This window comes from Algoriphagus resistens (genome assembly GCF_001442615.1).
Classification (GTDB): Bacteria; Bacteroidota; Bacteroidia; order Cytophagales; family Cyclobacteriaceae; genus Algoriphagus; species Algoriphagus resistens.
Genome location: NZ_LMXN01000009.1, coordinates 57,672 through 115,342 on the forward strand (window position 1 = coordinate 57,672; position 57,671 = coordinate 115,342).

Sequence of the window (57,671 nt, forward strand, 5' to 3'; positions counted from 1 at the left end):
GATACGAAGTTTATCGCTTCCATGCACATAGATCTCTTGATTGAACGCACTTTCGTTCCCTAAATTATCCCAAGCTCGGATAGTTACCAAATTCTTTCCTTCTTTTAATCCTTTTAGTTTGAAAATCACTTTACCTGATGTGAACGTATTGTTTTGAGATTCAAAAAACTCATTTAAAGCAATCGGGTCATCTTGATTTAGTTGAACGGTTAAATTTTCAGAAGGTAAGTGATTCGAAATGTTGATGCCACTCGAATCATCAAATAAGGCTTCCATTTCTAAGATAGAGGCTGGAAAAATAAATGGGGCTTCTTCTTTTCCCCCAAAAGTCACAGTGATCAAAGGGCCTACTGTATCTGCCGGAGAATTAGTGGATGTGCCTCCTACGATCGGTGAATCAAAGCCAAAAGCTTCCCATGACTGGTCTTTGCTACTTCCCATTATCCGAATTCTCCCTGCTCCAAATTCCAGGTCTATATTATTGGGAATGAACATCTTGCCTTTGATCAGTCCGGAGACAATTTTACCGGTTCCTTTGAAAAGCAGTGTTTTCTCTTCTTTAAACTCCACTGGGTTACTTTCGTCTCCTAAAGTTTTACTTAGGGCAAGTTTATCATATAGTTCTACGGTATAGGTTCCATTGAAATTGGTAGCAGTACCTCCGGTGTTTTGATTTATTACTTCAGCAGAGAATTCTACTTCCTGAAGGGCAGAAAGGGTATCTGATTTTTTCCCAGTTTCCAAATTTTCAAATGAACTAAACTCAATCTGAAATTGGGGAGAGGCCAGTTTCATGCTAGGATCAGCCAGGAGACTGAAATTCCTATTCAATGAACTGTTTTTACTTTTGTTTTTAGTATTTCTGAAAATACTTCCTAAATCTTGGGATCGACCATTTTCAAGCTTAAAAACCTCCTCGATAAAAGCTTCATTCAGCGAGAAATTCACACTACTGAATACAGGTCTGCCGGTACTTAGAAGCCCAATTGCGCCTTTATTCGGCGCAATTAATAATTCTTCGGCTGCTGACCTCGAAAAAGGGTTATCGTGCCGTCCAAATTCGCATGTAGCAGTGATCCAAAGTGCCAATTGATCCTGATTGGCCCAATTTGCAATGTCTGATACCGTAAAGACTTCTTCAGCTGTAAGCGTGGCTTCGTTTCCATGGCCAATAAAATTCAGCAGTAATATTCCTTGTTCCAGAGTTTCTTCCAAGACAGACTCGGCCTGCGGTGACGATTGGGTTTTTCTGGCATTTTCCTGTTTAAACCTGTCTAGATACAATTTTAGCTGCTTGTATTCTTTGTGGTTCTTATCCAGGTAGCTTGCGTGTGCCTCCGAATCGCGTAAATGAATGTTGTTGTCACCGTCGTCAGCAAAAAAAGCCACCGTTTTTTTCCAATCCCCAGCTTTCGGTTTGCTTTCGTAATCAATGATTTTTTCCACAACGATTCTGGCTTCGTGGGCATTGATTACTGGAAGTCTGCCAACACCGATCTGCATATGTTCATCTCCTTCACGACTTTCTTCCCATTCGCCTTGGCCAAATTCAAGTAGGGCAAAATAATCATCTGAACTGAATGTAGTCAATGGATTCAGGCTGTTTCTGCTGGTATATATAGGGATGAGATTCGGTCTGCCTCCCAATATTCCTTTATAATCAAAAGTCCCTTTACCAAGAATTAAGACATTTTTAAGCTTTCCTCCTTTATGATAATGCCATGCTATCAAATTACGAATAGCAGAAAGGTCAGGGTTTCCATAACCGAATGCATCGTATATATCTTCGAGATAGTAAACCTCTGAATAAATACCCATCCCCATTTTGTGGTCGATGAGTCTTTCAGCGGAATTGGCCAAAAGCCGGTGAGAGATAATCAATAATTCCGGCCAGGAGGATTGGGATCGAAGGTTAAGATTTGCGCGTTCGAATTCCGGAACCTCCAGTACTGTCTCCTCGTTAAAAACAACGAATTTCTGCCCGCTGAGAATTGATCCAGCGCTTAAATCAAGGGCTTTTGGATTATAAAAATTACTCACTTCCCAAACGGATAGCCCTACTAAAGGGGAAAGAGAGATTGAGGAATTTTGCTCTTTTAAATAAATACCTTCTTCAAGAAATTGACTTGAGTGAGGGACCCCAATTCCTATGTACTCGAAGTAGCCGGCATCATTGGGATTGGAAGCTTGGAAAGAAATTCTCAACCGTTCGATTTTTTTGCCAGCGGGAGAAAAAGTTTCGTTTATGCTAACTTCTTCTCCTTTGATACCATAAGTGCTGTTTGGAATTCCATTTACAGAACTTTCAGAAATAGTCAGTTCATCAACTGCCAAACTGATTTTAGCTGTTGACCCAGACCTAGCTAGTAATTTCCCGGTAATTTTCCAATCGACGCCCTGGTCAGTAGCTAATGGAAATGCATACCCACGAGTTACTCCGGGCGCTACTGCCCTAGAATACCAAGCTCTTCCTGAATTGAGAATATTATTTTCATTTTCTTTGAGCCAGTTCCATTGATATAATATAGTCGGCAGTTCAATGCCTGATCGTCCTGCAATGGTGTGAATTCTCTTCGGGTTGTGGGATGTTCCTACCAAAAAACTTATAGAATCAGCATATTGATTAGGATAGTATTCAATCCCTTCAGCTGTAGATTCATACCTGTGCGGAGAAGAAAGGTAGAAATATAAATTTCCGTCCTTTTCCAGGCCGGGAATCTCCTGCAATTCTAAATTTTCGCTTTGAACTATTTGAGGCAGCATACCAGGGTAGCCATAAATAGCTAGTTCACTTAGCGAATTTGCGCCTAGTTCTTGAGCCTGACTGGCACTGATTTTATAGATGCCTTCATCGGCTATTTTGAACTTCGAAAATAAGGTTTGGCCAGAAGCAGACCCGGACAATACTAAACCGAAAAGAAAAATACGCAGAAGCTTGCGGGACGGAAGTGTCATTCTGAACTGAGGCTGTTTTCTACAATAGATAAGCCCAGGTAGGCCAAGATTACTATAGGAATTCCCGCCAGGCCAAAAAGTAAAATCAACGTGATGCCAATAGCTAAAAGTGCGTACCTAAATTTATTCTTGGCTAAGGAATAAGCCTTGAATTTGAGTGCGATTAGAGGAAGTTCTACCAGCAAGAGTATGGCAAAGACCCAGGCTGTTCCAATTAGGAAAAGTGGTGCTGAAAGCCATGTTTCGATCCCAGGCCACTGGGTAGCAAAGTACGGCAAGGTGCTGATAAATAGTGCATTTGCAGGTGTGGGAAGGCCGATAAATCTATCACTTTGCCTTGTGTCCAAGTTGAATTTGGCAAGACGGACTGCAGACAACAGCGGGACGATCAGTGTGAGATAGGGAAGCCATTCTATGCTTGAATTCACTTCAGCCATCTGGAAGAGAATCATGCCGGGAAGCACACCAAAGGATACTAAGTCAGCCAGTGAATCCAATTGCTTTCCGATTTCACTTTGCACTTTCAACAACCTTGCAGCAAAGCCATCAAAAAAGTCGAACAGCGCGGCCAAAATAATGAAGTAGGCGCCTGAAAGAATATTGCCATTGATCACCCAAATAATCCCAATTACTCCGGAAAGTAAGTTAAGAAGTGTGATTGCATTTGGGATGTGGGATATGATTTTCAAGTTCTTGCATTTATACCCACAAATGGGTTATGAATTTTTTCGAAAGCTATGGTAGTTTCAGGTCCATGTCCCGGATAGATCACTGTTTCCTCAGGAAGGGTGAAAAGTTCCGATTTGATTTTGTCCAAAAGTAAGTTATGATTTCCTCCAGGAAGATCAGTCCTGCCAATACTTCCTCGGAAAAGCGTGTCACCTGCGATGCATTGGTGAGAAGCCTCATGGTAAAAGACGACATGACCAGGAGCGTGTCCTGGGACAAAGAGGATTTGAAGCACTTCACTACCAACTTTGATTTTTTCCCCTTCTATTAAAAACCCATCTGCTTCGCTGGTCTGATAGCCCACAAATCCGTAATTTGGTGCATAAACTTCGACTGCTTTCAGCACCGGTGCCTCTTGCTTATGTATGAAAAGTTCTATGCCGAATGTTTTTTTTGCCCATGCATTACCCAAAACATGATCAACGTGGCAATGCGTATTGAGCAATTGGGAGATTCGAATCTTTTTCTCCGTCACAAAATCCAGCAGCTCCTTTCGTTCAGAGAGATCAAAGCAACCCGGATCAACCAATGTTCCAGTACCTTCTTCATCATATAACAGATAGGTGTTTTCCTGAAAAGGGTTGAATGTAAAAGACTTAATATAAAGCATAGGAAATGTATGTCTGTATTAGAGCAAAATAAGGAATTAAACCTTTATTTTGGACTATGGAAATTGATTTTTTGCTCATTGGACAGGGACTTGCCGGTACAGCACTTGCCTATAGACTGAAGCAAGCTGGTAAAAAAATCAGGATAATTGATGAACCTGGGGCAAATAATTCGAGTAGAGTGGCGGCAGGGCTTTTTAACCCTGTGACAGGAAGGAAGATGGTGAAAACCTGGAGAGCTGATGCTCTTTTCCCTGTGATTCAGCCATTTTATAAGGAGCTGGAAGCGCTTACCCGAAGCGGTTTTTTGACAGAAAAAGCAATTTACAGACCTTTCCTAACAATAGAAGAGCAAAATGAATGGATGGGGCACAGCGCTGATCCCGGCTTTGAATACTATTTGCGGAAGATCCACGCAGAAAGCCAGTCTGAATTTCTTAAAGATCCTTACGGTGGGGTGATGCTTCGAAACTCTGGGTGGTTGGATATCAATAATCTATTAGATGCGATGACTGCGTATTTTAGAGAGGAATTGATTGTGGGGAATTTTGATGAGCGTTCACTTTCACATGAAAATGAAGTCTGGTCTTATAGAGATTTAAAGGCAAAAGCAGTAGTGTATTGTAACGGTGTGGAAGCAATGAATTCCAGGTTCTTCAGTTTTCTTCCGTTTGCGCCGGTGAAAGGAGAAATTTTGGAAGTAAGACAGGAATTTACACCAGATTATATAGTGAACCGGGGTGTTTTCAGAGTTCATTTGGGAAATAGAATCCATCGGGTAGGGTCGACCTACACGAAGCATGATATGGCAGTAGGAGCAACAGTTGCGGCAAAAACAGAAATACTGGAGAAATTGACAGATTTGGTGCGGCTGCCAGTTGAGGAAATTATCAGTCACAGAACAGGAATAAGACCTGCTACCAGAGATAGAAAACCTTTTTTGGGGAAACATCCTTCCGAGGTAGGCGTTTACATATTCAATGGTTTTGGAGCCAAGGGAGTTTCATTAATTCCTTATTTTAGTGAACAAATGGCTACACATTTATTAAAAGGTAAGGCAATTGACTCCGAAGTGGACATAGCTCGGTATTTTAATTATATTTAAAGACATCTTTCAGCAAATCGAATGCGATATCACCTTTTCCGAATTTTAGTTTTTGCTGGCTTATGGTTGAATTCATTTTTTGCCCTTGCTCAGTTTGATCAGGAGCGTTTTGGGAAAAACAGAATTCAGCATCAGCAGTTCGAATGGTATTTTTACGCCTCAAACAATTTTGAGGTGTACTACTATGACCGTGGGGGAGCAAATGCCAAAATGGCTATTGATTACCTGGAAAGTGAGTTTAATCGACTCACACAGATGATAGGATATGTTGCCTATACCAAGCCGAAAATTTACATTTATAATTCTCCCGAGGAGCTGCTGCAGAGTAATGTCAACCTTAATAAGGAAGAGTATAATGAGCAAGGACAGACAAACTTCAATAGATTGTTGGCCGAAGTAGCTTATAAAGGAGAAGTTGACCAATTTAAGGAGGATCTGATCTATGGGACAGTAAAGGTAATTATTGAAGAAATGCTATATGGCTCTTCTGTATCTGATGCCTTTCAATCCAATCTGACCAATAAGTTTCCGGAATGGTATGTAGACGGCATTGCGCTGTACTTGGCAAAAGGCTGGAGCAGGGAGATGGATGATTTTGTGCGCCATTATTTTCAGGAAGACCAAAATCCAAAAATTCTCAAGCTCAAGGAAAAGGAGGCTGCATTGGTGGGGCAATCGGTTTGGAATTACATTGCTGAAAGATACGGCAGAAGGTATGTTTCTAGTATTTTGAACCTTTCCCGAATAAACAGAAACGAGGAAAATAGTATCGCAAATACAGTTGGGTTGAATTATAAAACATTCACCCAAGACTGGAAAAAGTTTTATCTGGACATAAATAAGCAAGTTTCTTCGACCTTTAAAGATCCAAATAAAGATGCAGCGGTGGCACAGACTTCGCCAAAATTCATAGGTGCTATAAATGACATCAAGTTTAGCCCGGATGGATTGAACCTCGCCTATGTGATCAATAATGGCGGAAAGTATAAAGTCCAGGTAAGGGAGTTGGGTTCAGGCAGAGAGCAGACACTATTTGCAGGAGGAACATCCCTGCAAGACCAAGAGGCAAATTTTGCCTCTCCGGTAATTGCCTGGAGAGATTCTGCAAATATTGCCATTGCTTCATTCAAAAGAGGGTTCACAACGCTGAGACTGAGGTCTATTGACGGCTCTAATCAAGATAAAATTTTCTTAAGAAATATAACCCAAATCCTTAGTCTTGACTTCAACAGTACAGGGAAGAACATGGTGCTTTCGGCTATTTCCAATGGGAAATCGGATATTTATACGCTCAATGCCCGAGGTGCCGGTAGAAGGCTGACAAATGATTCCTTTGATGAATTGACTCCTGTTTTTTTGAATGATTCCACCATTATCTATTCGTCTAACGCGACCAGTTTAGCGGATTCACTTACGGGAAAAAATTTAGAATTGGTTTCTTTGCCCAATTACTATAATCTTTATATGGTAGAGGTGACCGACACTATTGTCACCAGGCAGCTGAGTAATTCTAACAGCAAAAATATAAGACCCAGAAAAGTAAACAGCAATACAATCGCTTACCTGAGTGATCTGAGCGGGATAAATAACCTCATGCGAATGAACATAGGAAACCAGGTTTCCAATCAGATTTCGGCCTTTAACAAGAGCATAGAAGCTTTTGATATCAATAGTAGAATGAATAGAATTGCTTATTCTGTGCGTGATGGTAGAGAGAGTTATTTGGTAGTAGAGGGTTTTTCCAATTCGGATCAGTTTACCCCAAGCACTCCAAGGATACAATTGGAGCAGGCCAAAAGTCTAAATGAAAGAATGGCTGCCAGAAGGCTACTTGAAGCGAAAGAGGCTGAGGAAAGCTTACCGCAAGTGACACGCGAGGAAAATCCTTCTACTCAGCCACAGGTACAGCCGGATACTACAGCAAAAAACGCTACCTCGTCTATCGATCTGAAACGGCTTAGTTTTGAGTCTAAAAATGGGATAAATACCGATAATTATATATTCGATACACTGCCAAATAACCTTACATCCCCGGAGGCTACTACAGCGGAATCAAAAACAAATCTGTTGGAAACCTTTAGGAGGCAGAGTTTGAAAAAGAGGGTTACAGGCCCGAGGGAAATGGAACCGCAGTTTTTTATCAATAATATCAACACACGATTTGTGGTAGATCCATTACGGGGTTTCGGTATTGGTCTTACCGGCAAAATGACTGATTTACTTGATAACCACTCATTCCAGGGAGGTGTAATGACTACACTTGATTTTAGATCAGGAGGAGATATTTTTTTCGAATATGAATATTTGAAAAGTAGAGTGGACTTCAAGGGAAGATTTGACCGCAAGACCATTCGTGTTTCCGAAGGCGATGTCACATTTCAGAAATATGTGCTGACCAAAGTTGAAGCAGGTTTTTCTTACCCTTTAAATGCAAATGCAAAATTTTCGCTTTCACCCTTTGTGGCAAAAACTCAATATTTCAACCTGAATCCTGATTCTTTAATCTACGGTCAAGATCCAGATCAAAACCGATTCGATGTTAACTATTTAGGGGGTAAAGCAGAGTTTGTGTATGACCGTACCCAGCCGTTAGGTCTTTATTCACAGACGGGTTTCAAAGCTAAAGTAGGCTATAGCCAATATCAGTCTTTCAAAAATAAGGATCGATCATTTGGAAATTTCTATGTGGATTTAAGAGAGTATTTTACTATTCATAAGAATATAGTACTGGCAGGAAGATTGTATGCGGGGTCTTTTATGGGAAATAATCCCCAGACCTATATGTTGGGTGGAATGGATAATTGGTTGTTCAATGAGTTTTACCGTCCTCCATCAAACAGACCGGAATCTTCGCCGATCAGAAATCCTACAGGCGTAGAAAATTCCAACATTTTGTTTGCGGATTTTGTTGACCTGAGAGGATATGATTATGACGAGATCAGGGGTAGGAACATGGTCACTTTTACAGCTGAATTGAGAATTCCTGTTTTCTCCTACCTGACCAGGGGGAACATCACATCTAATTTCATCAGGAATTTTCAGTTGATAGGCTTTTACGACGTTGGCTCTGCCTGGAACGATTCTGCTCCCTGGGAGCGCGTAAATGATCAAAACACGGAGGTGATCAATACGGAAGGATCCCCGTTTACTATTGTGCTTAATAATTTCAACAACCCTTGGTTACAAAGCTATGGAGCAGGATTGAGGACTGTATTGCTCAACTACTACGTCAAATTTGATGTGGCTAGACCTGTCCGAAATTATGAAGCAGAAGATTTAAAGTTCTATGTAACTTTAGGCTTCAATTTCTAACTACAAATTTTATTATGATCAAATCAATGACCGGCTTCGGAAATGCCGGGTTTGAAGATGAGCGCATGGTGATCCAAGTGGAGGTACGAACGCTCAATTCAAAGTTTTTGGATCTTTCCATACGAAGCCCTAGACAATTCAATGATAAGGAATTGGAAATCAGAAATATGGTTCAGTCTATTTTAGATCGTGGTAAAGTGAGTATTTCTATTGATTTCCAATCTAAAGGGGCTATTGAAATGCCTGTTAATATTAACAAGGATCTTTTTCATCTGTTTTATCAGAAGTACAAGGAACTTGCAGATGCCGTACAGGATAATCCCCAGGATATTTTCAAACTGGCACTGCAGTCACCAAATGTAATCACCCAGTTGGCCGGTGAGCAAAGAGATGATCAGGCAGATTGGGAAGAGATCAAAAAAGTATTGTTCGTGGCTTTAAATAAATGTGATTCCTTCAGGCAGGACGAAGGAAGCTCTCTGGAGGGAAAGCTACAGGGTAATATAAAAACTATAGCCAGTGGCCTGGTTAAAATTAAGGAAGAGGAGGGTAATAGGAAAAATAGAATCAAGCAAAAAATCAGGAACCATTTCAGCGAATGGCTGGACGAGAATTCATTTGATTCCAATCGTTTTGAGCAGGAATTGATCTATTACTTCGAAAAATTGGATATCACTGAAGAAATCGTAAGACTGGATACACATTTGAAGTATTTCGAAAAGTGCCTGAACGAAGAAAGCAGCCAAGGTAAGAAACTAGGTTTTATCAGCCAGGAAATAGGTAGAGAAATCAATACCATTGGGTCGAAAGCAAATGATGCAGGTATGCAGAAACATGTGATTCTGATGAAAGATGAGCTGGAAAAGGTAAAGGAACAGTCCTTGAACGTATTGTGAATCCACCCACGGCAGGGCCGATGGGGTGGGGCTCCACGCTAAAGTGCCGATGGGATTTAAGGCACACGCTGTAAAAGTAAGGGGCTAAGCAGCCCCTTACTTTTACAGAATACGTTTCTTCAGCCTAGTTCAGTCGAAACCGGATAGGCATAGTCATACGGGATCGTACTGTTCTCCCACCTATTTTTCCAGGAGTCCATTTTGGAGAGTTTTCAATTACTTTCCTGGCTACTTCATCACATCCTCCACCAATGGTTCTCACCATTTCTATATCCTGAATAGACCCATCAGTATTGACAACAAAGCGGACTATTGCCATTCCTTCTATCCCCATTATTTTCGCTTGTGAGGGGTACTTCAGGTTTTTAGTGAGATAGGTATTCCATGCATCCATCCCGCCCTTAAAAGTCGCCTGAACATCTACAAAATTTACTATTTTATCTATGTCCTCGATCACCGGAGGAGCGGATATATCTACTTCTGTGATGATGGTTTTTTCAGTTGTGTTTATATCAAACATAATTTCATTAAGCCTATCAATCACAACATCATCAGGTTTGATGATTACTTCGATAGGAGCCTGCGGCGGAGGCGGTGGGGGAGTATGGATTGTAATTGGAATATCGATTAGGTCCCAGTCATCTTCTATTCCGTCAAAGGTCTTGACAGTTGCTTTATCATAAGCCTTCCATTCAAAAGCGACCAAAGCTGATCCGAGACTGACAGCCAATCCCAGATTAAACAATGCGGCTGACCATTTTTTAAGGTCAGACTTAGGGTTTTTTTTGAGTTCCATATGTGTAAAATTAGAGGTTAGAAAAACTACTCTAATAATTTACATTCCATAACCCACTGATACTAAAGTGATAACACTATTTAACTAGGCTAAAAGTTGTTAAAGACAGGATAGAAAAAGCCCCGAATAATCGGGGCTGTATAGCTTAGCCAAGCTTGAATTTAATCTGTAGCCGCATACGGGATCGTACCGGGCGCCCACGCTGCTTGCCTGGCTCCCAGTTAGGAGCATTTTTCACTACTCTGACAGCTTCTTCATTGCAACCGCCATCGATTCCTCTTAAGACTTCAACATCTTGAATAGATCCATCTGTGTTTACTACGAACACTAGGGTTACTGTGCCTTCAATGCCCATTCTTCTGGCTTGGGTCGGGTAGTTGAGATTATCCTTTAGGTATTTGTTCCAGCCTTCCATTCCTCCTGAAGGATTAGGCTGAGTTTCTACCACATCAAAGATTTTGTCTATTTTTTCTTCTACTGGAGCTTCCGCGATTATTACTTCTTCGATGAGGGTAGCTTCCTTCACATCGACATCAAAGTTAACTTCGATTTTCTCTTCGATTTCTACTTCATCAGGGATCTCCTCAATGATTGGCTGCTCTACTGGCGGTGGTGGCGGGGGTGGTGGTTGCTCTGTAATTGGAATATCCAACAATTCTTCGAAGTTGTCGGTTACTTGACCCAGGTCTTTCAATGAACCATCGTCAAATGATTTCCATTCGAAGGCAGCGAGGCTTGTACCTACAGCTATTGCCAGACCCAGATTCAGGAACATTCCTGACTTTCTGGTTAGATCAGCACTGGGAGTCTTTTTTGTTTCCATAGGTGTAAAATTAGAGGTTAGAAAAACTACTCTAATAATTTACATTACATAACTCGCTGATACTAATCCTATAACACTTTTTAACTAAATAGAGAGTTGTTTAAAGTCAGGCAAAAAAAAGACCCGAAACCTCGGGTCTATATGATTAGCTAAGTTTGAATCTAATCGGAAGCCTCATACGGGTACGTACAGGACGTCCTCGCTGTTTTCCTGGTTCCCAGTTAGGAGCTGCTTTTACTACTTTGACTGCTTCTTCATCACATCCTCCGCCGATTCCTCTCAAAACTTCTACGTCTTGAATAGAACCATCCGTATTTACTACGAACACAACGATTACAGTACCCTCTATCCCCATTCTTCTTGCCTGAGTAGGATATTTTAGGTTGTTTGAAAGGTATTTATTCCAACCTTCCATTCCTCCCTGAGGATTAGGTGGAGATTCCACCACATCAAAGATTTTATCTACTTTTTCCTCTACAGGAGCTTCCGCGATAACCACTTCTTTGATAACAGTAGTTTCCTTCACATCGACATCAAAGTTAACTTCGATTTTCTCTTCGATTTCTACCTCATCAGGGATTTCCTCAATGATAGGCTGCTCTACTGGCGGCGGTGGCGGTGGTGGTGGCTGCTCTGTGATCGGAATATCCAACAATTCTTCGAAGTTGTCAGTTACTTGACCCAGGTCTTTCAATGAACCATCGTCAAATGACTTCCATTCGAAGGCAGCAAGGGTAGCACCAACAGCTACTGCCAAACCAAGATTCAGGAACATTCCTGACTTTCTGGTTAGATCAGCGCTGGGAGTCTTTTTTGCTTCCATGATAAGTTTGGTTTATAAAGGTTAATTCTTCTTCTATTTCAGACTAACAATTGTAATAATTAATAGGCATTAATCCAAGCCAATCTTGGTGGTTGGAATCTTAAAATATGCTAATAAACCAGCAATACCCCCTATTTCGTTGACAATCATATCCATATAATCGAATGATCGGAAAGGGATAAATACCTGAGCACATTCCAAAACTATTCCGGCAGCTACTCCGAAAATCAAATAGTTGCTTAGTACTCTTCCCTGAAGTCCATTTACAACTGCCCGCTTTACCCCAACTCCACACCAAAGGAAACTCAACGTGCCAAAGCAAATGAGGTGTATCAATTTGTCCTGAAAGTTGAAGGAGGCATCAGGGAAATTATCACCTGGAGTCAACATGGCAAAAGCAATGAATAAGAGCCAAACTACTGCAATTCCTAATCTCAAAATGTTTTGTTTATTCTCCTACCAAATCAGCATATTCGGCCGCAGAAAGCAGACCTTCGGGGAGGTCACCTGTGATTTTCACTTTGATCATCCAGCCTTTTCCGTAAGGAGATTCATTCACGAGCTCCGGAGAATCTTCCAAATCAGGATTTACTTCCAATATCTCACCTGAAACAGGCATAAATAAATCCGAAACAGTCTTTACGGCTTCTACAGAGCCAAAAACCTCGTTAGTTTCCAATGTGTCTCCTGTAGTCTCTACTTCTACATAAACGATATCACCTAGTTCACCAGCGGCAAATTCGGTGATTCCAATAGTTGCAACATCACCGTCAATTTTAACCCATTCGTGGTCTTTGGTGTACTTAAGTTCTTGAGGAAAATCCATGTTTGTAAATAGTTATATGGGAGCCAAAATTAATAGGAATCAAGTAAGGATAAAATCTATTGCCCTAAATTAAATCGAAGTTGACCACCAAAGGCCGTGGAAGTTCGTTTATAGGCAGTTGTCACTCTAGGATCATTGATTGTTCTGTCAAAATATAGGGTAAGGTTTAGATTTTGATTGATCAGATACGAAATTGTCGGGCGAATAGAAATATTTAAGTTACCACTGGTGATGGTGCTGCCTTCTTCAATCTTCCGCTGGATCTGTGTAGTACTGACTACTTTTGAATCCAATTTGAACTGAAGGTCGTTTTTTAGTACAGTTTGCTTACCCTGGAATTTGAAAGGGATTTTAACCCCGGCTTTGGTATACCCTAGCGTCAATCCAAAATCATTGCTTTTCTGCTCAGTTACTTGAGAGTTTGAAAAGTTCAGGCCTAGATTCCGCTCCTTATTATATATCAACGCAATATTTAGTCTGTCTTTGGTCAGCATATCAATCCCGATCAGCGGTCCAAATCGCTCGGTGAGGATAACATCGTTTAAGACATATATCGGGATGAATTGCCCTTCTTCATTGACTTGGTTAGGTCTAGGGATTTCCTGCAATGTATTGTAAAGCTCCAGGCCTTGTTGATATTGAAGGGAGTTGGAGAAATTACTTGCATCATATGTCGAAGTATACATGTGTTGGATGTTGATACTACTGAATATATCACTCAGCCCTTTGATTCTAGAAAGCCCACGATAGTCCAGGCGCCAGTTTGGTAAGGGGGTTTTAGGAAAAGGATTCATATTGACCGTGGCAGCATCTTTTCCTCTGTATGCTGCGAGAAATGCCGGTATCAATACATCTTGGCCATTGATAGAATATTCCCCACCGGCATCCATTGCGTCCAACCTGCTTTTGATGATTGCTCTGTTGTTTTCAAATTCAGTGAAAAGAGTCGAGACGTTGTCAAAGCCATCTTTGGTAAAGCTGGTGCCAAGCATAATCGTAGTGATGCTATAAGCACCAAGTCTGTTGGGACTAATTGATTCATAAACACCTGGATTATCAATGGAATTCCTGAAAATTTCCTGATAGTCTCCAATTTCCCGTTTGGTGGCATTCAGCGTGATATTGAAATCCCGGAAGGGTTCTATCAGACTACCAAATCTCATATTGACCGCTTTACTTTGCCTGAAAGTCTGAGTCAGTTCACTGCTTGGTGCCATAAGGCCGGCTTGTGCAAATTCATTTCTGATATCAGCATTCTGACTACCTAGTAAAAACGCTAAACCAGGGTTTTCAAACGCTCGATCCATTCCAAGAAGTCCCGTATTTGGCATGTATCCGGGAAGGAAAGTACCTTCGATTTTCCCATAATTGAAGGTGACCTCCTTTACCATCATGAGTGCTTTCAGTAATTTATTAGTAAAAGGTGTCCCAATGGTGTCTTCTGCCTGAACTTCCGACCTTCCGGGTATCCCCGGCCGTTTGGGAGCATTCAATGCTGCCAGTTTTTTGTTTTTATTATATAGTCTGATTAGGTCAAACTTACCGATGAGCGATTGGTCACGGGTGTTTTGAATGGAGTTGCCAAGTGTATCCTTTTGCCCTATAGCTCCAGTCAGCCAAGTATAGGTAGCGATGTATTTGTAGTCAGCTTTGATCCAATCGGTAAGAGGTGATTTGTCCAGCGGCAAAGTATAATTAAGATTTATGCTATGGTTATAGTTGGTGCGCCTACCAAATCTCCAGGCGTTATACTTAACCGAATCGGATTTTTGCTCTGTGTCCAAGTCCCCCTGGGGCTCATCTACTACAGCCATTACACTTCCAGTATAGTCCACCCGCAAATTCTTCGTCAAATCCCAGTTCAGCGAATAAAAGCGATTCATAAAGAAGCTTTTCTGAAACAGGGGATCTACTCCAGTTGTGCTGAGCTGGTCATTTCTATACTGAGACCGCAAATGTTTGCGATCAATATCCAATCTGGCTAATATGAGTGTAGGAGAAAGGTTTAAGTTGAAATCTTTGATCAATCGCAAATGTGGAGAATCTAGGAAACCTGCGTTTTTGAATGGCTCTATTGCGAGAGGTTTGGGTGCATAACTGTAGGTGACATTCCCGCGATACGTTTTGTAGCTATAATCCTGAATTTGCGCATTTGTCTGATTCATGAATCCAAAAGCGTAAGAAAAGGAAAGATTGCTCAGGTCGTAGAAATGGTTTTTTGCTTCTGGGTTGGTCTTCAGCTTCCGCACGTTGTTGAAGCTGATGTTCTTGCGGTTTACTTGGTCCTGGGCGATTTTGCGATAAGCATCCTTCTCACCCTGTGTTTCGAATTTTTGCAAAGCAACCTCAAACGGCACATCCGGATTTAAAGGGTCGTATTCAGGTTTTGTGGTGCTGTTTTCTACGGAAAAATACATGGGGATACTCACCCCTAGTCCTTCTGGCAAAAGTTTGTGAATGTCCACGTTGGTGGAAATGTCATACTGGGTGGTGGCAGATCTTGAGCGTTGGGAAAGCCTTGTTTCCAATCCTCCAAAGCCAATGGAATTATGTCTGATAGAACCCGAAACTACTGCTACGTCGGCGATCTTCACATTCATGAGTGCATTTGCAACCCAGCCATTTGATTTAGTAGCACCCGTCACCCGTAACTCATTTGCCCAAATGCAGATGCTTCTGCTTCCTCCGCCATTTGTGCCGGGATTTCTTACCCCGATCATGGAAGATTGTGATTGGTTTAATTCCGGGCGGCCAACCACGGTGACTTTGTAAGGCCCGACCTGCTGAGAAAAAGGTATATTCAACGGCACATGTTGGTTGTCACGTGCTACTTTCACACCTACTATGTCCTGTATAGCAATATCAATTTCATTTTCAGCAGGCCAGATCTGTGCAGGGTCCCTGGTTCCTTTGGGAGTGATCATCAGTGGAACCTCAATCTCGTAATAGTTATCTGTATTGTCGGTCCCCAATCTGAGAAACGCTGTAATTTCCCCATCCACTGCATCCTCACTATCTGCGTGTAAAAACATTTTGATCCGCTCAAACTGCACCAAATCCAGGGTTACATTTTTGAACACAGCCCTGGCATCTTTAGCTCCAAGGTCTTCTACGCATACGCGTAGTGACTGCTCATTTAATCTTCTTTCTACTGTAGAAGTATTATCACGGTCCCGGATGATACCTGGCGGTAAAACATACGGGCTTTCAGTGGCACTTCCCTGACTGTTTTCTTCTATACTTACCACATCCACTGTGACATTGGAATTGTCGGGTTCGGGAATTTCAATAAGACCTCTTTCGAACAATGATTCCTGAAACACCCTCCATTGACTTCCCACCATTCGGAAGTTAGCCATCCGCAATACTACAGGTTGTTCGAAATCGGTCAAATAAGTCCTGATCCAACGGATAGACTTGAAACCTGTGATGTCACCTTCTACGCGGTCCGGCTGACGGACGGGAATACGGAATAGGTACCAATCTACACTTTCACCGCCTTCAGTATGTGTGGTTTTGTCTACGATATAATTTTGGCCTACCACCATATTTCCAGGCTTCAGATCCATCTCGTAGGAATAGTAATTCTCCAGTTCGTTGATTGTATTGTCAGTATTTAGATCTTCATTATCAGGATTGTTGGATCCTGACGGGGTATAGGGAAGGTTTTCATTGGCAGTTACAGGGGTATTGCCTTCCATTCCGTTAAACTTTTTGTAACGTTCCAGGATTTTAACATTGTCCCGATCAAAATTCTCATCCAGGTAGTATTTGAATAAATCACCAGAAACGTCTGCTAGAATTTGATTCCGGGCTGTAGCATTTACATTGAGTCGATTTAAGAACCTGTTTCCGAAATAGGCAGCTTCATCTTCATTTTTCAATCCATCGAGTCCTACATCCTGATTTTGTCTTGAGGTTTCAGAATTGTCAAAAGCCGGAAGTAGGTATTGTTCACGGGTAATTCTTCCCCATTCATTTTGACCGGTTTCTGCCGGATCTCCATCTGCTGGTAGACCATTTTCGAAAGCATGACGTCCATCTTTCAATATATCCTCGGATATATCCCCAAGGTTGATGAAAAGTTTACCGCCGGTTGTATTGTTTTCATTGAAGTTGCCGTCGAGCACCCGGCCATTTTCTCCTTCAATAAATGGATCCAAAAGCCAAAATTCTATGTATTCTATGTTTGTGCGGTCAAAATCCACTTCTGTCGTAATAGCTCTGGTTACCCCCCCGTAATTCATTTTGGGAGTTGGGAGAAACCCATCGCTAGTCAGGTTAGGGTTGTAATTATACATCCCTCGTTCACTCGGGAAGTATGCCAGTTCAAATAAAGGCTCCGGAGTGACGATTACCTCCCGATCTTGCTGAGGAAAAATTTCCTGGGGAAGCACTCTTCGTACATAGTGATTTCTGCGATCCTCCCGAGTGATATTGGAAGGAACACCTGGGCCACTTTCCCTATAAAAAATATTATCGATATTGTACCATGCTACCCTGGCCCTGCGATAAGCCGAACCAAGATTGTCTTCCGTTTGATTACTTAGGTCAAACCTGTCATCAAAAGTCTGTGGTGTAGCTGCCAATTTCCAGTTTTGGTTAGCCGCACCTCCCAAATTGTATGGAGTGATTGCTGCTTCAAAATCATCTATATAGGAAGCAGGTTCACCGTTTACCTGATTAGAAGTTCCGGGTATAAGATGTGCAAATTCCCCACTGATCTGGACAAGTGAAGTTTCTTTAGTACTTGTAAAAGGAAGGGCATCAGCCATTTTGGTGAGCCATCTGGATTCATCACTGAAATTTCCGTCCAGCCCCCACAGGCTATTCCGGAGTGTTTCACTGCCTGTGGCAATTCTGGTGACATTGGGTCTTTCATTTAAATAAAGGAAAGTACCTCCCAGATTAAATTTATCACTAAACAGGTAATCCAATCGGGTTCCCAGCAAACTCCGTGTCTGGAAGGAAACCAAATCGGCTTTTTCAAAGCTGACATTGATTTGTTTACCCGATTGAAGGATCGCATCATTGATGATGACAAGCCTTCCAACATTGTAATCGACAGTAAAATCAACACCTTCTGTCAAGGGTATATTACCAGCCTGCACGATCACAGAGCCCGGAGATATGTTTAGGCCAGGCAATTGGATTTCGCTTGCCGAGCCCGCAGTCAATCGGCCCTTAATAAAATACTTATTGAGTCTTGTGACTAGTTCGGCATCCGCTTGGGTGGTTTTGTAGAGTGTATCGTATACGTATTTCTCCTTGAGGACTACTTCCCCGGGCTGGAAATATTTTTCCAGGTTTGAGCCAAAAGGTTCTAGGACGGGGAATACTAAAAGCCCCCGGTCAGTGAGGATGGTGAGTCCTTCTACAAAGTCAAAATTACCATCTGGGGCCGGGTCATTCTGCGGGTTCAAATTGTCCAGTCCAGTAAGTCGGATAAGTGGCTTATCTTTTACTTCTGCGCCTTCTAAAAGTGAAGGATTGTCAAGTCCAGTACGATCATCCCTATAGATTACCTGAAGCTGAAATCCATCCCGGGTAATCTGATTGGCATTCAGACTATAGACATTTTTCATCATAAGATCCCAGGTGGGCACGCGGGTATTGATACGGGCAGGGCGAAGGAGCTTCATGAAGATCAGCTCATCTTCCTGTCTGCTTTGATAGTCTTCAGTCAACTCTCCGACCTTATAAACCTGGCCATTGTAAGTATATTCGTAGGAAACGGCCAGAACCTCATCATTTTGAAGTCTTCTGAATAGTGACAAATAGCCGAGTTGAGGATTGAAAAAGTATTCCGTCTGATCCAATTTCCTGGCACCGTTGATCTGCTCAAAATCAATGCCTTTTCGGAGTCCTAAGCCTGACTCAATTGCCCTTGACCCGGTGTCAAACGGACGAAAAGCGGGATTGCTTGAAATGTTTGAATAAAGATTGTTCGCTGAATTTCCCGCTGGAGCCGAGGGAGTTCCTTGACCAATGGCAGGATTTGTAGGATTATAGATCACCCTCCCCTCACCCAAATCCATAAATGCAGCAAAGTTCCTAAGTGTTTCAGTATTTGCAGCCCGGTTCATGATATAAACCTCAATTCTGGTCACATTCACACCAGAAAGCACCTGAGGAAGCCCTCTTAGCCAGCGTTCGTAATTGTCGCGAAAGAAATGGGCTATGAAAAAGTGCCTGTTATCATCATATTTAGAGGCAGGGATATCAAATGATCTGCCTTGGCCATTCGCATCTATTGTGAGATTATCCCGTCTTCCCCGCTGGGTAGAAGCGACAGCAGTGACCCCTAATTTACCGAATTGGAGTTGCGTTTTAACGCCAAAAAGATTTTGCGCTCCCTGAATCAAGCGATTCTGAACAGGCATGCTGACATTCCCGATTTCAATGGATTGGATGATATCTTCTTCGAACCCATTGAATTCTAGTTTCATCTGATTTTGAAAGTCAAACGAATTATTTGAGTCGAAATTGGCCCCGATTTTTACTTTTTCCCCCAGAGATCCATTGACCGCCATCTGGATTTGTTGGTCAAAGTTAAAGCCACCGTTTTGCTGTTGTCGAATGGGTAGGGTAGGGTTATCCACTCTTCGGAAGATTGCCCCGAAATCAAGGTTCACATAGCCTGAAGGTACTATATTTATTTCACTGCCTCCAAAAAGTCTGTCTAAGGAAGGGCTGACAGTAAGCGGAGGAATTAAACCCCTTCCTTCTACAGCGCTTTCTCCATCACCACCCCTGGCCCGACTTCGCCAGTAGTCCTGTCTGACTTTGTATTCTTGTATTTTGGAATATTGCTCGAAATCATACTCTTGCTCATTGCCCACCCGTGTAGTGTCAATCTGATCAGTAATAGTATATCGGAGAGTAGAATCAACTTTTACCTGAATGCTTTGAGTGATGGGGTTTGCTTGAAAAAAAGGTGAGGGGGCCTGCAAAAAAGGATTTCGACTAGGGAATAGCGGATTCGTCCTCATATTTTGCCAAAGCAAATACGAGGGGGTTAGCCTCCTTAGATTCAAAGAATCAATCCGGGACTGAACGCTGTCAGGATTGGTTTGTTGAGCCTCAGAAGTGGAATAGGCTAGTAGGAGACCAAAAAGGATGAATATTTCAGGCCAACTACCGAGAAACCTCCTCCCGCAAAAAGTCAGTACACTCCAAAAGTTCAATTCAACTTAAAATTATGATGTCTTTAAAGATGCTTTAATTAAATCTTCTAACGAAATTTCTCCAGTGGTTTTTTTAAGTACTGTTGCTATATTTTTCTCCGCGGTAGCTTTTGGGAAACCAAGCGTAATGAGTGCTTGTAACGCTTCTTCGCGGATTTTATTGCTGGATCTTAAAAATCCAAGCGGGGCGGTGGAGACATCAGATCCACCTTTGCCCACTTTATCCTTTAGTTCTAAAATTATTCGTTGGGCAGTTTTTGCACCTATTCCTTTCACATGCTGAATAGTAGCCACATCACCGGCTAAAATGGCCTGTTCTATTTCGGCGGAGCTTAGTGAGGATAGGATCATTAACCCTGTACTGGGTCCTACACCGTTGATAGAGATCAATAACAAAAACAGGCGCTTTTCATCTACTTGTTTGAATCCAAACAGTGTGTGTGCGTCTTCTTTGATATGTAGAAAAGTGAGGAGCTTGATCTGCTCCTCATCCTTTATTTCAGTATAAGTTTGAAGTGATATTTTCACATGATAGCCTATCCCATTTACATCTATGATGACATAAGTAGGGTCCTTGTGTACCAATTTTCCGCTCAGGTAGTCAATCATAAGGTGTTTGTGGATTGTGCATCGACTACTGCCACAGCTACCATATTTACGATTTCCCGAATGGAACTACCGAGCTGCAGAATGTGTACTGGCTTGTTCATACCGAGCAAAATCGGGCCTATTGCTTCAGAGTTTCCAAGTTCGGCAAGAAGCTTATAAGCAATATTGCCAGAACTTAAATCAGGAAATATTAAGGTGTTCGCCCTCTTGTTGATGAGTTTGGAGAATGGATACATTTCTCGCTGAATATCCTCATTAATCGCAACATTTGCCTGCATCTCCCCTTCGATTACCAAATCCGGATATTTCTTCTGCGCAATTGCGGTTGCTTTGGCCATTTTGTCTGGAATGTCCCCTTTTGCAGATCCAAAGTTGGAATACGAAAGAACAGCAATTCTTGGCTCCATATTGAAAAATCTCACTGCATCTGCGGTCAAACCAATAATTTCGACCAGCTCTTCAGCGGTAGGATTTAGATTTACAGTGGCATCAGCAAAGAAATATGGCCCTTTCGGCGTATTCATAATGTACATACCGGCGACTCTGTTCACTCCTGGTTTCACACCTATTGTCTGAAGCGATGGTAAAATAGTCTTAGGGTAATCTCTGGTAAGACCAGAAATAAAAGCATCTGCTGCTCCAGACTCTACCATTAATGCACCAAAATAATTTCTCTGGGTGACCAGTCTTGCGGCATCTCCCACTGTCATTCCTTTTCTTTGCCGCTTTTGGAAAAGCATGTTTGCGAATTTCTTCAGCATCGCTTTTTCAATCATCGGATCGATGATAGTGACATTGGTCAGATCCAAAGAATTGTCCTCAATGAGCGATAAGATCTTCTCTCTGTTGCCCAAAAGTATTGGCTCTCCGATCTTTTCATCCCGGATAATCTGAGCTGCTTTAAGAATTTTCCTGTTATCTGCTTCTGCAAATACCACACGCTTTGGATCTTTCTTAGCCCTGGCTATTACCACAGACATCAGTCTCTGATCAATACCTATTCGCTCTTGAAGCTCTAATTCGTAAGCCTCCCAGTCAGAAATGGGATATTTGGCCACCCCTGAATCCATTGCGGCTTTGGCTACCGCAGGCGCAATAGTTGTGATCAGACGTGGATCAAGAGGTTTTGGTATCAAATACAATCTGCCAAAGCCCAATTTATCTTCTCCGTAAGCCTTGTTTACAATATCAGGTACAGGCTCCTTGGCAAGCTTGGCTATGGCATGAGCTGCAGCGAGCTTCATTTCTTCATTGATCGCAGTTGCCCGCACATCCAAAGCTCCTCTGAAAATGTATGGGAATCCAAGCACATTATTTACCTGATTTGGATGATCCGAGCGACCGGTAGCCATGATGATATCTTCACGCGTTGCAACAGCAAGATCATACGAAATTTCCGGATCGGGATTTGCCAAAGCAAAAACTATCGGGTTTGGTGCCATCAATCTCAATTGATCTTGGCTTACTATATTTCCCGCAGAAAGGCCTAGGAACACATCTGCATCAAGTAATGCGTCAGAGAGTGTGTAAAGGTCACGCTCAGTACAGAATTCTCTTCTGATGTCATCCAGATCGGATCTGTCTGAGCGTAGAATGCCTACAATATCACACAGGACAATATTCTCTTTTTTGATACCAAGAGAAATATAGAACCTGGTACATGAAATCGCCGCTGCTCCGGCACCGTTCACTACAAGTTTGATTTGGGAAATATCTTTTTCTACAATTTCCAGGGCATTTAACAATGCCGCGCCAGAAATGATAGCCGTGCCATGCTGATCGTCATGCATGACAGGAATGTTCATTTCTTTCTTGAGGGCTGTCTCGATTTCAAAGCATTCGGGTGCTTTGATATCCTCAAGATTTATCCCACCAAAAGTAGGTTCAAGGGATTTTATTGTCTGGATTAGTTTTTTTGGGTCCTTTTCATTGATTTCAATATCGAATACGTCTATTCCTGCAAATTTCTTGAAAAGAACTCCTTTTCCTTCCATTACAGGTTTGGACGCTTCAGGTCCTATGTCTCCAAGACCAAGTACTGCCGTTCCGTTGGAAATAACCCCCACCAAATTGCCTTTGGCAGTGTACTTATAGATATTCTCTACATCTTCCGCGATTTCTTTACAAGGCTCAGCTACTCCAGGGGAGTAAGCAAGTGCGAGATCCATTTGGCTGGATAGCGGCTTGGTGGGATTTACTTCAATTTTGCCGGGCGAACCTTGGGTGTGATAATTAAGTGCGTCTTCCTTGCGGATTTTGATTGCCATAAATAGCTAATATAGTTTGGGTTTTAAGCCCCCTGGTCTTCTTTCCAACTCACATTAGTGTTGAGAAGAATAGCCTCTATTTCACGAAGGGCATCTCTGTGTATTTCATTGGGATAATACACGAAGCCTTCAATGTAATAAAGTTTTCCTTTTTTCTGATCAACCATCAGGTAGCCTAGATAGGATCCACCCATGCTGGTGTTGTTGGTTTTCCAGGAACCTCTTATTTCTGTGGTAAAATTATCATTAATCACCATGTTTCTGAAAACTGGAGGGATTTGTTTTTCAGATACCACATAAGAGGTAGAGTCATCCGGGTCTCCAAAAATATATTGTTTTGTAATGGAATCTCTGAGTTTGAGGATGTTTGTAGGAAATGTTTGTTCCTCAGAAATATAATCTGTCTCGTAGAAAAACAAGCTGATGTCAGCTCTATTTCCGCTCGGTGTAATTTGTCTTACCCAAAGAAAGTTATCTTCTGACTTGGCCACTTGATAGGAGGCAGGCACATTTATTTCAATTCCAAGATTTTCTCTTGCTTCGAAAGCAGCAGCAGAATTTTTTCTGGCAAGAATGATTTTTTCTAATCTGTTACGTTCTCTTACTTCGAACAGATTCTGTATGCGGTTTCCGTTTTTCCTAAGATTTTCAACAAGTTGATCTTCCGTATTTCCAAATAAGTACAAAACTTCCTGACCGATCGCATATTCATCCTCCATTCTAAGAGAATAAATATTCGGATCATTCATCGCCTTTTCCTTTGATTCTTTGGAGAACTGTGCGTTGATCACTTGACTGGCGGAGCCTTTATCATCAAAAGTAGTGACGTAAATTAAGTTGGTAGACATTTTGAGCATACGGGTCATTGCTCTAGGATCTACTGTATTTACTTTGAATTTGGCCTCAGATCTGATCATCCCAGGAATGTCAGATTCGAAAATCTCTTTTAATTCCTTTCCTACAGGACCTGCCCATTTCACAGAGTCTATAACTAATATAATCTCTCCGATTGATCCTCTCGCTTTTGGCTTGGAGCTGTCTACTGTTGTACCATCACTTTCGCAGGAAACAAGGGCAATACCCATAACTAGGGCTATGAGAATGGATGCAAAGGTTTTCATTTTTGTTGTTGGTTCTTGGATAAGGTCAAATTAATGACATAACAACACATATCCTTATTTAGGATAGAATATTGCCATTAGTTAAAAAAAATTAACAAAATAGGGATAGGTACGATCTAAATTAGCCAATTATGAGTTTCTGGCCAGGTTTGATGTTGTTTGAATTGAGGTTGTTCAACCGCTTGATTTGATCTACTGTCAGTCCCTCATGTTTTCTGGAAATGATCCATAAAGAATCACCTGGCTGTACAGTGTAAGTAGTTTGTCCTGAGGAGTTTGTTTCGGTGGAAGCGATGTTTCCTGACATGCCTGAATTGATTTGTAGCGTTTGTCCAACACGGATCAGATTTGAGGAAAGATTGTTCCATTTTTTGATTTGAGTGACTGTGACACCATGGCGTCGTGCGATGGACCCCAGCACATCCCCAGATTTTACCTTATAAGACATCGAGTTTTGTCTGATTTCTTGAGCAAGCTCCTCAACAGATTGTAATTCCATGTTGGATGCTAGCAAAACAGTAGGGGCATTATTTAGGGAATCAGTTAACCAGGCAAGGTTTTCTTTGATGTAAGGTGCTTTGGACTTTGGAATACGAAGGGCCATGCTTCTGTTACTTTCCGGCAGATTCCTGTTTTTAATCGCAGGATTTAGCGTTTTTAGATCAGCCACACAGAGATTGGTGAGTTCAGCCAGTTTGTCCAGGCTAAGTGCCCTGTCAAATCGGATTTTCTCATATTCCACCACGTATGTAGGATCCTCGGGATGGAAATTATGCTCTTCGAGATGATTCAGTATATAAAGCATGGCTTGTACCTGAGGCACATAGCTTCGTGTTTCCCGTGGTAAATAATTATAAATTCCCCAGAAAGTTTTCTTTCCTCCCGATCTTCGTATGGCTTTTCTCACGTTACCTGGGCCGCAGTTGTAGGCTGCCATCGCTACTTCCCAATCCCCAAACATACGGTGAAGTGACTTGAGGTATTTGGCAGCGGCCTCGGTAGAGAGCTCAGGATCCATCCTGTCATCTACTTCATTGTTGGTATTCATGCCATACATTCTGCCTGTCGCAGGCATAAATTGCCAAAGACCTATCGCACCTACCCGAGAACGGATTTGAGGATCTAATCCAGATTCTATTATAGATAAGTATTTTATCTCCAATGGCATGTCGTGCTTTGCCATGGTTTCATCAAACATAGGGAAAAACATCTCCTTACGGGCTAGAACCATTTTAGTATAGTCTCTATTTCTTACCGTAAAGTATTGTATGAAAGAAAAAACACGATCATTCAGCTCAAAGGACATTTCATGGTCCATTGCTTTTATGCGACGGTCTATTTCCCCGTAAGTAAAGTCCGGGATGTACTCGTAGTGATAATTAGGCAGTACTTCATCATCGAGAAGAGAAGCTACCGCTACCGATTCATCATCCTGAGAAAAGGCTTTGGACAGTGGGATCAGACATGTGATAAGCGCAAGCGTGATGGTTCTGAACAAAGGTTTTTTCATTTGGATAATGGGTCTTATGTTGTCAATTCAGTTAGGTAATTGCTAAAAGCATACAGCTCAGCTTCTTTGAAGGAATTACAAATGACTTGCAGTCCTATAGGCATTCCCTGCTTATCTTTTCCATTTGGAAGAGATATAGCAGGAACTCCTGAAACAGAGGCCTGTACAGTAAATAGGTCTTCTAGGTACATGGCTACCGGATCACCGCTATGCTCACCAAACTTAAACGCTGTAGATGGCGTAGTCGGCATAATAATATAGTCAAAATCATTCAAAAGATTCTCTGTGAAATCTTTTATTAATCTTCTGACCTTCTGTGCTTTGGTGAAATATGCGTCATAATAGCTGGCACTTAGTACGAAAGTACCGAGCATGATTCTTCGCTTTACTTCCTCGCCAAACCCCTCGCTTCTAGTAAGTTTGTACATGCTTTCGAGATTATGCGCGTTTGGAGTACGGTACCCATACTTCACGCCGTCGAACCGGGACAAATTGGAACTTGCCTCCGCTGTAGTCAGGATATAATAGGTAGGTAGAATGAAATCCAATAATGGGAAACTTATTTCTTCTACAGCATGTCCTTCTGTTTTCAGTTTTTCCAAAACTGCCAATGTATTGGCTTTGATCTCTGGCTGAAGTGCAGTAGATTCTATCGTTTCTTTGAGATATGCAACTTTAGCTTTTTTGTCGAAATGCAGCAATTGGCTATATGGAAGCACAGATTTTCTAGAGGAAGTGCTATCGTATTCATCGTGGCCTGCCATGATTTCCATTACTAGGGCATTGTCTTTAACTGTATGGGAGAATATTCCAATACAATCAAAAGAAGATGCGTAAGCGATCAGACCCCAGCGAGATACACGGGAGTAAGTAGGCTTCATCCCGATTACTCCAGTAAATGCCGCAGGCTGCCTTACCGAGCCACCTGTATCTGTTCCTAAAGAAGTTGTACAGAGATTTGCCTGAACTGCAACAGCTGACCCTCCGGAAGATCCTCCCGGAACGCGCGATTCATCAGCAGCATTCAGCACTTTGCCATGGGTAGAGTTTTCATTCGAACTTCCCATTCCAAACTCATCACAGTTCAGTCTGCCAATTATAATGGCATCCTCGTCCAGTAACCTTTGGATTGCCGTAGTGGTGAACTGGGATTTGAAGCCTTTGAGGATTTTGGAGGAAGCATTAGCTTCATGGCTGACATAGCAAAGTACGTCTTTGATGCCAATGACCATTCCTGCAAGTTTACCTGCATTTCCATTTGCTAATTTCTGATCTATAAGATCAGCCTGAGCTAATGCAGAATGCTCATAAACTTCGACGAAGGCGTTGAGGTGCGCCTTCGTCTGAATGTTATTAAGATAATATTGGACTATCGCACGACAGTCTATTTCCTTCTTTTCGAGCGATTTTTTTATCTCGTCGAATGAAATGAATTTTTCCAATTTTCTTGGCTTAAGAGATTACTTTTTCTTGCCGTCTTTCAGCCCCTCTTCTAGGTCGTTCTGAATGTCCTTCGTAGCATCTTTAAATTCTCTGATACCACGTCCAAGGCCACGAGCCAATTCAGGTATTCTTTTAGCACCAAACAATAGAAGGACGACCAATACGATCAATACGATCGAGCCACCGCCCATGTTTTGAATGAAACCTAATGTAGTCATGATGGTGTGTGTTTAAGGGTAAATGTGATTACAAAGATATAACTGTGATCCGCTTACACAAAGTTCAACGGGAAAGCAGTCCATCTTTTTTATGAATATACGTATTAAAATGCTATTTAGATGTAAGCCAGGTAGAAGGATTCATTACGGTCAGTCCTTTCCATGTCTGAAAATGTACTTCAGCCTCACCACCGGCACCCGTAGCGACCTGACCAATTACGTCTTTTGCACTTACAGTTTGTCCAGATTTTACAGTAATGGTTTTCAGCTTGCTATACATGGTATAATACTCCCCATGTTTGATAATCACTGTTCCGCCAAATCCAGGCATCGTTGTGATTTTAGTTACGGTTCCGTCAAAAACTGCTCTGACATTTGAATTAGGCTGAGTACGAATGTCCAATCCGTCACTTTCCATAGTAATTCCTTTTAAAGTAGGGTGAGGATAGGTTCCATAGCCTTGCGAAACGAACCCAGTCTCTACTGGCCAAGGTAATCTGCCTTTATTCCCTGCAAAAGAATTGGACAAGGCGGCTACTTCCGGAGTCATTGGCATACTGCTACCAGATGATTTGGTTGCGGTGCTGTTGTCTTTTTTTGCTGCAGCTTCCGCACGCCTTATCTCATCTTCGATCACCTGTTTAATCATCTTATTGAGTTGATCCTGTTGTTTTTTAGTTGCAGTGATCTGTTTTTTGATGTCTTTTTCTTTGCTTGTGAGCGTATTTACCAGACCTTGCTGCTCACGTTTCATTTTATCAAGCTGTGCACGTTCTTTTTGCTCCTCAGCAAGTACCTTTTCTTTTTCTATTTTTTTCTCATCCAGTAGTATACGCTGATCTTTAAGCTCTGTACTCAGCTTTTCAATTAGGGCTGCCTGCTGTTTACGGCTATCTGTGTATTGTTTGAGATACATCAATCTAGAATAAAGTTGATTGAAATTGGCCGAACTGAAAACAAAAGAGACAATGGAAAGTCCGCGATTCAGCTTGGAAGCATTGTAAATCATGCGACCATATTCTGCTTTCAGTTCCTTTAGTTGGCTTTCCAGACTTGTTATTTTTGCCTCTGTTTCTGTGATCTCCTGATTGATGAGTTTTACTTCTCTGTCTAATGTGTTAACGAGCCTGGTTTGGGTTTGAAACTGTCTTGTGACAGCATTTAATTCGCCTATGGAATTTTGTTTGGTGATTGTGGTTTGCTTTAGGATTTTGTCAAATTCCCTTAACCTGGCCTGAACTTCGGCTTTTTGCCTTTCCAGTTCTTCTCTAGTTTGTTTGGTCTGTGCAGAAATCGATCCTGTCGAACAAACAAATAATCCAATCAGTAGGCTAAATGGAATAAGGTATTTGCGGAGCATGCAATTCAAAATTTGAAGGGGAAGCTTAGTGGCTCGGAATGGGGATCAACGGATGTCCACTCCACATGGATGATGGTGTTCTGCCCTCCTTCCGGGAGCTGATAGGCTAGCTTATAGAGGACTTCAAATGGAAATGGCTTCGAATCTACTTCCTGGAATGTCGCATAGCTGGCAAGCAAAGAACCCCGATCATCCAGAGAATTGCTCACCAGCTCGGATACTTTTCTATCGTTGACATCGACTTTGGAGAAGTAACGTACTTTGTCACGTACCTGGGTAAGTTCAAAGAACTTTCCTACGCGAACCAATCTGTCTTTGTAGTCAACCGTGTGCGGAGGATTCGCAAAAAGCAGGTTTTGGAATACATCCAGCGATAGTTTTAGTCCATATACGGATTCAAATTCTGTGAATGTAAGGTTTATATCTTCACTGCCTATCCGGTCTTTGATTTGAATTTTATCTTGGGTGATTAAACCTCGGACCGCTTCCATTCCCATGCCTGGAGAAATAATGAACCAAAGCACGGAATCTTTCTTTGAACGTAAATTCAAACTTCCACGGGTGATTTTGCCAGATTCTTCTTCAATGACGACTTTTGCCTTGGCGTTCATGTACTCATAGTCGGTATAGATAGGTGAAAAATCATCCATTTTTCCATCTGCCTGGTAGACGACTGTCTTTTTAGAGCAGGAGAAAAGAAGGCTCATGCCTAGGACAAACACAGTTCCTGCAAAAAGTTTATTCATGGTATTTTCTTTCTTTTATTTTCTGCAAAAGTTTATCTGATGCTTCAGGAGTTCCTTCTGCCTTTTTCCAGTAACTCAGCGCTTCGTTTTTCTTGCCAAGATGATATAAAATATCGCCATAATGCTCCAACATCACACCGCTTGGCTCAGCTTCGTGTTTCATGGCTAAATCCATAAATTTTTTTGCGCCCTCGTAATCTTCCATTTGAAAAAGAACCCAGGCATGTGTATCAAGGAAAGTGCCATTGTCAGGAAATCGCTTGACAACTTTGTCGGACATTGTTTTGGCTTTATCCAAATCCTTTTTTTCCAGCGAAAGAAAGTAAGAATAATTGTTCAGGACCTGCTCATCATTTGGGTTGAGTTTTAAAGCTTTATCGAAGTTCCGGAATGCTTCTTCTTTTTCGCCTAGATTATAAAGAGAATTTCCAAGGGACCCAAAAGCAACTTGATCCAATTGGGGGTTTCTGTTAGCATTTAGTTCTATGGCTTTTTTAAGAGCTGCTACCGCTTCCGCATCTTTCTTTTGGGCGGACTTGACTACCCCGTCATAGAACCAGAATTCCGGGTTTTGCGGGAATTCGTCTACACCGAGAATGGTGAATTTCTCCAGCTCAGCGAAATTTGCATCTTCTCCAAAAGATCCCAGAATGACTTGCTCTAGCATTTTAGCATTCTTGGGATTGATCAAAAGAGACTTTTTAAAGTATTCTATGCCTTCTTTTATTCGTTGATCCTGCATCCTTCGCTGCCCTAGAGCGGCATAAATATCTGGATTTTCGGGATTTGAAGAAGTCATTAAAGTCTCTAGACTGTCTAGCAACAGCTCTCTTTCCTGTGTTTTAATCTCGCTTAATTGGCTTATAAACGCCTTTGATTTAACTTCAGAATCGAGATCAGGACTTGCGAAAGCGAGGAATAGATGATGATTTGATTCTTCGATATTTCCCTTGTCTTTTAGTAGCGTATGGGCCGCCATCTGCAATTCGGGTTGATTTGGATACTTTTTGATTTCACCAAAAACCAACTCCAAAGCTTGGTCTACCCGATTATTGTTATACAGAATCTCGACCAGATTCATTACATAGGCAGGGGTGCCTGGCCTGGCTTCTATCAGTTTTTCACCTTCCGCTATAGCTTGGCTGAGCTTATTGTCGTTCAGATAGATTCGCTGCTTTTGAAGTGTTATCGGTTCCATTACACCATAGTACTCTTCTGCTCTATCGAGTGCTATCAAAGCGTTGTCCATCTCTCCAGCATTCAAATAAATTGATGCGAGATCTAGGTTGTACTGCTGGTTGTTTTCGCCATCGGCAGTCAGTTTTTCGAGAATATCAGCAGCTTTTAACGGTTGCTTGAGATTAGTGTAAATCTCCGCCAACATCAGGGCATAGTACTTATTGTCAGCATCCAATTCCACGGCTTTAGTCGCAAAAGGCATTGCTTTTTCCGCTTGGTTTGCTTTGACAAGAACCTCAGCAATCTTATAATGGACAGCGGGTTCTTTCGGAGAAAATTCCAATGCTTTTTGGAAATAGAAAAAGGCTTTTTCTAAATCATCAAGCACAAGGTTCTTCTCACCTTCGATGAAATATCGGGTGCCTTGCGATTCATTTAACTGGGCCTTGTGCTCTTTCTTTGAAAGTCTGCCTTGGCTAAAACTTTCGGTAGAGCCTAGAGCCACTACTAGGAATATGAGAAGTATTCTTTTATAATTCACGGGAAATCTGGACTGCTGCTTGAATTCACAAACATAATGCCTTTTGTGCAATTAGACTTTGCTTGTGGAAATGATTGAACCACTAATTAGGCGTTTTTAGCGTTTGTTGACATGATAACGATACTGAGACTAAAAATGATCCCAGGTTTATAAATATTAAGTTTAGTGCTTTTTGCTTTTAGATAAATATGCCGTTATCTGATCTTTTTCCATCAGGTATATAAGCCCTAAATAAACTAAAATCAGGCTGTTTTTTAGGAAAAAATTTACTATTTCATCTCCAAAATCCAAATAAAATCCCAGGTAACTAACTGAAAATGAAAATATAAGGTAGAGTGCCCCTTTCCCCGTTTGATAGGGTATAGGGTAATATTTTTGCCCATAAAGAAAACAAAGCAGGCACATCACAAAATAACAGGTAATGGTGCTGAGCGCTGCCCCAAAATATCCCCAGATGGGTACAAATACATAAATAATAGCTATGGTAAGAACTGCCCCTACCAATGTGATCCAAAAACTGTATTTGGTTTGATCAGTGATCTTGAACCAAATCGAAAGATTGAAATATACACCGAGAAGCAAGTATCCCATCAAAAGTACAGGTACTATAAATAGTCCTTCTTCATATCCTGTTTGTCCAAAAAATAAGGGGCCAAGCCAATTTAGATTCACTGAGATGGCAAGCATCAGGATAGTACAAAACAAGATAAAGGCATGCATCACCTTGGCATAGAATAAAGGTGAATTCTTATCTGCGGATTGCTTGAAAAAAAATGGTTCAGCGGCATATTTGAAGGCTTGTATCACCAAATTCATCAAAATAGCAAGCTTAAAATTGGCTCCAAATACTCCACCCGCTTCCCGCGCACTAAGTCCGGCATAGAAATTTGGAGGAAGCACGTATTCAAATAGGAACCGTGAAAACAGCTCGTTGGTGACCCCCGCCAATCCCATAAATAGCAGTGGAATGGAATAGGACCACATGGGTTTGATAATATCAGCTTCCAGTCTGAACTGGAAGAACCCGGCTTTCCACCAAACAAATGGAATGATTAATCCATTGGCAAAAAGGTTTGAAAGTAAAATGTATTCTACCCCCCAGTCTGCTCTATATCCCAGAAAGTCTTCTGGAATTATTCCGGTGGAGATCATATAAGGAAATCCAATAATCAGGAGTAGATTGAAAAAAATATTCAGGAAAATATTGAAGAGTTTAGATCCGGCGAAAATCAAAGCTTTGTTCTCCAGCCGAAGCCTGGCAAATGGAATTGCCAAAATCGCATCAAATGAGAGTATCAGTGCCGTCCATCTGAATAAATAAGCTTGTCCGGGATAATCCAGCCATTCGGCAAGTAAAGGAGCAAGCAAGTACAATCCGGAGCCAAGTAGTAGCGTGCTCGTGATGAGCAAGGATTGCGTAGTGTTGTATACTTTGTTAGCGTCTAGGTTTTTGCCGGTGGAGAATCTGAAAAATGTAGTCTCCATCCCGTAAGTAAAGACGATATTCATAAATCCTATCAACGCATAGATACTTGTGAACGAACCCATAGCCTCTTTGCTGAGGTATGCGGTGTACACAATAATCATTAAAAAATTAATCGATCGGCCGAGGATACTACTCAACCCATAAACTGCAGTTTGTCCGGCAAGTTTCTTGAAATTACTCATTCAGTAAAAGGAGGTTATTCTCCTTTGAATTGCGGCTGTCTTTTTTCCAGAAAAGCAGAAGTTCCCTCTTTGTAATCACCTGATTTCACACATCTGGCAAAGCTGTTTGCCTCCGTTTGAAATCCATTTTCATCTGGCACATATGCGGAGTTCACGCAGTCGATGATCATCCCAATTGCCAATGGTGCTTTGCTAAGTATTTTACTGATGATTTCTTCTGCTTTTTCCAAGGCTTCCTCTTTGGTAGGTAGCACGTAATTCACAAGTCCCAGGGTTTTGGCTTCTTCGGCACCGATCATATCACCGGTCATCATGAGTTCATTGGCTTTTCCTCTACCGATCAGGATTGTCAGCCGCTGAGTCCCGCCATAGCCTGGGATGATTCCCAGATTGACTTCAGGCTGACCAAATTTCGCATTGGCAGTGGCGATTCTCATATGGCATGCCATAGCCAGTTCACAGCCTCCTCCAAGCGTATAGCCATTGGTCACAGCAATCACCGGTTTATGACAATTCTCTATCATGCTGAAAATCTCCTGGCCATTCTCAGAGAATTTTCTCGCATTCACTTCATTGAGGGAAGCAATCTCACTGATATCTGCTCCCGCAACAAATGCCTTTTCGCCAGATCCTGTGATGATTACCGCTTTAATCTCCTTTTTATCAGATACTTCCTCAAAAATAGACCTTAACTCCTCCAAAGTCTCAAAATTCAGTGCATTCATTTTGTCCTCCCGGTTGATGGTCAGATGGAGTACTCCTCTCTTCACATCAGTTAGAATATTTTTGAAATCAGCCATAGTTCATCGTTCAGTATTAAACAAATATACAAGCAGGGTATTCAATCCCAAACTGCCTTCTGATAAAATGCTGGGCATAGGATAAATGAAAAGTACCTCTTATGGAATTTCATCCTAGATAAATGGGATTTTGCCTTAGGTCAAAAAGTTGCTTCCACATTTTTCTTTACTTTTGTTCCAAATCGAATTTTAACTAAATCCGCTATATAAATATGTCTTCCAAAAGAAAAATTACGGTGGCTTATGGTGACGGGATCGGCCCCGAAATCATGAAAGCTACGTTGTCGATTCTCGAAGCAGCAGGAGCTCAACTCGAATACGATGTAATCGAAATAGGCGAGCAAGTGTATCTCAAAGGAATCAGTTCTGGCATGGAACCGAATGCATTCGAATCACTAAGAGAAACAAAAATTTTTCTGAAGGCACCTATTACTACACCTCAGGGAGGCGGTTTTAAATCCTTAAATGTGACTACGAGGACGTCTTTTGGTTTATATGCAAACGTAAGACCTTGCAAAGCTTTTGCACCGTTTATCCAGACGCATTTCCCCAAGACTGACTTGGTGATCATCCGTGAAAACGAAGAGGATTTGTATGCGGGAATCGAGCACAGACAGACGCAGGAAGTTTTTCAATCTTTGAAGTTGATCTCCAAACCAGGTTCTGAGAAAATTATCCGATATGCTTTTGAATATGCCAAGAAATACGGCCGCAAGAAAGTGACCTGTATGACTAAGGATAACATCATGAAATTGGCTGATGGCTTGTTTCACAAGACATTTGATGAGATCGCCAAGGAATATCCAAATATCCAGAACGACCACAAAATCATTGATATAGGGACGGCTTTGATCGCAGACAGGCCTGAGACTTTTGATGTGATTGTGACATTGAATCTCTACGGGGATATTATTTCCGATGTAGCCGCTCAGGTTACAGGTTCAGTAGGACTTGGCGGCTCTGCCAATGTGGGTGAGGAAGTAGCGATGTTCGAAGCGATTCACGGCTCTGCTCCAGATATCACCGGAATGGGAATCGCGAATCCATCAGGCTTGCTGAACGGTGCCATTATGATGTTGGTTCATATCGGCCAGCCGGAGATTGCCGAGAAGATTTCTAATGCGTGGATGAAAACGCTTGAAGATGGGATTCACACAGGAGATATTTATCAGGAAGGGCTTTCTTCCAAAAAAGTAGGTACTGAAGAATTTGCCAATGCAGTGATCGAAAGGTTAGGTCAGCTTCCTGCCAAAATGATTCCGGCTGAATTTGATAAGGATACCACACCTATGAATGTATTTGTGTCCCCGGTGACCAAGGCTAAAAAAGAGCTTATCGGCGTGGATGTGTTTGTAGATTGGGATGAGTCAGGTAGGGATCCTCAGGTATTGGGAGAGAAGCTTCGTCAGGCAAATGCTGATGGCTTGCAATTGACATTGATTACCAATAGAGGCATTAAAGTATTCCCAGATGGGATGCGCGAATCATTCTGTACCGATCACTGGAGATGTAGATTCCAGACTCCGGAGCAATCGACGATTTCACACGCACAGATACGTGGGTTATTGAAGCAGGTAGAGGAGTTGGGGTTTGATTTTATCAAAACAGAAAACCTATATTCTTTCGACGGTGTGAGAGGTTATTCTTTGGCACAAGGAGAATAAGAAAATCAGAAATCAGAAAAGGGAGTGGGGAGGCCTGCTCCCTTTTTTCTTTTTAAATCGCAGTGGACGCTGGACATTTTCGCGGGAAAAGGCTATTACATAGGGTCTGCTGACTTTGATCAGGTCAATCCACGCTTCAGACTTCCACATTTTTCTGATACTGTTAAAGTAAACCGGACGCTCTCACTACTTAGAATTCCAACTGCGACTAAATGTTTTTCCTCATATTTGATTTTATGGCCAGCTACTTGGTACTTTGTGCTTAGTACAGTGTGCCAAACTATGTCCAAACGAGTTCTGATCATCACCTATTATTGGCCTCCAAGTGGGGGGTCAGGAGTACAGCGTTGGCTGAAATTCGCCAAATATCTACCTGAAACAGGTTGGGAGCCGGTAGTTTTCACCCCAGAGAATCCTGATTTTGATTTGAAGGATAAAAGTCTGGAAGCGGAAGTTTCACCTCAGTTGGAAGTAATGAAATTCCCGATCTGGGAGCCTTACCAATTGCTGGATAGACTTCGGGGAAAAAAGGAATCACATGCTGGCAGAGTGCTGGAGCAAAAGGAGCAAAGTTTTATTGAAAAAGCGGCGATCTGGTTCAGGGCAAATTTGATGGTTCCCGACCCGCGTGTTTTTTGGGTTAGGCCTTCGGTGAAATTCCTGACTGAGTTGGTGAAAAAAGGACAATTTGATGCTGTAATCACTACTGGGCCACCCCATTCCATGCATTTGATCGGAAGGCAATTGAAGCGGAAAACGGGAGTTTATTGGTTGGCAGACTTTAGAGATCCTTGGTCTCAGTGGGAGTTTCTGGATAAGTTGCCCATGCAATCTTATGTGAGAAGCAGGCATAAAGAAATGGAACATACAGTGTTAAAAGAAGCTGACGTAGTCACCACTATTTCTCCCACTTTTCAGCATGACCTGGGAAAGCTTGCTGACCGAAATATAGAGTTATTGACCAATGGGTTTGATCCGGCAGACATTCCTAAGGATTTTTCGGTAGGAGAAAAAAAAGCTGGCGGTTTACATCTTATGTATACAGGGATTATTGATTCTATCAGGAATCCCATGCCTTTGTTGAAAGCGATGCGCGAGGAATTTTCTAAGGAAAAAGATGAAGTGAAATTTACCTTTGTAGGACGTGTTAGTGATCAGGTCCGGGAACAAATCGCTGCTGATTCTTGGCTTTCTGCCCACGTGGCTTTTGTGGGGTATGTATCACATCAGGAGGTTTTTGAATATTATGCCAAGGCAGATGCTTTGGCTTTGATTCTGACCAACACTAAAAACGCCAAGGGAAATATTCCAGGAAAACTTTTCGAATATACAGCGACTACTTTGCCGATTCTGGCTTTGGGAGATCCAGATGGTGATTCTGCAAAAATCCTGAAAGAGTCCGGCGCAGGGGAAGTGTTGGATCACACAGATCATGTGGGTATTCAGGTGAGTTTGCGGAAACTTTTTGAGCGAAGTGGCATGGCCGACTCAGCTACTGGAATTGAGCGCTATTCCAGAAGAAATCTCAGTTTTCAATTGGCTAAATTACTGGATGAACATCCCGTTTCTTGATTTACAAAGAATGGATATAGAGCTGAAAGATGCTTTGAAATCCAAATTTGCTGAAATGCTTAATGCAGGTATTTTTTCCGGCGGAAGAGAAGTAAGCCTGTTGGAATCCCACGTGTCAACCTATCTTCATTCTCCATTTTCCATTGCCTGTGCAAACGGTACAGATGCGATCGAGATTGCTCTACGTGCTCTTCAGATCGGGCCCGGAGATGAGGTAATTGTGCCGGCAATGACATGGGTTTCTACTGCCGAAGTAGTGGTGATGGTAGGAGCAAAGCCAGTCTTCTGGGATACAGATGCGAATGGATTATTGGCTGCCGACTGGGAAAAGGCAGTCACTTCCAAAACCAAAGCGGTGATTCCTGTGCATCTCTATGGTAAGATGGTAGAGATGGAGCGTTTGATTGCCCAGGCCAAAAAACACAAACTCTTGGTGATTGAGGACGGAGCACAGTCCTTTGGTTCTTTTCAGGGCGGAAAAGCTGCAGGGACATATGGCCATGTAGGATGTTTGAGCTTTTATCCTACAAAAAATCTTGGGGCACTGGGAGAAGCCGGTATGTGTTTGACTAATTCTTTAGAACTCAATAAACGTATCAGGATGATCCTAAATCATGGACAGTTGGTTCGCGATCAGCATGAATTTGTGGGAAGAAACAGTCGGATTGATTCTCTTCAAGCAGGATTTTTGAATGTTTTTCTGACAAGGTTTGAATCATCCCAAGTTCTTCGGAAGAAGTATGCGAGCATGTACTTCAAGCAGCTGACTTGGTTAGACGAATTGCAACTTCCGACTGGTATTTTGGAAGATGATTATAACGCCCACCTTTTCGTGATACAAACCGTACGAAGAGATGAGCTGAAGCATTTTCTGTTGAAAAAAGGAATTGGTACGGCAATCCATTATCCATATATTTTACCCGATATGAAGCCTTTTCATCATGGGGGAGATTTTCAAAACGCTCGAAATCTGAGCCAAAAGGGGCTTTCTCTGCCACTTAATCCCTGGATGAAGGAATCTGAAATAGAATATGTAGCGGAAGCTATTCAGGACTTTTTCACTTAATTTTCCCCATGACTTGGACTCAAGACCCGATTTATGTCAGCGGTATGCTTTGCATGTTTGTGTTGTTTTCTGTTTGGCTGACCAAATTCAAAAGTTTTCGAAGCATAGGTACCCCTATTCTAGTAATTCTGGTAACTGCCATTGCTGCCAACTTTGGCTTCATTCCTGCGGCTTCCAACGGTAACCCCGTTTATACAGGCGTATTTGTGTATTTAGCTCCAATGGGGATTTTTATAGCCTTACTGGAAGTTGATCTCAAAAGTATCAAAAAAGCAGGGGGGCAGATTTTGCTTATGTTTGGAATAGGCGCTTTGGGGACTTTTGCAGGAGTATTAGTTGCGTGGTTTCTAGTAAAACCGGCAGCTTTGATAGGCCCACTGGCAAATGCGGTCGCGGGAATGTACGCTGGAACCTACATCGGCGGAAGCATCAATTTCAACGCAATTGCATTAAGCTACCAGGTAAATGAACATGCTGATTTATTTGCAGCTACCACAGTCGTTGATAATTTGATCGGAACGCCTTGGATTATAGCTACATTGATTATACCAAAATATTTGCATAAGCTTTTTCCGAGAAAGAAGCTTTTTCCAATTTCTTCGGAGAATCAGAAAATTACAACCAAGGAAACAATCAGCATTGCCGACATGGCAGCTATTCTGGGGTTGGCATTTCTCGCTATGGCAATTTCTAAGTTTGTATTCCAGTTCTTTCCACAAATTCCCGAGATTCTTACGCTTACTACCCTGGCTTTAATTTTGGCTCAAGTGAAATTTATCCAGCAATTATCCGGTGCGCACACGATTGGATTTTTTCTGATTCTTATTTTCTTAGCCGTCATCGGAACATTATGTGATTTAAGCATGCTCTCGGGCCTCGGTGATCTTGCTGGGATGCTCATCATGTTTGTTGGTATAATTGTTCTGGTTCACGGACTGGTGATTTTTGGAGTAGGAGCACTATTCAGAATAGATTGGGATGTCATTGCCGTCGCTTCACAGGCAAATATAGGAGGCAATACCACGGCACTTGCGGCGGCCGAGAGTATGAACCGTCCAGATCTTCTCATTCCCGGAGTATTGGTGGGAAGTCTGGGCAATGCGCTGGGGACCTATGTGGGATTTTTTCTTGCAGGCATGCTTGGGTAATACTTCTTATAGAATAGTTTGAAATGTTCCTTTTAGTAGTATTAAAAGTAAATTTTTGACAAAGAATAAAAAATTTACTACCTTAAAATCGAATTTTGCTTTAATAAAATTTTGTAGATGGGTAGTACAGTTGATCTATTTATTTTAAAAAGCCTCAAATCCACTTCCAGAAGACATTCTGACGACAGAGCTTTGTGGCAAAGTATGGCGAAGGGAAATGATCTTGCCTTTTCTAACTTATATCAGCGCTTTTCCAATTTACTTTTTAATTATGGAATGCATTTTTGCTTCAACAGAGAACTCGTCAAAGACTGTATCCAGGAATTGTTTACCAATATATGGAATAGGAGAGAGTCGCTTTCCGAAGTTGATTCAGTGAAGTATTATCTTTTTAAGTCATTCCGAAACCTGCTTATTAAGCATATTAACAGGGATCGAAAGCTCTTTACTGATAGGAATGAAGGGCAGGAACTGCAGGATTCGGAAACTTCGGTCGAAGATTACCTGGTTTCTCTTGAGTATGTGAAGGAAAATGAGCGGAAAATTACTGCTGCACTGAGTAAAATTTCCAATAGACAGCGGGAAATCCTCGTACTCAAGTATTTCAATGAGCTAAGCTATTCTGAAATAGCGAGTCTGATGTCCATCACCCCTGCTTCTGCCCATAACCTTCTTTCAAAGGCGTTACAATGCATGAGAGTTGTAATGAAAGCTTTATTGTTAGCATCCTTCCTCAATCATTTTTGAGCTTAAATTTTAAATTCCTGATAATCAGTAGTTTGATATTGTGTTTTATTGTTTTGATTTATTTTCTTAAAAAATATTGAGAAAAATGATGAGGTTTTGAAGCTATCATACTCTATAGGTATAAACCAAAAGAGTTACAGTGGACAATCAACCTGCCGATTACGATAATTTTTCTTTAGATGACTTTGTCATAGATCCGTTTTTTAGGGAATGGGTACTTTTTTCTGAGATTATTCATGAGGAATTCTGGTCAGACTGGAAAAAGGCAAATCCTTCGAAGATCAACTTGGTGGAAGAGGCGAGGGATATGGTTTTGAACCTTGAGAAATCAAAAATGGAAATGAGTCCAGAAGAGTTGCTTTCTGTTTGGGACACTATTCAAACTGATATCAAAAAGCCAGTAAAGACTCTTGAATCATCCACCCGTAAAAGCAAATTCTGGTCTTATTTCGCGGCAGTTGCATCCGTTGTTTTAGTGTGTATAGGTTGGTATTGGTATGAATTGCCCAAGGAGATCAAGTATCAGACTGCCTTTGGTGAAACTAAGGAAATCATGCTGCCAGACAGCTCCACAGTGATTCTGAATTCCAACTCTAAATTGACTTTTGTAAATAATTGGGAAGACCAAAGAGCTAGGGAAATATGGATTGAAGGAGAGGCATTTTTTAGTGTGGTTCACAAGATAGACCATCAGCCTTTCAAGGTGTTAAGTTCCCAAAATGTAGCTATTGAAGTGCTGGGGACTGAATTTAATGTATATAACCGCTCGGGGGAGACAGAAGTAATCCTCAACTCTGGCTTAGTCACACTTAGTTTTCCTGTAAAGGAAAAAGAAGGGAAAATTGTAATGGAGCCTGGAGATCTGGTCAAATTCAAAGATAATAAATTTCAGAGAGAAAAGGTGAACACTTCACTTTATACATCCTGGAAGGACAATATTTTAAACCTGGAGCACACCAGCCTGGCAGATATGGTAAAAATGGCAAAAGACAACTATGGTGTGACTATAGAGGTGCAAAATAAGGAAGCCTTGAGTCTTACGGCATCCGGATCTATGCCCTTGACGAATGCTGACGCATTTCTACATCAGATCGCCTTGATATTCAATGTGGAATTGAAAAAAGAGAATAACAAGTACTTGATTAAATAACCCAAAATGAAATTTTCCCCAAATAACCTCAAACCCTTTAAACATGAAAAAGCTATTACTATTCATGTGTATAGGCTGCTCGATTTCATGGCATGCGCTGGCGCAAGTCACGGAATTAATTGCATCCGGGCGGACTATTAACACTGCTGGAGAAGCCGGCAAAAATTATGATGATTTACAACAAAGCCTGAGTAGACTGGAACAGGATTTCCAGGTATCCATAGCCTATCAGGATGAATTAGTCCGGGCAAAGAAAACCCGGGCCAAAATGGATTCTTTCGAATCTGTGGAGCAGGGACTGAACTCCCTTCTGCAAGGTACCGGCCTGAAATATGAAAAAGCAGGAGAGCGGTTTTACATTATTTCCCCCAAGAAAGCCAGTGGAAACTTTAGTTCTGCAGCCATTTTGGTGAGTAGTAGGTCTACGGAACCGGCTATTTTCAGAAATTCCAGGATAGTGGCCGAAAGCACCCAAGCCCAGATGAAAAGAATTGAAGTCGGCGGGAAAGTAACGGATGAAAACGGCATAGGATTCCCAGGCGTGAATGTTTTATTGAAAGGAACTTCTGTAGGTACCGTGACAGATGCCCAAGGTGACTTTTTAATCAATGTAGAAAATGAAAACTCCGTGTTGGTTTTTTCTTTTGTCGGGTATGTTGATCAGGAAGTAACAGTAGGCAATAGGACTGTTATCACGGTCAATATGCAAGTAGATGAAAGTAACCTGGAAGAAGTGGTAGTAACTGCACTAGGTATAGAAAAATCAGCGAAAAGTCTAGGTTACGCCACTTCTACTGTAAAATCTGACGAGCTCACCGTCAACAGGACTCCCAACGTGATGAATGCCCTGCAGGGAAAAGTGGCAGGTGTTAATATTTCTACGCTAGGCTCTGGTCCTGGAGGGACTTCTAAAATCAGGATACGTGGTCAGTCCTCTATTTCCGGCCAAAACAATCCCTTGATTGTAGTAAATGGTGTTCCTATCGACAACACTAATTTTGGTTCTAAGCCCGGTAATAATGCTTCCGATAGTAGTATTGGGATAAGAGGTGGGGGCAATACATCTGATGGGGGAGATGGACTATCCAGTATCAACCCTGATGATGTGGAATCCATGACGATCTTGAAAGGCGCTGCCGCCGCAGCGTTATACGGTTCCCGTGCCAAGGATGGTGTGATCATGATCACAACAAAAAGTAAAAATGATACCAGAGGAATAGGCGTGACTTATAATCTCAATTATACCAATGAATCACCACTGGATTTTACGGATTATCAATATGAATACGGTCAAGGTGAGCAGGGCGTAAGACCCACTACTCCTAATCCAACATCGGGTCAATGGTCATTTGGGGAGAAGTTCCAACCTGGTATGACCCAAATGCTTTTTGATGGAGTTACAGTTCCTTATGAGCCTGTGAAAGGGATTGTCAATGATTTTTTCCGCAATGGACAAAACGTGACCAATTCAGTGACATTGGCTACTTCTACAGAAAAAGGAGGTCTTAGTTTGTCTTTTTCAGACCTTAATAGTAAAGGGATTGTTCCAAATAATTCCTACAACAGAAAGACAATTAATTTGGGATTTGGCTATGAACTTTCTCCTAAATTCAGCTTCAGAGGGAATTTTAATTATTCTTTCGAAAAGAATACCAATCCGCCTAACATCGGGGAACAGGACAATACTATTCCGGTGGCACTATATAATATGGCCAATTCCATGCCCCTGGATGTATTGCGGGATAACCGCTACGATGCCAATGGAAATGAGGCGGTTTATTCCAGATTCAGAAATCGCACAAATCCATATTTCACACTCTCTGATCAGTTTCAGAATATAAAAAGAGATCGCATCTTCGGTAATGTGGCACTGAAGTATAAAATCAACGACTGGTTGTTTGTACAAGGTAGAGTTGGAGAGGATTTTTGGTCCAGGGATCAGGATTACAACAACTTCCCAACAGGACAAGCTTCCAGAGCGGAGGCCCCCGAAGGTTTCGTGAATGGTATGTACACCCAGGAACAGCGAAGATTCAGGGAGATTAATACTGATTTCCTCATAAATGCCAACAGAGAATTCGGCGATTTGAGGGTCAACGCCAATTTTGGAGGCAACCATATGCAGCGTAGATCCGAGCTGAATAGTGTTCAAGTGACTGATTTTGTGGTAAGGGATTTATATACTGTACAAAATGGCAGAGCTAAAGATCCCCTTTACGATCTCAATGAACGGGCAGTAAATTCACTGTATGGATCCGCTGAGTTTTCCTATAAAGATAAGTTTTTCCTTACCGGAACAATTAGAAATGACTGGTTCTCTACCCTTTCCAAGGCGAATAGAAGTATTTTATATCCTTCGGTATCCGCCAGCTGGGTGTTTGCCGAAAATTATTCCACATCTGGTTGGTTGAATTTTGGTAAAGTGAGAGCTGCTTATGCAGAAGTAGGTAGCGATGCAGATGTGGGAGCATATTCCAATGTGCTTTTCTATGGGATTAATAACAACTTGTTTGGTGGTCAGCCAGTAGGTGGTCCCTCAGGTACCAACCTCCCTAATCCTAATTTGAGACCAATGCGAATAGGAGAAGCTGAGGTTGGTTTCGAACTAGGAATGTTTGAAAGTAGAGTCAGTCTGGACATGGCTTTCTACCGCAAGCTTACTACAGATCAGATCGTGAGCGCGCAGATTTCAGATGCAAGTGGATTTGTAAATACCTCTATCAATAGTGGGCAAAGCGTAAATAAAGGGATAGAGATGCTTTTGACTTTGGTTCCTATGGAGAATAGCAATTTTACATGGGAAACCACCTTTAACGCAGCATACAATGAGACGGAGGTGCTGAGCTTACTCACAGACACTCCTGGAGAGAGAATTACAGTCGGTACCCATGTGTTCAACGGTGAATTACGCCAGATAGTGGGAATGGAAATGGGACAGGTAGCCGGCTTTGGTTATAGGAGAGATGAACAGGGACGGAAGATTTTTGGAGCCAATGGATTGCCTCTCAGGACTGCTGATATGGTGAATTTCGGTAGCGCATTGCCTAATTGGGTAGGCGGTATCAATAATTCCTTTAACTATAAAGGAGTGATGTTGTCATTTTTGATTGATTTCAAACTTGGAAACATCATGCTTTCCGGTACCAATTTCAATGCGGTCCGTCATGGCCTTCATAAAATGACATTAGAAGGAAGAGAAGGCGGAGTGATAGGAGATGGAGTAAATGAAGCGGGCGAAACGAATACTGTTGTCGCACCTGTACAATCCTATTGGGAAATCGTGAGATCCCAGGCATTGGTAGAGCCGGTGATTTACGATGGGGGGTATTGGAAACTGAGGCAGATTACATTGGGATATGATTTCACCAAACATTTGCCTGAAAATCAGCCATTCAAATCTGTGAAGCTAAACTTTGTCGCCAACAATGTATTCATGATCAAAAAATGGGTGGACAATATTGATCCTGAATCATTCGGCTACTCCTCAGATAACCTGGTGGGAATGGAGTCAACAGGCCTCCCTTCCACACGAGGATTAGGCTTCAATCTGAATGTCAAATTTTAATCCAACTAGCCATGAAAAAGATATCTAAATACCTACTAATCATACTTGTGGTACTGTATTCATCGGCTTGCGACAGCAACTTTGATGAGTTGAATACCAATAAAGTGAGTGCAACATCTATTGATCCGGCTTTTCAGCTAAATGCTGCCATTGTAGGCTGTGCCTATCCAAATGGGTCTCTGGTCTATGACATGGGAGTGGTCCAGCAGATAGTCACTCCGAATTCCGGACTGGTCTCAGGAGCCAATTACAACCAAGATAACAGAACCTTGACTCAGGAGCTGTGGCAGGGATACTATAGAAATGTTATCAAAAACACCCGGGATGTTATCACTAGATTGGAAGAAGATCAAAGTCGATCCAACTTAATACAGATGACCAGGATCATTCAGGCATTTGCCTTTATGGTGCTGACAGACGATTATGGCAGCATTCCTTATTTCGAGGGAGGAAAGGGGTATTCGGATCAGATATACCTGCCGGTATATGATTCCCAAGAAGCTATATATGCAGATTTAATTAAGGAATTGACGGAAGCTACTGCCGCTTTGAATGTATCTGGAACCCTGGAATCTGCGGAGATTCTTTACCAGGGGGATGTGGAAAAATGGAGAAGTTTTGGGTACTCATTATTGCTGAGAGCTGGAATGAGATTGAGTGAGGTGGATCCAAGCAGGGCAGCACAGGTGGTCCAATCTGCGGTACAAGGTGGGGTGATCCTGACAAATTCCGATAATGCAATTATCCGCCACGACCCGAACTACACTAACCCAATCGGCAATTTCCTGAATGCTACCGAGGCTTCCAATTTCTACCTTACTGAGCCATTTGTAAACTATCTAAAAAATACAAACGATCCCAGATTGTCCGCTATTGCTGTGACCTATGTAGGGGCAAAGTCCGGGCCTGAGCAAATTCCGGGGAATGAGACATATGAGGCTGAGGTTCATAAGGGGATTCCTATGGGTAATGATAATGCCGGAGCTGTAAAGGCTGCGGCTGATTTAGGACTTGCTAGTTTCTATGAATTCGCTCAGGCAGATAGGAGGCGAGTGACCAAAAATACTGCACCGAATTTCCTGGTCACAGCATCACAGAATTACCTGCTAATGGCAGAGGCAAGAGAAAGAGGCTGGATCAGCAGCGGGACGGTAGAAGAATACTACAATGCCGGCGTTCGGGCACACATGAATCAATTAGGGACAGTGGATGAAGGTTCAGCCATTTCACCTTCGGACATAAATCAATACCTCCAAGGGAATCCATTCGAACCATCCATGGCTTTGGAGCAGATCAACACGCAATATTGGGTATCCAGCTTTCTGAATGGTCCCGAGGCTTTTGCTAACTTCAGGAGGTCTGGCTATCCAGAATTGGCTCCAAATCCATACCCTGGTAAAGAAGTTGAATTTATCAATCGATTGACTTATCCGAATTCTGAGATTTCCGTGAATTCAGAAAATGTCCAAGCTGCTATTTCAGCTCAAGGAGCTGATAATCTGGCAACCAAAGTTTGGTGGGACAAATAAAAATAGAACCGAGTCTGGAAAATCTGGACTTGGTTTTTTTCAATATTAGTTATATTCCAATATGAACAAAACCTATATAACCCTATTGTTTCTATTGTTTTTTGTAATAGAATCTTTCGCCCAACAGATATCCAAAGAAGAAATGCTTTTCCTTACTCAAGAGTGGAGTGGAGAGCGATTTGAAGATGGACGACCCAAAGTCTCTGATGATCTATTGAGGCGGATGAAAATTGTAACCCATGATGAAGCGTGGGCAGTGATGAAAAATGCAGGCTACAACTACCAATATGCTGATGGCTGGCAGATGATCAATCCCGACAGTATTCTGGTAGGTCGAGCATTGACTGCGACTTTCATGCCCGGCAGGCCTGATATTCACGGAGCTATAGATGCCAGGGGTAAATCAGAAGGCAAAAAAGGCCAGAATTCCTGGCCGGTGGATCTTTTGGTACAGGGAGATGTCTATGTGGTTGATCAGTTTGGGATTCATGATGGAGGTCCTACGATTGGCGATAATGTAGGGAATGCCATTTATGCCAATTCAGGAAATGGGATAGTGTACAATGGAGCGGTCCGAGACATTCCCGGACTGAAAGAAATTGGTGGATTTACCTCCTACTACCGGACCTATCACCCTTCTCATCATAACCAGCCGAGGGATCTCAATACGATGCTTATAGGAATCAATCGTCCGACAAGAATAGGTCAGGCCACGGTCATGGCAGGCGATGTAGTCCTGGGGAGAGACGGAGCAGTATCATTTATTCCTGCTCATTTAGCAGAAAAAGTAGTGGTAACCTCAGAAGTAGTTCGCCTAAGAGATATGTTTGGTCACCAGAGAATCAGGGAAGGCAAATATAGTGCTGGAGATATAGATACCCGTTGGTCGGATGAGATAGAAAAGGATTTTTCCCAATGGCTGGAAGCACACATCGATGAACTTCCGATAGCAAAAGAGCAGATCCAGGAAATTCTGAAAAACAGAACTTGGTAATCCCTCACACTAAATAGCAAAACCAAAAATAACCTATGAAACCTAAAAATTCTAGAAGATCATTTCTTCAAAAAAGCACATTTGCCGGCTTTGCAGGAGCCGGGCTGATGGGCACATTTGCCGGATTAAATAAAGCAGTCGCAAAACAGAACCCCTACTCCAATCCATCGGATCTCAAAATTACAGATGTAAAATGTGGTTATGTGCGAGGAGCAGTATATGTGAAAATCTATACTGATCAGGATGTTTGGGGATGTGGGGAAGCTGTGGATGCTATACAAGGTACTTACTATATGGTACAGCGGATGGGAAGGATGCTGAAAGGACAAAACCCGCTAAATCCAAATAGACTAGCAGAGCAAATCCGCAAGGGAGCATTTTTTGGTGGGGCACAATCTGGAGTTTTTGTCGCGGTATTGACAGCTATCGAAACAGCCCTTTGGGACATAACAGGAAAGGTATTTGGAGTGCCGGTCTATCAACTTCTTGGAGGGAAATTCAGGGATAAAATACGTGTGTATTGTGATACTGCACTGTATACCTCTACCAATCCTACGCCGGATGATTATGCGGCAGCTGCGCGAGGAGCAGTGGCTAAGGGATATAATGCAGTCAAATTTGATGTAGATGACGGCAGGGATCCAAATAAATATGACCGTTTCAATTGGACGGCGAATCCGGCAGAAATCGATCGTATGTATAATGCAATAGCTGCAGTGCGTGAAGAGGTAGGACCGAATATAGATATCTGCGTGGATATGCATGGAAGATATGATGCGGTCACAGGGATGAAAATGGCTAAAATGTATGAGCCGTTGAACCTGATGTTTCTCGAAGAACCCATACCTGCAGATAATCCTGAAGTATATAAGCACATTACCCAAGAGACCAGCACACCGATCTGTGCAGGCGAAAACATCTACCTCGCCTACGGGTTTACCAAACTATTGTCTGATGGAGCCTTGAATATCATTATGCCAGATTTACAGAAAGCCGGCGGATTAGGTGAAGGTCAACGCATCGCCAATCTCGCAAACCTCTACTATGTACCTTTTTCTCCGCACATGGTAGCCTCTTTTCTCGGTGCCATGGCTAGTTGCCATGTCTGCGCTTCTGTGCCGAATTTCCAGATAATGGAATGGCAGATTTATATGGATACGGATGATTTATGGAAGGACATTGTGACTTATGACGGTCCCCGGACAGAGAACAGTTTCATTACTCTTTCTGAAAAACCTGGAATCGGAGTGGAAATAAATGAGGAAGGAATGAAAAAACACGCAGTTCCCGGAATTCCATTCTTTGAATAAGGAAAGACTGGAATGATCCCGTGCATTGCTAATAATTTAAAATCTTAAATCCTAAATTTCAATGAATCTTATTATCTCAGCCCAGAGAGGAATAAAAGCTATGCTTTGGCTAGTTATTTTTTCCTGCTTGCTGGCACTTTCTAAATCCGGGGCAAAAGCGCAGAACGTCGGTGCTTCGCCCGAATATATCCAAGCATTAACTTCAGAATGGACCGGCGAGCGCTTTTCTGACGGAAGACCCAAAGTATCGGACTCCATCCTTGAGCGGCTAAAGCTCATTTCCATAGAAGAAGCTTGGGGTGTGTTGCGGAATAAAGGCTACCAAAACCAATATGAGGGGGAATGGGAGATTATGCTTCCCGATGAAGCGATGACTGGAAGGGTGGTGACTGCCCAGTATATGCCACTGAGACCGGATTTGGAAAAGCAGGTCAAAGAACAGGGGGTAGAAAAGGAAGGAAGAGCTCCCAAGGGAGGAACCAATTCCTGGCCGATCGATATCCTTACCAATGGTGATGTGTATGTGGCGGATGGCTATGGGAAAATCGTTGATGGTACCTTGATCGGGGATAATTTGGGCAATGCAATTTATGCCAAATCGCAACGTGGAGTTATTTTCAACGGTTCTGTCCGTGACCAGGAAGGGCTTTCCGAAATAGAAGGATTTAATGCTTGGATGAAAGGCCAGGATCCTTCCTACATCCAGCAAATGATGCTTACCTCTATCAATACACCGATTCGGATTGGCCGGGCTACTGTCTTGCCGGGTGATGTGGTGCTGGCAAAGAAATATGGTGTGATTTTCATTCCGGCACATTTGGTCGAAGAGCTTGTACTGACTTCTGAAATAACAGGGCTACGGGATGAATTTGGTCATCAGCGACTGCGGGAAGGTAAATACCTGGCTGGCCAGATAGATAGCCAGTGGACAGAGGAAATCAAAAAGGATTTCTTGGACTGGTTGAACAATTATCCTGGAAAACTTCCAATGAGCAAAGAAGAGCTCGATAATTACCTCAAGGAGCGTAACTACTGAAAATTCCATGAAACAAATAATCATATACTGCCCGATTCCTTAAAAGCAATTGGACAGCTTGGGATTATATGCTTAAAAATTTTTTGATTCAGCTGAAATTCAAATAAAAAACAAGGTCAATTAAAAACCCAATTTATCATGAAAAATACACTTAAAGACTTAATTCAAAAGAACCAGCTACGGGAGCAGAAGTACGCGGCACAACGGCAGGCTGAAATTGAAAATCCATTGACACTCGATAACAGAAGGGATTTTTTAAAAAAAACTGCACTTGGAGGCTTGAGTTTGACTGCACTTATGGGGTTGGGTATTGAAGATACTATAGCCGAGACAACCAAGAATGTACGTAGAGCCTCCGCGCCTTCAGATTTGAAAATTACCGATTTACGGTATGCACACACTAACGTGATGGGGGGTACTGCGATCCTTAGGATCGACACCAATCAAGGGATTTACGGTTTAGGAGAAGTACGTGATGGGGCAGATCCCAAATATGCGCTGATGCTGAAAAGCAGGATATTGGGTGAAAATCCATGTAATGTGGAGAAAATTTTCAAAATCATCAAGCAGTTTGGAGGCCAATCCCGACAAGCAGGAGGAGTTTGTGGTGTAGAAATGGCTCTTTGGGATCTTTGTGGAAAAGCTTATAATGTGCCTGCCTGGCAGCTTCTTGGAGGGCGATACAGAGACTCTGTAAGACTCTATGCAGATACCCCGGAAGCAAATTCTCCTGAAGAGCAACTCAAGCTCATAAAGTACAGAACCGAAGAGCAAGGCTATACCTGGCTCAAAATGGACGTTTCCATCGGAGAAATCATGGATATTCCTGGGTGTATTGTGAATCAGGAGATTTTTAAATTAGGAAAAAGCCAGTGGCAGGGAGGTTATATGTCTTATGCAAACACTGCCCACCCATTCACGGGGGTTCAAATAACCGAGAAGGGCCTCGATGAGCTAGCAAAAATTGTGGATCATGTACGTGGGATGGTTGGTTACGACATTCCGATATCTACAGACCACTACGGACACTTTGACCTGAACAACTGCATCCGTCTCGGTCAGGCATTAGATAAATACCGTCTGGCCTGGTTGGAGGATATGGTGCCTTGGCAGATGTGGCAGCAGCACAAGACGATCACAGATTCCCTGAATACACCTACGACCACAGGTGAGGATATTTATTTACTTGAATATTTCAAAGATCTCATCGATAACCATGCTGTGGATATTGTCCATCCGGATCTGGCATCTTCCGGAGGTCTTTTGGAGACAAAAAGAATTGCTGATTATGCAGAGGAAAAGGGAATTTCCATGGCGATGCACCAGGCAGGAACCCCTGTTTCATTTATGGCAAATGTACATTGCGCAGCAGCTTCTCAGAATTTCCTGGCTCTGGAGCATCACTCAGTCGATATTCCTTGGTGGGAAGATCTAGTGACTATGACTGGTGGGGGGAAAATGATCGATAAAGGATATGCGCCAGTTCCTTTGGACGCACCCGGACTAGGGATTGAGCTGAATGAGGAAGTTGTAAAAGCACATCTTCATCCTTCGGACAACTCCTATTTTGCTCCTACGGATATGTGGAACGATAAGCGTTCTCACGATAGAACATATAGTTAAGAAATACCTGTTTTACCTAGAGATAGACCCGAGAATCAGCTATCCAACTGGTTTTCGGGTTGTTTTTAAAAACTTTCACCCAAAAAAATCCTCATTTTGAATCCAAAAATCACTAAAGCACTTTCAATTGTCAGCGGTTTATTGCTCGTAGCAGCACTTGGCATTAGTCTTTTTTCTGGAATTGCACATGCCGGACCATTCTGGATCGGTTTTTTCTTTATCTGTGCAATTGCTTTTTTGGGGAATGCCAAACTAAAAGGGTATGCCTACTCCATGATGATCTTTGGGTCAGTCGCAATAGCCTTATACTTTCCTCAGTATTTTCTCGAGTATAAGGGCTTTAAGTTCAGTGCCTTGATTGTTCCTTTGATTCAGGTAATCATGTTTGGAATGGGAACTTCGATGAGTATAAAGGATTTTCTTGGGGTAATCAAAATGCCCAAAGGGGTTTTGATTGGCGTGCTGTGTCAATTCTCCATCATGCCGTTTATAGGTTTCGTACTTGCGAAAGCAAGTGGTTTTCCGCCGGAAATTGCGGCTGGGATGATTTTGATCGGTTGCTCTCCGAGTGGTATGGCATCGAATGTCATGGCTTTTCTTGCCAGAGCTAATCTCGCACTTTCCATTACTGTAACTTCCGTTACAACGTTATTGGCGCCTCTTGTGACCCCGTTTTTGATGGGCTGGCTAGCTGGAGAGTTTGTGGCAATTGATGTGATGGATATGATGTTCAGTATCGTGAAAATGGTCATTATTCCGATAGGAGCGGGTCTGATTTTTAATTATTTCTTACAGGGCAAAGCTAAATGGCTGGATGATTTGATGCCTATTATTTCGATGGCAGCCATAGCGCTTATTTTGGTAGTAATCGTTGCTGCGGGTAGAGATAGTTTATTGGATATTGGGCCGCTGTTGATTATTCTGGTGGTAGTTCATAATCTTGCCGGATACATGCTGGGATATTGGGCGAGTAGATTGCTCAGGTTAAGTGAAAAAGATTGCAGGACTATTGCGATAGAAGTAGGTATGCAGAATGGAGGTTTAGCTTCAGGCATTGCCAAGGAAATGGGCAAAATTGCAACAGTGGGATTGGCTCCTGCTGTTTTTGGACCGTTGATGAATGTGACCGGATCTATTCTCGCCTCCTATTGGCATAAGAAACCCATTGATGCGGAATAAGAGGAATGGGGAACATGCTTTTACATTTATGTCCGCTGAATGATAAACTGCCGTACCTATATTGGCAGCCTGTGTATTAATGTGATTATGGTGAAGGTTTGCCAATAATTCTTTTCTATCCTTTTACATGCTTAACATCAATTGTTACTAAGTTGTGGAGTTTGGCCTTTGAGTACTTTCCGGTAAAAAGGTTGCTTTTTATGAAGTAAGCTATTCATTTTTATTCTATAGAAATCATGTCCAATGACCAGTAGAAGAAAAAAGCATACAATATAAAATACATTGTAATTGATGGTAAGGTAGATAAGACCTGCACATACACCTCCCAGAAGATAGGAGCTCATGATGGCTAGAAGTAAATTCCATTTTCGGCGAAGTTCAGGGTTTTGCCTGTTTTTCTTTTTGGTAAACAGAGATGCCAAGATTCCCAGATCCGTGGTAAGGCCGGTAAGGTGGGTAGTTTTAACGGCAGAATTGGAGATTGTTGCGGTAAGACCATTTTGGATACCCATGGCAAAAAGCATCATGCTTACCAGCAGCTCGGTTTCTATCAATGTCTCTTTATAGTAAAATTGGATGTAGGTTCCTACAGCCAATAAACAAAGAATTTCCAGTACAATGGGTATTGAATGCGCTAGATAAGCATTGGTTTTTCGGAAGTTGATTACAATGATGTTGGAAGTAAAATTCCCTAGAAAGAAAAGGGAGATCCATCCAAAAACAACGAGAGCTTGGTACCAGTTGCCGTTAGAAATTTCCTGGGCTAGAATAGCGTAATGCCCCGTTACATTGGAAGTAAACGCAAAGAAGATAATTACAGATATCACGTTTACCATCCCTGCCGAGAAGGCTGTAAGCGATCCCAGTTGTATGTTTTCCCGGTGTGTTCTACCTATGTGGTTACTGATCATTGTGATTTATGCATTGATTCTTTCAAAAGTCATTTTTACAATACCTCTTACCTGCATATCTATATTGAAATGTAGGATCATGCGTTCAGAATTGAGTTCTTGAATCAAATAGTGCTCTATATTTTTATGTGTGCCATTTAGTTGAAGGATGTTTCCCCTACCTTTTAGCTTCCAATGCAGAGATTTCGAAAGACCATTTCCTTTCATTTCAAGCATTTCATTTTTTCCAAATCTCCAGACTTCAGCTTCATGGATGATTAAGTTTCTACTTATTTGCTGTTTGATGTGGTCAGTTACCATGTAATCAAAGCTGTCATCAGATGCCAAAGAGTCTATTTTCTCATATTCCCAAGACACTTCTTTCCATTCTCCTATAATATTCTCCTCAGGACTTTGCAAGAAAGAAAGAAGTGTAAAATAATTCCCTGCAACTAGGATGAAGCCGATCAGATACCTGAATTTGATGTTCATGGGATAAATGTGGTTTAATGGGCGATTTGGCCATGTGTGAAAAACAAGGCTGATAGTTCGTCTTGTGTGTCCTCGTGGTTTGCGGATAACTCCCAATTCACCTCTACCTGTTTAACTTTACTTTTAGCAATAAATGGATTTAGGTCAAAACTGCTGCTGTTCTTGAGTTTGTATTTATAACTGGGAGAAATGTACACTTCGTCGATGTTATGGGCCTCCAAGTAATTTTCGAATGAACTTTGGTTCCTCCCACTGAAGAGGTCAATAGTCATTTGATCAATTTTATCCTCATATTTTCCAAGGAGCAATTTGCAGCTAGCTCTAAAATCTGCTGTTTCCAATTTATCCAGCAGGCTTTTTTTGGAATAGAATAACAAATCAGAAATGGAGGTGGACATCCAGAAACCATGAACCAAAATTAATCTTACCTTGCCCTGGGATGATAGGTTTTTTTGCAGTGCTATTTTGGCTAGATTAAGTGATTTTACTGTGAAATCAGTTGGTATTAATATCGTCTTGGTCATAATTACCCTTGTTTGTTTTAACAAGGGTGAAATTATACCTGACTTATTAGAGTGAAATAAGGATGAGATTAGGATTGGATTAGAATCTCTTATTTAAGATTAGAATTTGATTAGAGAACAAAATTCCCCTTTGGAAGGCGTATTTCCACAGTAGTCCCCTTATTTAGTACAGAGTTGACCCGCAATTCTCCGGCATGGATCCGGATTATGTTCCTCGCAAGGGGAAGCCCTATACCATAGCCTTCATGGTTTTTAGTGTTTGAAGCACGGAAATAGGGGTCATAAATGTATTCCATTTCATCTTCTGGAATTCCAATACCGCTGTCTTTCACGATCACAATAATTTCTCCGTCCATCACAGCCAAAGCGATATTTACCGGCTGCCCATTGGAATATTTGCAAGCATTCAAGACTATGTTGGATACTGCCAGATGAAGGAGCTGCTCATTGCCCAATACCTTCAGCAAAAGCGGATTTTCAGGCAACAAGCTGAAATCAAGACATAGTTTGCAATTTGTTTGAATTTTTTCTACTGTTTCTTTTACGTCTAGAATCAACTGATCCATCCTTACTTTTCCGAATTTTTGCCTTTTTCCATCAAAGCCTGTCTGCGCCAATAGCAACAATGCCTGGGTCTTTTTTTGAAGCTTTTCTGCCTCCTCCAATATTGCATTGAGGGATTCTACGTATTCAACTGGCTTCCTTACTTTGGAAAGTGTGACATCTGCTTCACCAATGATAGAGGTGAGTGGTGTGTTCAGTTCATGGGAGGCATTGCTGATAAAGTTTTTCTGAGTCTCAAAGGAAGTTTCAAGCCTGTTCAGCATATCATTGAATGTTTTGGCAAGTTCACGAACAGAATCATTGCTTTCCGGTACCTCCAGCCGCATATGGAGGTTCTCAGAACCTATTTTTCTTGTTTTCTTAATTATGTTTTGGATTGGCTCAATTATTTTCCGGGAAAACATGATCGTGAAAAGTACAATCAAAAGAAAAGCAATAGCTAAGGAAGTGAAAATAAGGTTTCTTAAATAGGCGATGTGATGGGTGATAAAATAGTTTTCAGCGGAAAGGATGATCAAATGTTCCTTTTGATCTGGTGTCGAATACAAGGTGCCATAATAGAACGTTTCTTTGTAGCTGTAGTTTGCTATTCCTCGCGCTATTATTTGTTGAAGAAATGACGGGTTGTACTTGCCAAGTCTCACATCTTCTACCACATTGTCAGGATCTATATCCTCTAATATTAGATGTTTTTCATTGGTAAGAGGCTCAAGATAATCCTGCCGTAGCTGCTGGACAACATTGTTGTCCTTTTGGTCTTCGAGTTCTATTTTGGCAGTGGCAATTGCTCTTATTTCCAGTCTTTTGTAAAAATCAGTAAAGGCAAATCTTGATATGGAATAGTAGATAAATCCGCTGAACAATAAGGTGTAACCTAAAAATGCTGTGAGAAGAATATAGATGATCTTATTCTGGAGTTTCATTTAGTTCTCTTTTAAAACATATCCCATTCCTATTACCGTTTGAATAAGCTTTTGATCACCGTATTTATCCAGTTTTTTGCGTAAATAGTTCACATAGACATCGACGACATTGGTTCCCATATCAAAGTTGACTCCCCAAACTTCATGGAGTATGTCCACACGGGTTAGCACTTTGCGTGGATTTTTCATAAACATCAATAACAGACGAAATTCCGTGGAGGTAAGGGATAGCTCGTTTTCGTTGCGAAAGACAGATTTTTCGGTATCATCCAACACCAAATCTGCAAATTGGTAAATATCATGGTCTGACCTACTTGTTTCTCCGATTTTACCGCCCCGCCTCATGAGAGTTTTGATTCGTGCAAGGAGTTCAATGAATTTGAAAGGTTTGACTAGATAATCGTCTGCTCCAGAGTCCAACCCTATTACGACATTTTCAGTGCTGCCCATAGCCGTGAGGAATAAGATGGGGATCTCCGTATTGTGAAGCCTTACTTGCCTACAAAGCTCCAGACCGTTTATGGTGGGGAGCATGATGTCCAAAATAAGCAGGTCAAACTGGCTGTTCAGGGCTAGCTGCAGACCGATACCGCCATCCATCGCAAGGGTGACTTCAAAATTATTTTCAGATAGCCCTTTATTGATAAAGCTACAGACCCGGGTGTCGTCTTCTACCAGAAGTATTTTTTTCAAGCGTGTATTAGTTGGTTAAAAAGTCTTTATGGTAGTTTATACGCCTGTCGTGCAATAAGTTTCCAGTTCTCTTTTTCTTTTTGCCAAACTAGTATAACTCCGATTTTTATTGAATTCGATTTCCCACCATCGAGCACATCTGCTGCTAAGTTATGTCGCACTATAGCAAGGTCTTTTTTTATTTGGATCGTCTGATCTTGAAAATCAACTGAAGCAAAATCAGAGGCTCCACTGACCAGTGCTTCGATAAATTGGGCTTGGTTTTCCAGCTTTCCGCTAGAGTGACCATAACTCAGATGTATGGAGCTCAGTTCGCTAAGATTGGCTACAGTGGGATCAATTAATGCCAGACGGAGTTTTTCTACCTGGGATTCGACTTCCTTTTCCGCTTGCGCAAAAGCAAAGGTGATACTGAAAAAAAGAGAAAGGGTTAAAATGGTTTTCATGGGTTTGTTAAGCTATTGGCTAGAAGTAATAAATAATCTCTGCAACCTAGCAGATGTGGTTTATTAAGATACTAAAATTGGTGATTAGAAGCGTGTTTATTGAAAAATTAAGGCCAAATTATCCATCGGAGAAGACCCTGCATTAGTATAGAGGTTATTGGTTTAAGAGTACAGTCTGCAGAGCTATTTTTCCTGTATAATAGTGAAAATATTCCTGGTTTTCAGGCCTTTCACTTCATGTTCTACCCTTACTGGTATCTCGTAAGTGTCAAATTCTTTTAAAATAATTGTTCCACCATTGATGAGAAATTCTATTTCGCCTTGGAGCACTGTTAGAAGTGAAGGATCTTTAACGGTGTGCTTTTTTAGAAATTGATCATGAATCAATCCAATAGCAAAATAGTTGATTTTGTCTGTTCGCTTGATTGCGCAGACGGAAGGGCGATCATTATGGAAGGCCATATTTTTAAGGATATTCATGGTAAAGTCCGGTTAAAGTACTAAAATAGATTCCACTTTAAGTTAGCCAAAGTTTTAAAGAATTGCTCTTTAGAATTAGAGAAAGTCATCATAAAAACTATTCTTGTAACGATTGGATTTCCTTCTGAGAACTTATAAAAGGGATCTTGGGAGCTAGAAAATATCCTGTCAGACTGGCAAAAAGTATGGGGATAAAATAACCGAAACCAGTAAGCGTAGTCAATAAAATCGTTGTACTCATAGGTGTTCTGGTGACACATGCATTGATACCGGCCATGCAGCTTACGATGGTCAGGGTAAGGTTAGTTCCGGGAAAAACCTGATGGATAATCAATCCCAGTGTAGCACCTACGAAGAACAGTGGGATAATAAATCCTCCCCGCCATCCTGAGGTCACAGTGATCGAGATGGCAAGTGTTTTAAAAATCAAAATTGCGATCAACTCCTTAAGAGCGTGATCTTCGGACAGCAATTCGTTGATCTCCTCATGCCCAAAATATCTTGTGATCGGAAAATAGTAGGCAATTATTCCAAGAAGAATCCCTCCGATAAGT

44 protein-coding genes (2 of these 44 cut by a window edge) are annotated in these 57,671 nt (G+C 41.9%); 16 read left to right on the forward strand and 28 right to left on the reverse strand.

Features of this window, described 5'->3' with window-relative positions; translation table 11 throughout:
• The 3 genes in view from porU to AS141_RS15980 are tightly spaced (each overlapping or abutting the next) and all read right to left on the reverse strand, a layout consistent with a single transcriptional unit that may run on beyond the window.
• Positions 1-2,955: the 5' portion of a type IX secretion system sortase PorU gene (gene porU, locus AS141_RS15970; RefSeq protein WP_057938688.1), read on the reverse strand. It extends 300 nt beyond the left edge of the window; only the first 2,955 of its 3,255 coding nucleotides appear in the window; the start codon lies at positions 2,953-2,955; its stop codon lies off the left edge, out of view.
• Entirely contained in the window at positions 2,952-3,644 is a 693-nt protein-coding gene (pssA, locus tag AS141_RS15975) for a CDP-diacylglycerol--serine O-phosphatidyltransferase (RefSeq protein WP_057938689.1), read from the reverse strand. The genes porU and pssA overlap by 4 nt, the downstream gene beginning before the upstream one ends.
• Entirely contained in the window at positions 3,641-4,294 is a 654-nt protein-coding gene (locus AS141_RS15980) for an MBL fold metallo-hydrolase (protein WP_057938690.1), read from the reverse strand. Before AS141_RS15980 ends, pssA begins: the two co-directional genes overlap by 4 nt.
• Positions 4,295-4,350: 56 nt before the next feature.
• Between AS141_RS15980 and AS141_RS15985 the strand changes: the two genes are divergently transcribed.
• From AS141_RS15985 to AS141_RS15995, 3 genes are read left to right on the forward strand one after another with little or no spacing between them, the layout of a single operon-like run.
• On the forward strand, positions 4,351-5,397 hold the full coding sequence (locus tag AS141_RS15985) for an NAD(P)/FAD-dependent oxidoreductase (protein WP_057938691.1): 1,047 nt from the start codon (positions 4,351-4,353) through the stop codon (positions 5,395-5,397).
• Between the two features lie 21 nt (positions 5,398-5,418).
• Positions 5,419-8,709: a hypothetical protein gene (locus AS141_RS15990; RefSeq protein WP_057938692.1), complete on the forward strand. Its 3,291-nt coding sequence runs from the start codon at positions 5,419-5,421 to the stop codon at positions 8,707-8,709.
• Positions 8,710-8,723: 14 nt separating this feature from the next.
• A complete protein-coding gene (locus tag AS141_RS15995) occupies positions 8,724-9,605 on the forward strand; it encodes a YicC/YloC family endoribonuclease (protein ID WP_057938693.1) in 882 nt (293 codons plus the stop codon).
• Between the two features lie 124 nt (positions 9,606-9,729).
• Here the strand turns inward: AS141_RS15995 and AS141_RS16000 are convergent, their stop codons facing one another.
• The 17 genes from AS141_RS16000 to AS141_RS16080 form a co-directional block, all read right to left on the reverse strand.
• Positions 9,730-10,401, reverse strand: a complete 672-nt coding sequence (locus AS141_RS16000) for an energy transducer TonB (RefSeq protein ID WP_057938694.1) — start codon at positions 10,399-10,401, stop codon at positions 9,730-9,732.
• Positions 10,402-10,546: 145 nt separating this feature from the next.
• Positions 10,547-11,224: an energy transducer TonB gene (locus AS141_RS16005; protein WP_057938695.1), complete on the reverse strand. Its 678-nt coding sequence runs from the start codon at positions 11,222-11,224 to the stop codon at positions 10,547-10,549.
• 145 nt (positions 11,225-11,369) lie between these two features.
• Entirely contained in the window at positions 11,370-12,047 is a 678-nt protein-coding gene (locus tag AS141_RS16010) for an energy transducer TonB (protein WP_057938696.1), read from the reverse strand.
• Positions 12,048-12,116: 69 nt separating this feature from the next.
• On the reverse strand, positions 12,117-12,485 hold the full coding sequence (locus AS141_RS16015; RefSeq protein ID WP_057938697.1) for a VanZ family protein: 369 nt from the start codon (positions 12,483-12,485) through the stop codon (positions 12,117-12,119).
• 10 nt (positions 12,486-12,495) lie between these two features.
• Entirely contained in the window at positions 12,496-12,873 is a 378-nt protein-coding gene (gcvH, locus tag AS141_RS16020; RefSeq protein ID WP_057938698.1) for a glycine cleavage system protein GcvH, read from the reverse strand.
• Between the two features lie 56 nt (positions 12,874-12,929).
• Positions 12,930-19,865 carry a T9SS outer membrane translocon Sov/SprA gene (gene sov / locus AS141_RS16025; RefSeq protein WP_232424946.1) on the reverse strand — a complete coding sequence of 2,312 codons (6,936 nt, stop codon included), beginning with the start codon at positions 19,863-19,865 and terminating at the stop codon, positions 12,930-12,932.
• A gap of 207 nt (positions 19,866-20,072) precedes the next feature.
• The gene (ruvA, locus tag AS141_RS16030) at positions 20,073-20,669 is read right to left on the reverse strand and encodes a Holliday junction branch migration protein RuvA (RefSeq protein WP_057938699.1); all 597 of its coding nucleotides are present in this window, start codon (positions 20,667-20,669) and stop codon (positions 20,073-20,075) included.
• On the reverse strand, positions 20,666-22,936 hold the full coding sequence (locus AS141_RS16035) for an NADP-dependent malic enzyme (protein ID WP_057938700.1): 2,271 nt from the start codon (positions 22,934-22,936) through the stop codon (positions 20,666-20,668). The genes ruvA and AS141_RS16035 overlap by 4 nt, the downstream gene beginning before the upstream one ends.
• Positions 22,937-22,959: 23 nt before the next feature.
• The gene (locus AS141_RS16040) at positions 22,960-24,057 is read right to left on the reverse strand and encodes a DUF4837 family protein (protein WP_057938701.1); all 1,098 of its coding nucleotides are present in this window, start codon (positions 24,055-24,057) and stop codon (positions 22,960-22,962) included.
• Positions 24,058-24,178: 121 nt separating this feature from the next.
• Entirely contained in the window at positions 24,179-25,567 is a 1,389-nt protein-coding gene (locus tag AS141_RS16045; RefSeq protein WP_057938702.1) for a LysM peptidoglycan-binding domain-containing protein, read from the reverse strand.
• A 14-nt stretch (positions 25,568-25,581) separates the two neighbouring features.
• A complete protein-coding gene (gene gatA, locus AS141_RS16050; protein WP_057938703.1) occupies positions 25,582-27,009 on the reverse strand; it encodes an Asp-tRNA(Asn)/Glu-tRNA(Gln) amidotransferase subunit GatA in 1,428 nt (475 codons plus the stop codon).
• An 18-nt stretch (positions 27,010-27,027) separates the two neighbouring features.
• Complete coding sequence (tatA, locus tag AS141_RS16055; RefSeq protein WP_057938704.1) at positions 27,028-27,228, reverse strand: twin-arginine translocase TatA/TatE family subunit; 201 nt, start codon at positions 27,226-27,228, stop codon at positions 27,028-27,030.
• A gap of 112 nt (positions 27,229-27,340) precedes the next feature.
• Positions 27,341-28,588 carry a murein hydrolase activator EnvC family protein gene (locus AS141_RS16060; RefSeq protein ID WP_057938705.1) on the reverse strand — a complete coding sequence of 416 codons (1,248 nt, stop codon included), beginning with the start codon at positions 28,586-28,588 and terminating at the stop codon, positions 27,341-27,343.
• Positions 28,589-28,593: 5 nt separating this feature from the next.
• The gene (locus AS141_RS16065) at positions 28,594-29,334 is read right to left on the reverse strand and encodes a DUF4292 domain-containing protein (RefSeq protein WP_057938706.1); all 741 of its coding nucleotides are present in this window, start codon (positions 29,332-29,334) and stop codon (positions 28,594-28,596) included.
• Positions 29,327-31,054, reverse strand: coding sequence for a tetratricopeptide repeat protein (locus tag AS141_RS16070; RefSeq protein ID WP_057938822.1), 1,728 nt, complete (start codon positions 31,052-31,054; stop codon positions 29,327-29,329). The genes AS141_RS16065 and AS141_RS16070 overlap by 8 nt, the downstream gene beginning before the upstream one ends.
• 162 nt (positions 31,055-31,216) lie before the next feature.
• Positions 31,217-32,722, reverse strand: a complete 1,506-nt coding sequence (locus AS141_RS16075; RefSeq protein WP_057938707.1) for a lipopolysaccharide biosynthesis protein — start codon at positions 32,720-32,722, stop codon at positions 31,217-31,219.
• Positions 32,723-32,736: 14 nt separating this feature from the next.
• Entirely contained in the window at positions 32,737-33,522 is a 786-nt protein-coding gene (locus AS141_RS16080; protein ID WP_057938708.1) for an enoyl-CoA hydratase/isomerase family protein, read from the reverse strand.
• Between the two features lie 212 nt (positions 33,523-33,734).
• On the opposite strand from AS141_RS16080, the gene AS141_RS16085 reads away from it, so the two are divergent.
• The 13 genes from AS141_RS16085 to AS141_RS16145 all read left to right on the forward strand — a co-directional run bounded on the left by AS141_RS16085 (position 33,735) and on the right by AS141_RS16145 (position 52,105).
• Positions 33,735-35,186 (forward strand): NADP-dependent isocitrate dehydrogenase, encoded by a 1,452-nt coding sequence (locus AS141_RS16085; RefSeq protein WP_057938709.1) that lies wholly within the window; start codon positions 33,735-33,737, stop codon positions 35,184-35,186.
• 282 nt (positions 35,187-35,468) lie between these two features.
• A complete protein-coding gene (locus tag AS141_RS16090; protein WP_057938710.1) occupies positions 35,469-36,758 on the forward strand; it encodes a glycosyltransferase family 4 protein in 1,290 nt (429 codons plus the stop codon).
• Entirely contained in the window at positions 36,739-37,824 is a 1,086-nt protein-coding gene (locus AS141_RS16095) for a DegT/DnrJ/EryC1/StrS family aminotransferase (RefSeq protein ID WP_057938711.1), read from the forward strand. Before AS141_RS16090 ends, AS141_RS16095 begins: the two co-directional genes overlap by 20 nt.
• 8 nt (positions 37,825-37,832) lie before the next feature.
• Positions 37,833-38,972, forward strand: coding sequence for a DUF819 family protein (locus AS141_RS16100; RefSeq protein WP_082632329.1), 1,140 nt, complete (start codon positions 37,833-37,835; stop codon positions 38,970-38,972).
• Between the two features lie 117 nt (positions 38,973-39,089).
• A complete protein-coding gene (locus tag AS141_RS16105; RefSeq protein WP_057938713.1) occupies positions 39,090-39,719 on the forward strand; it encodes an RNA polymerase sigma factor in 630 nt (209 codons plus the stop codon).
• 139 nt (positions 39,720-39,858) lie between these two features.
• Positions 39,859-40,869: a FecR family protein gene (locus AS141_RS16110; protein WP_057938714.1), complete on the forward strand. Its 1,011-nt coding sequence runs from the start codon at positions 39,859-39,861 to the stop codon at positions 40,867-40,869.
• Between the two features lie 43 nt (positions 40,870-40,912).
• A complete protein-coding gene (locus AS141_RS16115; RefSeq protein ID WP_232424947.1) occupies positions 40,913-44,434 on the forward strand; it encodes a SusC/RagA family TonB-linked outer membrane protein in 3,522 nt (1,173 codons plus the stop codon).
• A gap of 11 nt (positions 44,435-44,445) precedes the next feature.
• On the forward strand, positions 44,446-45,963 hold the full coding sequence (locus AS141_RS16120; RefSeq protein ID WP_057938715.1) for a SusD/RagB family nutrient-binding outer membrane lipoprotein: 1,518 nt from the start codon (positions 44,446-44,448) through the stop codon (positions 45,961-45,963).
• Positions 45,964-46,024: 61 nt separating this feature from the next.
• A complete protein-coding gene (locus tag AS141_RS16125; protein ID WP_057938716.1) occupies positions 46,025-46,957 on the forward strand; it encodes an RraA family protein in 933 nt (310 codons plus the stop codon).
• Between the two features lie 35 nt (positions 46,958-46,992).
• Positions 46,993-48,267 carry a mandelate racemase/muconate lactonizing enzyme family protein gene (locus AS141_RS16130; RefSeq protein ID WP_057938717.1) on the forward strand — a complete coding sequence of 425 codons (1,275 nt, stop codon included), beginning with the start codon at positions 46,993-46,995 and terminating at the stop codon, positions 48,265-48,267.
• 100 nt (positions 48,268-48,367) lie between these two features.
• Complete coding sequence (locus tag AS141_RS16135) at positions 48,368-49,303, forward strand: RraA family protein (protein ID WP_057938824.1); 936 nt, start codon at positions 48,368-48,370, stop codon at positions 49,301-49,303.
• Between the two features lie 138 nt (positions 49,304-49,441).
• Complete coding sequence (locus AS141_RS16140) at positions 49,442-50,926, forward strand: mandelate racemase/muconate lactonizing enzyme family protein (RefSeq protein ID WP_057938718.1); 1,485 nt, start codon at positions 49,442-49,444, stop codon at positions 50,924-50,926.
• A 93-nt stretch (positions 50,927-51,019) separates the two neighbouring features.
• Positions 51,020-52,105 carry a bile acid:sodium symporter family protein gene (locus AS141_RS16145; RefSeq protein ID WP_082632331.1) on the forward strand — a complete coding sequence of 362 codons (1,086 nt, stop codon included), beginning with the start codon at positions 51,020-51,022 and terminating at the stop codon, positions 52,103-52,105.
• A gap of 137 nt (positions 52,106-52,242) precedes the next feature.
• Here AS141_RS16145 and AS141_RS16150 read toward each other — a convergent pair whose 3' ends face one another.
• The 8 genes from AS141_RS16150 to AS141_RS16185 all read right to left on the reverse strand — a co-directional run.
• On the reverse strand, positions 52,243-53,016 hold the full coding sequence (locus AS141_RS16150; RefSeq protein ID WP_057938719.1) for a YoaK family protein: 774 nt from the start codon (positions 53,014-53,016) through the stop codon (positions 52,243-52,245).
• Between the two features lie 6 nt (positions 53,017-53,022).
• A complete protein-coding gene (locus AS141_RS16155) occupies positions 53,023-53,487 on the reverse strand; it encodes a hypothetical protein (RefSeq protein ID WP_057938720.1) in 465 nt (154 codons plus the stop codon).
• A 14-nt stretch (positions 53,488-53,501) separates the two neighbouring features.
• Complete coding sequence (locus AS141_RS16160; RefSeq protein WP_057938721.1) at positions 53,502-54,011, reverse strand: hypothetical protein; 510 nt, start codon at positions 54,009-54,011, stop codon at positions 53,502-53,504.
• A 110-nt stretch (positions 54,012-54,121) separates the two neighbouring features.
• On the reverse strand, positions 54,122-55,498 hold the full coding sequence (locus AS141_RS16165; protein ID WP_057938722.1) for a sensor histidine kinase: 1,377 nt from the start codon (positions 55,496-55,498) through the stop codon (positions 54,122-54,124).
• Entirely contained in the window at positions 55,499-56,191 is a 693-nt protein-coding gene (locus AS141_RS16170; protein WP_057938723.1) for a response regulator transcription factor, read from the reverse strand. It abuts the gene before it with no gap.
• Between the two features lie 26 nt (positions 56,192-56,217).
• Positions 56,218-56,637 (reverse strand): nuclear transport factor 2 family protein, encoded by a 420-nt coding sequence (locus AS141_RS16175; RefSeq protein WP_057938724.1) that lies wholly within the window; start codon positions 56,635-56,637, stop codon positions 56,218-56,220.
• Between the two features lie 183 nt (positions 56,638-56,820).
• Complete coding sequence (locus AS141_RS16180; RefSeq protein WP_057938725.1) at positions 56,821-57,117, reverse strand: cupin domain-containing protein; 297 nt, start codon at positions 57,115-57,117, stop codon at positions 56,821-56,823.
• Between the two features lie 97 nt (positions 57,118-57,214).
• Positions 57,215-57,671, reverse strand: the 3' portion of a protein-coding gene (locus tag AS141_RS16185; protein ID WP_057938726.1) for a chloride channel protein. 824 nt of this gene lie beyond the right edge of the window; 457 of the gene's 1,281 nt are visible here — the last part of the coding sequence; the start codon falls outside the window, past its right edge — the gene reads right to left on this strand; the stop codon is at positions 57,215-57,217.

Coding starts and splice junctions, on each gene's coding strand:
- AS141_RS16105 (WP_057938713.1), top strand. CDS start 39,090: ATGGGTAGTACAGTTGATCTATTTATTTTAAAAAGCCTCAAATCCACT.
- AS141_RS15995 (WP_057938693.1), top strand. CDS start 8,724: ATGATCAAATCAATGACCGGCTTCGGAAATGCCGGGTTTGAAGATGAG.
- AS141_RS16120 (WP_057938715.1), top strand. CDS start 44,446: ATGAAAAAGATATCTAAATACCTACTAATCATACTTGTGGTACTGTAT.
- AS141_RS16000 (WP_057938694.1), bottom strand. CDS start 10,401: ATGGAACTCAAAAAAAACCCTAAGTCTGACCTTAAAAAATGGTCAGCC.
- AS141_RS16160 (WP_057938721.1), bottom strand. CDS start 54,011: ATGACCAAGACGATATTAATACCAACTGATTTCACAGTAAAATCACTT.
- AS141_RS16150 (WP_057938719.1), bottom strand. CDS start 53,016: ATGATCAGTAACCACATAGGTAGAACACACCGGGAAAACATACAACTG.
- AS141_RS16090 (WP_057938710.1), top strand. CDS start 35,469: ATGTCCAAACGAGTTCTGATCATCACCTATTATTGGCCTCCAAGTGGG.
- AS141_RS16140 (WP_057938718.1), top strand. CDS start 49,442: ATGAAAAATACACTTAAAGACTTAATTCAAAAGAACCAGCTACGGGAG.
- AS141_RS16175 (WP_057938724.1), bottom strand. CDS start 56,637: ATGAAAACCATTTTAACCCTTTCTCTTTTTTTCAGTATCACCTTTGCT.
- AS141_RS16005 (WP_057938695.1), bottom strand. CDS start 11,224: ATGGAAACAAAAAAGACTCCCAGTGCTGATCTAACCAGAAAGTCAGGA.
- AS141_RS16135 (WP_057938824.1), top strand. CDS start 48,368: ATGCTTTGGCTAGTTATTTTTTCCTGCTTGCTGGCACTTTCTAAATCC.
- AS141_RS16075 (WP_057938707.1), bottom strand. CDS start 32,722: ATGAGTAATTTCAAGAAACTTGCCGGACAAACTGCAGTTTATGGGTTG.
- AS141_RS16065 (WP_057938706.1), bottom strand. CDS start 29,334: ATGAATAAACTTTTTGCAGGAACTGTGTTTGTCCTAGGCATGAGCCTT.
- AS141_RS16130 (WP_057938717.1), top strand. CDS start 46,993: ATGAAACCTAAAAATTCTAGAAGATCATTTCTTCAAAAAAGCACATTT.
- AS141_RS15985 (WP_057938691.1), top strand. CDS start 4,351: ATGGAAATTGATTTTTTGCTCATTGGACAGGGACTTGCCGGTACAGCA.
- AS141_RS16180 (WP_057938725.1), bottom strand. CDS start 57,117: ATGAATATCCTTAAAAATATGGCCTTCCATAATGATCGCCCTTCCGTC.
- AS141_RS16125 (WP_057938716.1), top strand. CDS start 46,025: ATGAACAAAACCTATATAACCCTATTGTTTCTATTGTTTTTTGTAATA.
- AS141_RS16095 (WP_057938711.1), top strand. CDS start 36,739: ATGAACATCCCGTTTCTTGATTTACAAAGAATGGATATAGAGCTGAAA.
- AS141_RS16040 (WP_057938701.1), bottom strand. CDS start 24,057: ATGAAAACCTTTGCATCCATTCTCATAGCCCTAGTTATGGGTATTGCC.
- AS141_RS16165 (WP_057938722.1), bottom strand. CDS start 55,498: ATGAAACTCCAGAATAAGATCATCTATATTCTTCTCACAGCATTTTTA.
- AS141_RS16035 (WP_057938700.1), bottom strand. CDS start 22,936: ATGGCAATCAAAATCCGCAAGGAAGACGCACTTAATTATCACACCCAA.
- AS141_RS16060 (WP_057938705.1), bottom strand. CDS start 28,588: ATGCTCCGCAAATACCTTATTCCATTTAGCCTACTGATTGGATTATTT.
- ruvA (WP_057938699.1), bottom strand. CDS start 20,669: ATGATTGACTACCTGAGCGGAAAATTGGTACACAAGGACCCTACTTAT.
- AS141_RS16100 (WP_082632329.1), top strand. CDS start 37,833: ATGACTTGGACTCAAGACCCGATTTATGTCAGCGGTATGCTTTGCATG.
- sov (WP_232424946.1), bottom strand. CDS start 19,865: ATGAGGACGAATCCGCTATTCCCTAGTCGAAATCCTTTTTTGCAGGCC.
- tatA (WP_057938704.1), bottom strand. CDS start 27,228: ATGACTACATTAGGTTTCATTCAAAACATGGGCGGTGGCTCGATCGTA.
- gcvH (WP_057938698.1), bottom strand. CDS start 12,873: ATGGATTTTCCTCAAGAACTTAAGTACACCAAAGACCACGAATGGGTT.
- AS141_RS15990 (WP_057938692.1), top strand. CDS start 5,419: ATGCGATATCACCTTTTCCGAATTTTAGTTTTTGCTGGCTTATGGTTG.
- AS141_RS16115 (WP_232424947.1), top strand. CDS start 40,913: ATGAAAAAGCTATTACTATTCATGTGTATAGGCTGCTCGATTTCATGG.
- AS141_RS16010 (WP_057938696.1), bottom strand. CDS start 12,047: ATGGAAGCAAAAAAGACTCCCAGCGCTGATCTAACCAGAAAGTCAGGA.
- AS141_RS16045 (WP_057938702.1), bottom strand. CDS start 25,567: ATGAAAAAACCTTTGTTCAGAACCATCACGCTTGCGCTTATCACATGT.
- AS141_RS16155 (WP_057938720.1), bottom strand. CDS start 53,487: ATGAACATCAAATTCAGGTATCTGATCGGCTTCATCCTAGTTGCAGGG.
- AS141_RS16085 (WP_057938709.1), top strand. CDS start 33,735: ATGTCTTCCAAAAGAAAAATTACGGTGGCTTATGGTGACGGGATCGGC.
- AS141_RS15980 (WP_057938690.1), bottom strand. CDS start 4,294: ATGCTTTATATTAAGTCTTTTACATTCAACCCTTTTCAGGAAAACACC.
- AS141_RS16080 (WP_057938708.1), bottom strand. CDS start 33,522: ATGGCTGATTTCAAAAATATTCTAACTGATGTGAAGAGAGGAGTACTC.